This is a genomic window from Variovorax sp. GW823-FHT02B07, assembly GCF_058797695.1.
The window spans coordinates 1,951,700-2,007,385 of the sequence record NZ_JBXAJX010000001.1 but is presented as its reverse complement, the minus strand read 5'-3'; the positions used below and the strand labels follow the sequence as shown (position 1 = coordinate 2,007,385).

The following is a 55,686-nucleotide window of genomic DNA, read 5'->3' as shown; positions in this document are numbered from 1 at the left end:
GCCCGACGATCTGGTAGATCGCCACGTCGTCGTTCTCGAAGGCATAGGCGCAGCCCGCCAGGTAGATGCGCCAGATGCGGAACTTCTCTTCGTCGACCAGCGCGCGCGCCTCGTCGGCATGGGCCTCGTAGGCATCGCTCCAGTGGCGCAGCGTCTGCGCGTAGTGGCGGCGCAGGTTCTCCACGTCGAAGGCCTCGAGCCCGCCCTGCTGCATGGCCTGCAGCGCCAGGCTGATGTGCGGCAGCTCGCCGTTGGGGAACACGTAGCGGTCGATGAAGTCGCCGCCGCCATACGACACGCCGCCGCCCTCGGGGTCGGACGAGGTGATGCCGTGGTTCATGACGATGCCGTCGTCGGCCAGCAGCTGCTGCACGCGCTTGAAGTACTCGGGCAGGTTCTTGCGGCCCACGTGCTCGAACATGCCGACGCTGGTGATGCGGTCGAACTGGCCGGTCACGTCGCGGTAGTCCTGCAGGCGGATCTCGATGCGGTCTTGCAGGCCGGCGGCCTTCACGCGCTCGGTCGCCAGGTCGAACTGGTTCTGCGACAGCGTGACGCCCACGCAGCGCGCACCGAACTTCTGCGCCGCGCGGATCACCAGCGCGCCCCAGCCGCAGCCGATGTCGAGCAGCGTCTGCCCCGGCTTGAGTTCGATCTTGGTGAGGATGTGGTCTATTTTCTTCAGCTGCGCGGTGGCCAGGTCTTCGTCGCCGTTCTCGAAGTAGGCGCACGAATAGACCATGTTCGCATCGAGCCAGAGTTGGTAGAACGCGTTGGACACGTCGTAGTGGTACTCGATCGATTTCTTGTCCGACGACTTGGTGTGCGCGAAGTAGCGGGCCATGCTTTGCAGCGCGCCGCCGGGCTTGTCGAGCGAGGTCTTCGCCAGGCCGTAGGCGATGTCGATCACGTCGCTGAGCTTGCCTTCGATGTCGATCTTGCTCTTGACGTAGGCCTCGCCCAGGTTGTCGAGCGTGGGCTGCAGCATCAGCGACAGCGCCGCGGGCGATTTCACGTGCAGCGTGACCGCCGGCCCGCTGAAGTCACCGAAGTCGTAGGACTGGCCGTCCCACAAGGTGAGCCGCGCGGGCAGGTTGGCCCGTGCGCGGACCGCGGCGCTCCACTGCGCCAGCTTCTTGTCCCAAAGCATGCATCTCTCCGAGTTGTTGAGTAGTCCCGCCTCCACGGGCGGACGGGTGCTGCAGCGAACAAAACGATAGCGAGATTTGGCGAAACCTGCATTTCCACGACGACGCAAGAAATCGCGGCAGGTGCTATGTTGAAAGACCCCTCGCGCGGGGCCCGGGCGGCCTACGCGGCTTCCATCGAGGTCGCGTCGTTGCCGGCCTCGCCGAGCCAGCGGCGCTTGTCGCGCAGCGGCGGCGCGCCGAACATGCGGCCGTACTCGCGCGCGAACTGCGAGGGGCTTTCGTAGCCCACGTTGTGCGCGGCGCTGGCCACGTCGGTGCCGGCGATCAGCATCTGGCGGCGCGCCTCCTGCAGGCGCAGTTGCTTCTGGTACTGCAGCGGGCTCATCGCCGTCACGGCCTTGAAGTGGTGGTGGAACGACGACACGCTCATGTGCACCGCGCGCGCCATGTCTTCCACGCGCAGCGACTGCGCGTAGTTGGTGCGCAGCGCGCTGATGGCTTTCGCGATGCGCTGCGTGTGGCTGTCGTGCAGCGCGATCTGGCGCAGCCGCGCGCCTTCGCCGTTCACCAGCAGGCGGTACATGATCTCGCGCTTGATGAGCGGCGCCATGATCGGAATGTCCTCGGGCGTGTCGAGCAGCCGCAGCAGGCGCAGCACGGGCTCCAGCACCGGCATGGCGATGCGGTTGACGTACATGCCGCGCGAGGCCGGCGCGTTGGCCTTGGCCGGCAGCTTCTCGTCGCCGATGAGGTCGCCGATCTCGTCGAGCGCCAGCTCCAGCCGCACGCCCAGGTAGGGCTCGTTCTCGCTGGTCACGCACACCTGGCCGCACACCGGCAGGTCGACCGAGGTGACGAGGTAGTTCATGGGGTCGTACACGTAGATGTCGTCGCCCACGATGATCCGCTTGGAGCCCTGCGCGATGAGGCCCAGCGCCGGCGTCGCGAAGCCGTGCTTGGGGCCGTCGGGCTTGCTGATGCAGTGCACCTGCAGGCCGGGCACGGCGCATTCGACCGTGCCGTCCTGGCCGCGCGTGATGTGGCGGATGAGCTGCACCAGCTCTTCGCGGGCCGCATCGAGTTCGGGTTCCAGCGGCATCGGCATGGCGAGGACGGTGGCGGTGTCGGGGGTTTCATCAGACATGGGTAGGCCTCTGACAAAGGGGAGCGGCCGCGGTGGCGGCCATGGAGGATTGGGCTGCCCGCAGCTTAGCGTCGCATCCTCTCCTTCGCACGGCCTGCGCACGAGGTCTGGAGAAATAGGCAAAGACTTTGCAGAAACGCGCTCGCCCGCCGGGGCGCGCCAGCGGGATACTTTTTCGCACCCGCCGGCCACCCGTCACGCCGGACGGCCCCTCCACCCACAAAGGACAACTTTCGATGCAATACCGCCAATTCGGCCGCACCGGCCTCCTGGTTTCCGAACTCTGCCTCGGCACGATGACCTTCGGCGGCGCGCCGGGCATCTGGGACCACATCGGCCAGCTGCAGCAGGGTGAGGCCGAAGGCCTCATCGGCCGCTCGCTCGACGCCGGCATCAACTTCATCGACACGGCCGACGTGTACTCCGAGGGCCTGTCCGAGACCATCACCGGCCAGGCGCTAAAGAACCTGAAGGTGCCGCGCGACCGCGTGGTGGTCGCCACCAAGGTGCTCGGCGAAACCGGCAGCAAGGGCGTGAACTCGGCCGGCGCCTCGCGCTACCACATCATGGACGGCGTGAAGGCCAGCCTGAAGCGGCTGCAGCTGGACCACATCGACCTGTACCAGATCCACGGCATCGACCCGATCACGCCCATCGAGGAAACGGTGCGCGCGCTCGACGACCTCGTGCGCCAGGGCCACGTGCGCTACGTCGGCGTGTCGAACTGGGCCGCGTGGCAGATCGCCAAGGCGCTGGGCATCGCCGAGCGCGACCGGCTGGCGCGCTTCGAGTCGCTGCAGGCCTACTACACCGTGGCCGGGCGCGACCTGGAACGCGAGCTGGTGCCCATGCTGCGCAGCGAACAGCTCGGCCTGATGGTCTGGAGCCCGCTGGCCGGCGGCCTGCTCAGCGGCAAGGTCGACCGCCACACCGCCACCGCGCAAGGCAGCCGCCGCGCGAGCTTCGACTTTCCGCCGGTGAACGTGGAGCGCGCCTACGACTGCATCGACCTCATGCGCCAGTTCGCCGAGCCGCGCGGCGTGTCGGTGGCGCAGATCGCGCTGGCCTGGCTGCTGCACCAGCCGGTGGTGACCAGCGTGATCGTCGGCGCCAAGCGCATCGACCAGCTGGACGACAACATCGCCGCCACCGAGGTGAAGCTCACGGCCGACGAACTCGCGGCGATCGACAAGGCCAGCGCGCTGGCGCCCGAGTACCCGGGCTGGATGCTCGCGCGCCAGGGCGGCGTGCGCGCCCAGCGGCTGGCCGATTCAGGCCGTCGCGGCTGACACGAGCGGGGCCTCGGTGCGACGCGCGGCATGCGCCGCGCTCGCCCGCAGCGCGCGCAGATCGAGGTGTTCGGCGGCACGCGCCGCCGAGGGCTCGGCCAGGTGCGGCACCACGCCCAGCAGCGGTGCACCGAGCCGGGCGCGCAGCGTCTGCAGGTTGCCTTCGGGCGAGAGCATCTGCGGCTCGACCACGCTCGCGACCCAGCCCGCGAGCACCAGCCCGCGCGCGCGGATCGCCTCTGCGGTGAGCAGCGCATGGTTGAGGCAGCCCAGCCGCAGCCCGACCACGAGGATCACGGGCAGGCCCAGCGCCACCGCGAGGTCGGCGGTGTCCAGGTCGTCGCCCAGCGGCACGCAGAAGCCGCCCACGCCTTCCACCACCACCGCATCGGCCTGCGCCGACAGCCGCTCGAAGGCATCGAGCAGCACGGGCAGCGCGACCTGCACGCCCTCTTCCCGCGCCGCCAGGTGCGGCGACATCGGCGCCTTCAGCACGTAGGGGCAGCGCCAGGCCAGCGGCGCGGCCACGTTGCCGGCCGCCTGCAGGCGCTCGACGTCTTCGTTGCGCCATTCGCCGTCGATGGCATCGAGCCCCGCGGCCACCGGCTTCATGCCGACCGCGCGCAGGCCCGAGGCGGCCAGCAGCGCGAGCATGGCGCTGCTCACCAGCGTCTTGCCCACGCCGGTGTCGGTGCCGGTGACGAACCAGCGGCGCTGTGTCGCTGCTGCCGCCGTCGTCATGCGGCCTCCGGCCACGGTTCGGCCAGGGCCTCGCCCAGCGCGCCGATCAGCCGCGCCACGTCGGCCTCGGTGTGGCTGGCCGACAGCGCGATGCGCAGCCGCGCGGTGCCGGCAGGCACCGTCGGCGGACGGATCGCGCCCACGCGCAGACCGTGCGCGTCGAGCCGTTCCATGGTCTGCATGGCGCGCGCGTTGTCGCCCACGATGAGCGGCTGGATCGCGGTCGGCGAATCGGCCAGCCAGGCGCTGCCGTCGGCCGGCAGCACCTGCCTGAGGCCGGTGCGCAGCTGGGTGATGCGGGCGCGCAGCTGGGCGCGGCGGCGCATGCCCTCCTCGCCCTCGATGAGCGCCAGGCTGGTGAGCAGCGCATGCGCCACCGCCGGCGGCGCGGCCGTGGTGAAGATGTAGGGGCGCGCGCGCTGCACCAGAAAGTCGATCACCGTGCGGTGCGCCGCCACGAAGGCGCCCGACACGCCGGCCGCCTTGCCCAGCGTGCCGATCAGCACCAGCCGCTCGGAGCGCAGCGCCAGCGCCTGCAACGCGCCGCGCCCAGTGGCGCCGAGCACGCCGAAGCCGTGCGCGTCGTCGATCACCAGCCAGGCGTCGTGCTGCTCAGCCAGCGCCAGCAGGCCCGCGACCGGGGCGATGTGGCCGTCCATGCTGAAGACGGCGTCGCTCACGATGATCTTGACCGGCGCGTCGCAGGCCGCCAGTTGCGCGTCGAGCGCCTGCAGGTCGCAGTGCGGGTAGCGTTCCACGCGGGCACGGGCCAGCCGCGCGCCGTCGATCAGCGAGGCGTGGTTCAGCGTCTCCGAGAAGATCACCGCCTCGCCGTCGCCCAGCGCCGACAGCACCGCGAGGTTGGCCATGTAGCCGGTGCAGAAGAACAGGCTGCGTGCGTCGGGAATGTGCGGCGCCATCCATTCGCCCAGCCGCTCCTCGAGCTGCGCATGGGCGCGCGAGTGGCCCAGGATGAGGTGCGAGCCGCCGCTGCCCGTGCCGTAGCGCGCCGCGCCTTCGGCCAGCGCCTCGGCCAGCGCGGGGTGCGCGGCCAGGCCCAGGTAGTCGTTGCTGCTGAAGCCGAGCATGGTGCGCGGCGCGGTGGCGCCGGCCAGCGTGAGGATCTGCTCGGGCGCGCAGGCGGTCTCGGCGATCTGCCGGCGGCGGCGCAGCGAGCGCGCGTCGAGCGCGGTGATTTCGTCCTGCAGGCGTTCAAGCAAGCGCAGCATCGCGGGCTCCTTCGTCGGCGGTGGCGCCGGATGCGTGGGTGACGGCCTGGAGCGTGGCGAGCGTGCCGTCCACCAGTTGATCGATCTCGCCGTCGGCGATGGCGTACGGCGGCATCAGGTACACGGTGGCGCCGATGGGCCGCATCAGCAGGCCGTGCTCGCGCGCCGCGAGGTGGAAGCGCTCGGCAAAGCGCGCACCGGGCTCGCGCACGTCGAAGGCCGTGATCATTCCGCGCTGGCGCAGGTGGTCGATCGCCTGGCCGGCGAGCCCCTCGCGCAGCCGTGCCAGCAGGCGTGCGGCGCGGTCCTTGTTGCGGTTCAGCGCGTCCTCCTGCTCGAACAGATCGAGCGTGGCGAGCGCCGCGCGGCAGGCCAGCGCGTTGCCGGTGTAGGAATGCGAGTGCAAAAAGCTGCGCGCGGCGTCGTCGTCGACGAAGCCCTGGTAGATGGCCTCGCGCGTCATCACCAGCGCCAGCGGCAGGTAGCCGCCGCTGATGCCCTTCGACAGGCACAGGAAGTCGGGCCAGATGCCGGCCTGCTCGCAGGCGAAGAAGGTGCCGGTGCGCCCGCAGCCGACCGCGATCTCGTCGGCGATCAGGTGCACGCCGAAGCAGTCGCACAGCGCGCGCACGCGGCGCAGGTAGGCCGCGTCGTGCATCGCCATGCCGGTGGCGCACTGCACCAGCGGCTCGACGATGACGGCGGCGATGCTGTCGTGCTGCGCGGCCAGGAGCGCCTCCAGCTCGTCGGCCGCGCGGTTCGCCACGGCGGCGGCGTCTTCACCGGGCCGGGCGGCGCGCGCATCGGGCGAGGCCACGAGGTGCGCGCTGGCGAGCAGCGGCGCGTAGGCGTCGCGGAACACGGGCACGTCGGTGACGTGCAGCGCGCCCAGCGTCTCGCCGTGGTAGCCGCCGCGCAGCGCGACGAAGCGGCGCTTGCCGGCGCGGCCCGCGTTGCGCCAGGCATGGAAGCTCATCTTGAGCGCGATCTCCACGGCCGAAGCACCGTCGGAGGCATAGAAGCAATGACCCAGCGCATGGCCCGTGAGCGCCGCCAGCCGCTCGGCCAGCTCGACCGCCGGCGCGTGCGTGCAGCCGGCGAGCATCACGTGCGGCAGCGTGTCCAGCTGCGCCTTCAGCGCGGCGTTGATCGCCGGGTGCGCGTGGCCGAACAGGTTGACCCACCACGAGCTGGTGGCGTCGAGGTAGCGCCGGCCTTCGTGGTCGGTCAGCCAGACGCCCTCGCCGCGCGCGATGGGCAGCGGCGGCGCCACGTCGAGGCGGATGCTCTGGGTGCAGGGGTGCCAGACATGGCGGCGGCTGCGCTGCTGCCAGTCGGCGTTGGCACCTGCGGCGGCTGGCGCGGTCGTGGGGGAGAAAACGTTCGAGGGAGGCACCCGCGCGTTCCTTTCTGGAGGGCAAGGCGGCGGATCGTATCGACGCGAACGCGCCCCGGCAAACGCCCGGAACGCGTGCAAAAAGAAGGCGGAATGACCGAGGTTGGCCGGTGTAGCGCGTGCGTTCAGGGCAACGTCGCGCAAGCTGGCGACTTCGTGCGGGGCCGCGCCGGCGCAGGGCCGATGCAAGTTGTCCGGCTGCCGTCACAGATGGCGAAGGAATGTCCGCTTTTCAGGGTGCGCGGCGGGTGGATTCCTCTTTTCGGACAGCCGATATGGCTGGTATTCGCAACCGACCTCAGCCGCGCTTCTCGGCGTTGCGCTTGCGCGTGGCGGCGCCTTTCTTCGCGGACGCCGAGCGCTCGGCGGCGGTGCGGTTCGCCGCGGCGGCGCCACCCAGGCGCCCGCCCTTGCGCGAGGGTCCATGGTTCTCGGACTTGCCGCGGCCCGAGCCGCTCTTCTTGCCGCCGCTCTCGGCATTCACCGTGGCCCAGGCGCGGCGCTCAGCCTCGCCCTTGGCCACGCCGCGGTGCTCGTAGCCTGCCTCGATGTGCTCGGCCTTGCGTTTTTGCTTGTCCGTGTACGACGACTTGTCGCCTCTTGGCATGTCTGCGCTCCTTCAATCAAATGGGATGAAAGAAGCCTTCATGCTGGCCGCCCGTGCGGTGCCGTGAGTCGGAAGAGGCAGGCGCTGCGCGTCAGCGCAGTCTGTCGTGCGCGCTCAGGCCGACAGCACGTTCGCGAGGTCGGCCTTCAGGGTCGTGGCGCGTTCCGGCGCCCGCGCGAGCCCCGCCTCGACCAGCGCCTGTGCCCGTGCGCGGTCGCCCAGGTGCACCGCGATCCGTGCGAAGTGCAAGGCGGTGCGCGCATGGATCTGGTGCGGGTCGGTCTCGCGCAGCATCTGTTCGAAGCTCTGCGGATAGCTGCCATGCCGAGCGAAGAAAGTACGCCCCGGCCCTTCCCACTCGCTCACGATGAATTCGACGTTTTCCTCGGCCTCTTCTTTCGTCTCGCCATAGGCCCATCCGAACGCGGCGCCGGGCGGTGGGTCCAGGCGGTCGCGGAACACGCAGTGCGATTCTTCGAGCGCCTCGGGCGCCACCGGCGTTCCGCCCTCGGGCGGCAAGAAGTCCAGGTGCGCGCCGAGGTTCAGGTAGCAGGCCTTGCCGCCGCTGGCGCCCTGCACGTTGAACACGTGGATCACCGGCCCGTCGATGCGCCGCAGCGTCTGGCCCGAACCCTGGAAGCCTTCGGCCTTGAGCACGGGGAAGAGGTGGCGCGTGAGCAGCTTGAGGAAGGCGGTGCGGTTCATGGCGCGCGGGGTCTCCGGGTACGCAAGGTGATCGAATAACGCAGGCCCTCGGTCGGGGCGATGGCATGTTGCCATGCCCAGCGCGCCGGCCCGCGCAGCAGGTACACGGAGCGCGGCTCGACGAGAACATCGAGCGCGGCCGGCCCCGACGCGGGTGCACCGGGCACGTACGGCCGGAACTGCATCACCGCGTCGCCGCACAGCGAGACGCCCACGATGTCCTCGAAGTCGGGCACGTCGCGGTGCCAGCCCAGCGGCGTGCCGGGGCGGTACTCGGCGATCAGCACGTGGGTGAGGTCTTCGGGCGCCAGGCCGGCCCAGGCGGCCGCCTTCGCGCGCAGCGGGTGCAACGCCTCGGGCAGCGGCGCGCCGGGCTTGAGGCGGTTGGTGTCGAAGTCGTAGCTGCCGCCGAAGCTGGTGCCGCGCCGGCGGGCGGTGTATTCCTTGTAGCGCATCTCCTTGAGCGGCAGGCCCTGCACGATGCGCAGCAGGCCGGCCTCCTCCTCGCGCGACAGGAACGCGGCTTCGTAGCGCAGGCCCTCGATGGCCACCACGGGCGCCTCGCCGAACAGGTCGGGCTGGCCGGCGTGCTCAAGGCGTCGGGTGGCGCGCATCGTCTTCCCCGGCCTCCCCGGCCAGTTGCACATGCCACCAGCGCGGCAGCAGCTCGCGGATCTCGGCGCGCGCGAAGCGGTCGTCGAGCAGGTGCAGCACGCCCGTGTCGGCCTCGGTGCGGATCACGCGGCCGGCGGCCTGCACCACCTTCTGCAGGCCCGGGTAGAGGTAGGTGTACTCGTAGCCCTTGCCGAAACGCGACTGCATGCGCTCGCGCGTGATCTCGTTGAGTTCGTTGTACTGGGGTAGCCCCAGGCTGGCGACGAAGGCGCCGATGAGCCGGCTGCCCGGCAGGTCGATGCCTTCGCCGAAGGCGCCACCGAGCACGGCGAAGCCGATGCCCTGCCCGCCTTCTTCGAAGCGCGCGACGAAATCGTGGCGGTCGGTTTCACGCATGCCGCGCGTCTGCGTCCACACGGGCACGCCGGGGTGGCGCAGCGAGAACGCGGCGCAGGCCTTGTCCAGGTAGTCGAAGCTGCTGAAGAAAGCCAGGTAGTTGCCGGGCAGGCGTTCGAACTGCGCGCCGATGATGTCCGTCACATGGCGCAGCGAGCCGGCGCGGTCGCGAAAGCGCGTGGAGACGCCGGTCGCCACCTCGACGCGCAGCTGCTGGCCGCGAAACGGCGATTCGACGTCGAGCAGCGCCGTGTCTTCGGGCAGGCCGAGCGCGTCGCGGTAGAACGCGAACGGCGCGAGCGTGCCCGAGAAGCAGGTGACCGACACCGCGTCCGCGAAGCGGCCTTCGAGAAACGGCCCGGGCACGAGGTTGCGGATGGCCAGGCCGCGCTGTTCCTGCGTGGCGCCCAGCGCGCGCTCGAACACCGAGTGGTCGTCGAAGACCTCGGCCAGCCGCGCGAAGTGCAGCGCGTCGAAGAAGAAGCGCTGCAGCGGCCCCTGCGCCGCGTCGGGCGTGGCGGCGAAGTGCTCGGCCATCGCGGTGTTGGCGGCCTGCAGCGTGCGCAAAAAGCGCTCGGGGATCTCGTCGGCGGTGTCGTGGCCGGCGGTCTGCGCCTGCTGCAGCGTGTCCCATTCGCGGAACAGCCGCGCCAGCGGGCCGCGCACGGCGGCGGGCGCGGCGCGGTGCGCCTCCTCCAGCGCCGCGCCTTCGAGCTTCGCGGTGTACATGCCGCGTGCGCGCTCCAGCAGGTTGTGGGCCTCGTCGACCAGCACGGCGACGCGCCAGTTGGCGTCCTTCATGCTGGCGAACAGAAACGCGCTGCTGTCGAAGTAGTAGTTGTAGTCGCCCACGACGACGTCGCTCCAGTGCGTCATTTCCTGCGCCAGGAAATAGGGGCACACCTTGTGCGCGAGCGCGACCCGCCGCAGCGCCTCGCGGTCGAGCCAGCCCACCTGCGCGGCCTCGGCGCGCGCGGCCGGCAGGCGGTCGTAGAAGCCGCGCGCCAGCGGACAGGCCTCGCCATGGCAGGCGCGGTCGGGGTACTCGCAGACCTTCTCGCGGGCCGCGAGTTCGAGCACGCGCGGCCGGTGGGCACCGCCCTGCCCCAGCACGCGCAAGGCGTCGAGCGCCACGGGCCGCCCGGAGGTCTTGGCGGTGAGGAAGAACACCTTGTCGAGCTTGTGCGCCGCGCGCGCCTTGAGCAGCGGAAAGAGCGTGGCCAGCGTCTTGCCGATGCCCGTGGGCGCCTGTGCCAGCAGGCAGCGCCCGCCCACGGCGGCGCGGTAGACCGCCTCGGCCAGTTCGCGCTGGCCGGTGCGGAAGTCGGCGTGGGGAAATTCGAGCCGCGCCAGCGCGTCGTCGAGCGCGCCGCGATGCTCGGCCTCGCGTTGCGCCCAGTCGCTGTAGCAGGCGCACAGGGTCTCGAAGTGCGTGCGCAGGGTGTCACGCGTGTGCTGCTCTTCGAGCACGGTTTCGTCGCCGCTGGCCAGGTCGAGGTAGACCAGCGCGACGGTCAGCTGCTCGTGCCCTTCCTGCTCGCACAGCATCCAGCCGTAGCAGCGCACCTGGGCCCAGTGCAGCGCGCGGTGGTTGGCGCGGATGGCGTCGAAGTCGCCGCGGAAGGTCTTGATTTCTTCCACCCGTGCCTGCGCCGGGTCGTAGCCGTCGGCCCGGCCGCGCACGCGCAGCGTGCCGCAGGTGGTGGCCAGCGGCACCTCGCTCTGGTAGTCGCCGCCGCGCCGGGCCTGCACCAGCGCGTGGCCGGCCATGCCTTCGAGCGCGCTGGGCGCGGGCACGAAGCGCAGGTCGAGATCGCCCGCCTTGGCGCCGAAGGCGCACAAGGCCTTGACGGACACGACGTGCGCCGCCGAAACGGCGGCTGACGGAGCGGAATGGAGGTCGGAAGGCATGCTGCCGATACTGGATGAAATCACAGTATAGCGAGCACCGAATGCGGCAATACGTCACACAAATCGGTATCGAGGCCTTCTCCGACAGGTCAAATGAGCTTTTTCGGCAAGACTTGACAAGTTTTGCTTACAAATGCATTCATGAAAACTCCCTCCGCGATCGACCCCGTCGAATTCGACCGCCTGCTCAGCCGCAACCTCAAGCTGCCGCTGCTGGGCGGACTGATCGGCGCCGTGGCGTTCGTCGCGCTGATCCTGTATCTGCTGACGAGCCTGAGCTGGGTCGAGCACACCGACCAGGTCACGCGCGCCGCCAGCGAACTGCAACGCCGCTCCATCGACATGGAAACGGGCATGCGCGGCTTCCTGATCACCGGCGAGGAGAGTTTTCTCGAGCCCTACCAGTCCGCCCTGCCGCGCCTGAAGGCCGACACCGACGCGCTGCGCCGCCAGGTGTCGGACAACCGCCAGCAGGTGGAGCGCGTCGACCGCATCGTCGGCCTGCAGGAGTCGTGGCTGACCTTCGCGCGGGAAATGATCGAGGCGCGGCGCAACGGCATCGATCCGCAGGCCACCGTCCGGCTGGGCCGCGGCAAGCGCCTGACCGACGACCTGCGCGCCGAGTTCACGGCCTTCATGGACACCGAGCAGACGCTGCGCTTCCAGCGCAACACCGAAGCCAACCGCACGAGCTGGTGGGTGGTCGGGCTGTTCCTTCTGTTCACGCTGGTGTACTCGGGCCTGGTGGCGTTCTTCGGTCGCCGGCAGCTGATGCGGCTGTCCGACAGCTACGACGTGGTGCTGGGCGAACAGGCGGCGCACGCCGAGCGCCTGTCGCAGGAGGCCTGGCTGCGCAATGCGCAGACCGAGCTGGTGGGCGAGCTGGTCGGCGAACTCAGCGCGCCGGACATGGGCCGCAAGATCCTCGCGTTCTTCTCGCGCCACCTCGGCAGCTCGGTCGGCGCGCTCTATGTGCGTGAACGCCACGGCCCGCTGCGCCGCGCCGCGAGCTATGGTTTCTCCAGCGAGGCCGAAGCCTCGCCGCAGGTGTTCTCCCCCACCGAAAGCCTGATCGGCCAGGCGGCGGCCGAGCAGCGCCGCATGCTGATCGACCCGGTGCAGGCCCACTACCTGAAGGTGAATTCCGGCCTCGGCGAGATGGCGCCCAAGGCCGTGCTGCTGCTGCCGGTGGCGGCCGATGGCGCCGTCAACGGCGTGCTCGAACTCGGCCTGCCGGGCACGCCCGACGCGCGCAGCGAGCAGCTGTTCGACCTCGTGGCCGACGACATCGGCACCTCGCTGGCGGCGGCGCGCTACCGCGAGCAATTGCAGGACGTGCTGGCCGAAACGCAGCAGCTCAACGAGGAACTGCAGGTGCAGCAGGAAGAACTGCGCACCGCCAACGAAGAACTCGAAGAACAGTCGCGCGCCCTGCGCGCCTCGCAGGCCATGCTGGAGAACCAGCAGGCCGAGCTGGAGCAGACCAACAGCCAGCTGTCGGAGCGCACCGAAGCGCTCGACCAGCGCAACACCGCCCTGCGCCGCGTGCAGCGCGACCTGGAAGACCGCGCCGACGAACTGCAGCGCGCCAGCCGCTACAAGTCGGAGTTCCTGGCGAACATGTCGCACGAGCTGCGCACGCCGTTGAACAGCGCGCTCATCCTGGCCAAGCTGCTGGGCGACAACCCGCAGGGCAACCTGTCGCTGGAGCAGGTGAAGTTCGCGGAATCGATCTACGCCTCGGGCAACGACCTGCTGGTGCTGATCAACGACATCCTGGACATCGCCAAGGTCGAGGCCGGCAAGCTCGAACTGGTGCCGGAAGAGGTGCCGCTCGACAAGCTGGCCCAGAGCCTGGAAAGCACCTTCCGCCCGCTCGCGACCGACAAGAACCTGGAGTTCCGACTGGAGCTGCGGCCTGACGCGCCGGCCCTGCTGGTCACCGACCGCCAGCGCGTGGAGCAGATCCTGAAGAACCTGCTGTCGAACGCGATCAAGTTCACCGAGCGCGGCGAAGTGGCGCTCACGGTGTCGGCCACGGCCGACGGCGGCGCAGCCTTTGCGGTGCACGACTCGGGCATCGGCATCGACCCGCAGCAGCACGAGCTGATCTTCGAGGCCTTCCGCCAGGCCGACGGCACCACCAGCCGGCGCTACGGCGGCACGGGGCTGGGCCTGTCGATCTCGCGCGACCTCACGCAGCTGCTGGGCGGCTCGCTGACGGTGAAGAGCGAGGCCGGCCAGGGCAGCACCTTCACGCTGCAGCTGCCGCCGCGCGCGCCGCAGACCTCGCCCGCGCCGGCCACGCCTGTCGGCACGCTGCGTTCGGTGTCGACGTCTTCGCATGCGCCCGCCGTGCTGTCGCCGCCGCCGCTCGCGCCCCCTGCCCCGGCGCCCGTGGTGCCGGCCCCGCGTTTCGCGGACGACCGATCGATTCCGCGCGACCAGGTGCGGCGCGTGCTGGTCATCGAGGACGAGCCGCAGTTCGCCCACATCCTGTACGACCTGGCGCACGAGCTGGGCTACCGCTGCCTGGTGGCGCACGGCGCGGCCGACGGCTTCGAGCTGGCCACGCAGTTCGTGCCCGACGCGATCCTGCTGGACATGCGCCTGCCCGACAGCACCGGCCTGGACGTGCTGCAAAAGCTCAAGGACTCGCCGCACACGCGCCACATCCCGATCCACGTGGTCTCGGCCGCCGACAACGCGCAGGCCGCGGCGCTGCACATGGGCGCCATCGGCTTCGCGCTGAAGCCGGCCACGCGCGAGGAGCTGACCAAGGTGTTCGGCCGGCTGGAAGAAAAGCTCACGCAGAAGGTCAAGGTCGTGCTGCTGGTGGAAGACGACGCGTTGCAGCGCGAGAGCGTGATCAGGCTGATCGGCGACGACGACATCGAGATCGTCGCGGTCGGCTCCGGCGAAGAGGCGCTGGCGCTGCTGCGCACACGCGTGTTCGACTGCATGATCACCGACCTGCGGCTGCCCGACATGCAGGGCAGCGAGCTGCTCAAGGCCATGGCGGCGGAAGAGATCGTGTCGTTCCCGCCGGTCATCGTCTACACCGGACGCAACCTCACGCGCGACGAGGAGACCGAGCTGCAGCGCTACTCGCGCTCGATCATCATCAAGGGCGCGCGCTCGCCCGAGCGGCTGCTCGACGAGGTGACGCTGTTCCTGCACAAGGTGGAGGCCTCGCTGTCCAGCGAACGCCAGGGCATGCTGAAGACGGCGCGCGGACGCGACCGCATCTTCGAGGGCCGCACCATCCTGCTGGTGGACGACGACGTGCGCAACATCTTCGCGCTCACCAGCGCGCTGGAGCAGCGCGGCGCCACGGTCGAGATCGGGCGCAACGGCCGCGAGGCGCTGGAGCGCCTGGACCAGGTCAGCGAGATCGACCTCGTGCTGATGGACGTGATGATGCCGGAGATGGACGGCCTGGAAGCCACGCGCCACCTGCGCGCCGACCCGCGCTTTGCGAAGATGCCGGTGATCGCCATCACCGCCAAGGCCATGAAGGACGACCGCGACCAGTGCCTGGCCGCGGGCGCCAGCGACTACCTGGCCAAACCGGTCGACCTGGAGCGCCTGTTCTCGCTGTTGCGCGTGTGGATGCCGAAGATGGAGCGCCTGTGACCCGCAAGCCCCTCCCCGCCGCGCTGCAGGACCCGGCCACCGCCCCCATGCAGCCCCAGCCGCTGAGCGACACCGAGATCGAGCTGCGCCTGCTGATGGAGGCCATCTACCTCAAGTACAGCTACGACTTCCGCAACTACACCACGGCCTCGCAGAAGCGCCGCGTGCTGTATGCGCTGGAGCAGCTCGAGCTGCCGAGCATCTCGGCGCTGCAGGACCGCGTGCTGCGCGACGCGGCGCTGTTCGGCCAGCTGCTGCAGTTCCTGACCATTCCCGTGAGCGAGATGTTCCGCGACCCGGCCTACTTCCTGGCGCTGCGCCGGCATGTGGTGCCGATCCTGCACACCTACCCGTCGGTCAAGGTGTGGGTGGCGGGCTGCAGCACGGGCGAAGAGGTGTTCTCGCTGGCCATCCTGCTGCGCGAGGAAGGCCTGCTCGAGCGCACGCAGATCTACGCCACCGACATCAACCCGGCCTCGCTCGAGAAGGCGCGCCAGGGCATCTTTCCGCTCGAGGCGATCCGCGGCTACACGGCCAACTACCAGCGCGCGGGCGGCCTGAGCGCGTTCTCCGACTACTACACCGCCGCCTACGAGGCCGCGCGCTTCGACCCCTCGCTGTGCGCCGACGTGATCTTTGCCGACCACAGCCTGGCCACCGACAGCGTGTTCGCCGAGACGCAGCTGGTGTCGTGCCGCAACGTGCTGATCTACTTCAACCGCCAGCTGCAGGACCGCGCGCTCGGGCTGTTCCACGAGTCGCTGTCGCACCGCGGTTTTCTCGGCCTGGGCTCGAAGGAAAGCATCGACTTCTCGGGCTACGCCGACCGCTTCGACGCCCATGCGCGCGCCGAGCGCATCTACCGCAAGGTCGCATGAAGCGCGCCGGCACGCAGCACCGTCCGTTTCCGGTTCGCCGCGTCGAGGCCGTGGTGCTCGGCGCCTCGGCCGGCGGCATCGACGCGCTCAGCGCGGTGCTCGACGGCCTGCCGGCCAACTGGCGCATTCCGATGGCGGTGGTGCTGCACCTGCCCGAATCGCATGAGAGCCACCTGGCCGAGATCTTCGGGCAGCGCCTGCCGATTCCCGTGCACGAGGCGCTCGACAAGATGCCGCTGGTGGACGGCTGCCTGTACTTCGCGCCGCCGGGCTACCACCTGTCGATCGAACGCGGGCGTCGCTTTTCATTGAGCTGCGAGCCGCCCGTGCTGTTCTCGCGCCCGTCCATCGACGTGCTCATGGCCTCGGCCGCCGATGCCTACGGGCCCTCGGTGGCCGGTTTTCTCATGACCGGCGCCAACGAAGACGGCGCCGAAGGCCTGCTGCGCATCCACCGCGCCGGCGGACTCACCGCCGTGCAAGACCCGAAAGAAGCCCTGGTTCCCACCATGCCCCTCGCCGCCATTGCGCGCCACGCCCCCGACCACGTGCTCCGGCTGCGCGACCTGCGCATCCTGCTGCAGCTACTGGAGCCCGCCCATGCCCATTGAGGTCGAAAGCAAGCTGCTGATCGTCGACGACCTGCCCGAGAACCTGCTGGCGCTCGAGGCGCTGATTCGCGCGCCCGGGCGGCTGGTGTACCGCGCCGGTTCGGCCGAGGCCGCGCTGGCGCTGCTGCTGGAACACGAATTCGCGCTCGCCATCGTCGATGTGCAGATGCCCGGCATGAACGGCTTCGAACTGGCCGAGCTGATGCGCGGCACCGAGCGCACGCGGCACATCCCGATCATCTTCGTGAGCGCCGCCGGGCGCGAGATGAACTACGCCTTCCAAGGCTACGAAAGCGGCGCGGTCGACTTCCTGCACAAGCCGCTCGATCCGCACGCGGTGGTCAGCAAGGTGAGCGTGTTCGTCGACCTGCACCAGCACCGCAAGGCGCTGCGCCACGAAATGGAATCGCTGGCCGCCGCGCACCGCAAGCAGGAAGAACTGGTGCAGCAGCTGCAGCACACGCAGCGCGAGCTGGAGCGCGCGGTGCGCATGCGCGACGACTTCATGTCGATGGTGTCGCACGAACTGCGCACGCCGCTGAACACGCTCTACCTGGAGGCGCAGCTGCGGCAGCTGCACCTGTCCAAGGGCAAGCTCGACAGCTTCTCGCCCGAGAAGCTGCCCACCATGATCGAGCGCGACCAGCGGCAGATCCGCAACATGGTGCGGCTCATCGACGACATGCTCGACGTGACGCGGCTGCGGCGCGACGCGTTGTCGATCCAGACCAAGCCGGTCGACCTGGCCGAACTGGCCCGCGCCGTGGTCGACAACCTGCGCCACCAGGCCGAGGCCGCGGGCTGCACCATCAGCCTGGACGCGCCCCCCGCGCTGCGCGGCGTGTGGGACGAGTTCCGCATCGAACAAGTGCTGACCAACCTGCTGACCAACGCGCTGCGCTACGGCGGCGGCAAGCCGGTCGAGATGACGGTGCGCCAGGACGGCGACCATGCGGTCGTGAGCGTGCGCGACCAGGGCATCGGCATCTCGCCCGAGGACCACCAGCGCATCTTCGAGCAGTTCGAGCGCACCGACGTCAGCCGCAAACACGCGGCCGGCCTGGGCCTGGGCCTGTACATCACGCACAAGATCGTGAGCCTGCATGCGGGCCGCATCGGCGTGGAGAGCACGCCGGGCCACGGCGCGCGCTTTTTCGTCGAGCTGCCGCTGCAGCCGCCGCCTGCCACGGCCGACGCCGGGAAGTAACAAACAAGGCCTCTGTTACGGATTCCGGTAGGCACAGCGTCGATACTGCGGGATCGCAATCAATGGATGCCGAGAGAAAACAACTGTGAATGTGCTGATCGTCGATGACAACGAGGCCGCGGCCGACCTGCTGCGGGAGCTGCTGACGCTGCAGGATCACACGGCCCGCTGCACCTACACGGCGCAACAGGCGCTGGATGCAGCGGCCGGCGAGCGCTTCGATGCGGCGCTGATCGACCTTACGCTGCCCGATTTCCCGGGCACCGAGGTGGCGCGGCGGCTGCGTGCCACGGCTGCCGAAGGCACGCCGCGGCTGCTGGTGGCGATTTCTGGTTTTTCGGAACGGGACGCGGCGAATGCGGCGCCGGGCGAGGTGCTGTTCGACCACCACCTGCAAAAGCCCATCGACATCGGGGCGCTCGAGCGCATCCTCGCGCCCAGCTGACCCGGCCCTCTATCGCCCTTCAGCGCATCGCGCGGTAGCGGTAGAGGCGAAAGCCTTCCTTCTGGATGAAGCCGCTGGGTTCCCAGCCGCGTGCGAGCGCACGGTCGGTGATCTGCGCCATCTGCAGGCCGATGCTGTCCTGGAGGTTGTCCCCCACGGCCAGCTCGAACTTACGGAGTTCGCCGTCCAGGGCCTCCACCGCCGCAATGGCGGCCTCGACATCGGTGAAAGGCCGAACGCTGGTCTGCATTTTTTGTCGCTCCTTCGGCACTCTGCGCGCCTGTTGAACGATCCAAGGCAAGTGTCATGCCCCGGGCCCGAACCCTCCTGCAGGCATCAAATGAATTCTTTGATCTTACAAATGTGACTGAATGTGACGTTTTCGTCAGAGTTCACGCCAAGAATTGGCATGCCTGCAAGCTTGCGGGTGGTCGGTCAATCGCGGTCGTCATCGTCGTCGTCATCGTTCGGCGCACGGTAGGGATAGCCGGGACCGTAGTACAGGCGCCCGCGCGGCGGGACGTAGATCGGGGCCGGCCGGTAGTACACGGGCGGCGGCGGACGGTAGTAGGCCCGCGGCGGTGGCGGTTCGTAGTAGATCGGGGCCGGGTACGCATAGACGGGCGGCGGCACGTAGTACGGCGGTGCATAGACCGCGCCGGGCGTGCCGATCTGCACCGACCAGCTCGTGCGCGCGCTGGCGGCACCCGTGGCGAACAGCGCGCCGGCCGCGATCGCGGCGACGGCGGCCCATCTGAAAACGGAAGAATCACTTGGGGAATGCATGGTGGCTCCAGGCCTGGCGCGAACGGCGCCGGCGTGGTCCTGCAACGCCACATGTCCCTGCGTGGTGCACCACGAAGCGCACCAGCTGGTTGCCAAACGTGAACGGGATTCCCAGTCGGCCTTCAGTTCACGATGGCCCGGCGCGACAGCATCACGTCGTCGCCCGTCGTGTTGAAGGCGATGGTCGGCGCGCTGAAGTCGCTCAGCGGCGCGCCCAGGCCGATTTCGCCGCGCCCGTGCAGCACGCACTCGTCGCGCCGCAGCGCGATCTCGTGGCTCGGCCCGCCGTTGCCATGGAAGCGCACCCAGGTGCCGTAGGTGCTGACGTCGATCAGCACGCAACTGCCCTGCCGCTCCTCGATGCGCGCATGCAGCCGCGACACGCGCGGGTCGTTGACCACGAACTGCGCGTCGCCCACGCGACCCAGGTGAATCGGCAGCTGGTCGATGCGGAACATCGAGCGCACGTCGAGCCACGCGAGTTCGATGCGGCCGAAGGTGGAATCGGGCAGCCGCGCCGGCAGCAACGCGGCCGGCACGGTGAGGAAGCTGGTCAGGTCTTCCTGCCAGTCAATGCGATGGACGATCGACATCTCGGTGCGCCCGCGGATGCTGATGGGCCCGAGGTCGCGGTGCTGCACGGCGCCTTCGTGCAGTTGCTGGATCACCGCCTCGGTGACCCAGATCTGGCCCGGCCCGGCCAGGTCGCTCAGGCGTGAGGCCAGGTTGACGGCGTCGCCGAAGCAGTCGCCCTCCACCTCGACCACATCGCCGCTGGCCACGCCGATCTGCAGCGCCATGCGCAGCGGCACGGGCCAGCCGGCCAGGCGCTTCTGGTGGTAGCGCTGCAACTCGATGACCGCGTGCGTGGCGGCGGCGCCGCTGGTGAAGATGGCGAACACGCCATCGCCCAGCGATTTCACGACCCGGCCGCCGTGGGCCTCGCACACACGCCCGATCCATTGGGTCAGCCGCGTCACGGTCTCGGTGGCACGTGCATTCCCCATGGCCTCGAAGACCCTGGTACTTCCGGTCAAGTCCGCGAAAACGACTGTGGAATTGACACCCATACTGTTTTTTCTTGGCGGCAAGCGCTGGTTATGTTGCTCTGGACCTTTCGCCGCTCCTGCGAGAAGTTTCCCCGACATGCGCCTTCACATGCAAGGAACGATCCGCAGAAGCTTCTTGTTGACGCTGCAGCGACAGGGCCAGCTTGGCGCATCGTGCAGATGAATGCCAAAGTTTTTTAATACTTTTGCGCTCAAAATTCAAATGACAACAAAAGAGACCGCTAAAGCTTGTTGTTTGCAAACAAGAAACGGTGTTTCACATCTTGTGTCCCGGCGAACTGAGGCTTAAGGTAGCGACCGTCTCAGCTCCCGGCAATACGCTTTTCGTGACATGCTGCTCTTTCGCCGCCTTTTTCAGCTCCTGAACGTACCCGGCCTGGGCTCGCGGCAGGTTGCGGAAAGTCAGCTCGGGCGCATCCGCACGGCAATGCTGTCGGTGCTCCAGGGCCGCGGCGGCCAGTCGATCCAGCGCGTCAGCCAACGCGTGCGCTTTGCGGTCGATGTCGAGACCCTCTGGTACCTGCGTCAGGACGTGATGGTCGCGCTGAGCGCCATCGACGGCGAATCGGCCGCGCGGCGCCAGATGAAAGAAATCAACAGCATGTTCAAGGGCGGCCTGCCCGGCTCGATGGGCCCGCGCGTCCATCAGCGTTTCACCAACCAGTGATGTCCTGATTGGCCGGCGTCGCAGCGGCACCGGTGGCCGCCTGCGTGCTGGCTCAATGGTCGTGGCCGTGATGGTCGTGACCGTGGTGCGCATGGTCATGGTGGCCGTGCCGATGGCCCCACACCAGGAACACGTCGCGCCCCTCGGCGGCCAGCGCCACCTTCGCCCCCACCGGCAGCAGCACCTTGGTCTGCACATGCCCGAACGGCAAGCCGGCAATCACCTGCACCTTCTTCAGGCTTGAACGCAGCCGGTCGATCACCGTGTTCATGCCGAAGCCGCGGTCGTAGCCGGCGATGTTGCGCACGCCCGTGAACTGGCCGAACACGACGGCCTTCTGGCGCGCCAGCACGCCAGCGAGCTTCAACTGGTCGAGCATGCGTTCGATGCGGTACGGATGTTCGTTGGTGTCCTCGATGAAGAGCACGCCCTTGTCGACCACCGGAAAGTACGGCGTGCCCAACAGGCTGGTCAGCACGCAGAGGTTGCCGCCCCAGAGCACGGCGTCTTCGATCGGCTTGACCTTGAGCTCGGCGTCGCGCGCCGGCATGCGCCAGCCGGTGCCTTCGCCCTGCCCGCTCAACAGGTCATCGAAGCAGGCTTCCATGATGTCGTCGGCACCGCCTTCGGCGCCGAAGTCTTCGCCGACCGCAGGGCCCGACCAGGTGACGGCGCCATTCTTGGCCAGCAGTGCGTTCTGCAGGGCCGTGAAGTCGCTGCAGCCGACGAACTCGGTGCCCTTGTCGATGGCCTTGACCAGCGCCTTGTACGGCAGCGCGTCGAGGATGCGCGTGAGGCCGTAGCCGCCGCGCGCGATCAGCGCCACGTCGGCACCGCTGGCAGCCGCGCGCGAGATGGCGGCGAGCCGCGTGGCGTCGTCGCCCGCGAAACGCTGGTGCGCCAAGAGCGCGGCTTCATCGACTTCGACTTCATGGCCCAGGGCCTTCAGCCGCGCCACGCCGCGCCGGAAGGCGGCCTTGTCGCGGATGGCACTGGAGGGGGAATAGATGTAGATATGTTTGGACGTCACGTCGTCGAGTATCCCATTGCGTCCCGGATCTGCCGGGCCAGGGGGGCGGCCTGCGCGCTGTCCGGCCCGCCCGATACGGCACGCGGACCGAGCGCGCGCAGCGCGGCCTCGTAGCCCCGGTCGGGGAACGGCGCGCGCCAGGCGTCCTTGGCGCGCACGCCGCTGTCGGGTGCAACGAGCGTCGCGCTGAAGCGGCCCGGTGCCGCCGCTTGCAGCAGCGCTGCCAGTTCGCCGCCTGCCGCGCTGTGCACCAGCCCGAGCGGTTCGGGATGCACCTGGTCGAGCCACGCCAGCAGCACGTCGCGATGCCATTCGAGCTGGTGCGTGGCTTCTCGCTTGGGCTTGTCGCTCTTGCCAAAGCCGATCAGGTCGGGCACCAGCGTGCGCAGGCCGGGCGTGCGGACGAGGTGGCGGAAGAAGTAGCCCCACTCGCCCGGGCCGTGCAGGCACAGGCAATCGGCCATGCGGCTGTCGCTGCCGGCCGGGCCGGTCTCGTCGACCCAGTGCAGGCGCCAGCCTTGCAAGATTGGCAAGTCCTGGGCGTGATGCGGCGCGAAGTCGAAATCGGTGAGCGCTGCAAAGCGTTCGACGGGCGTACGCAAGGCATCGTCGCGCAGCGGCTCGGCCTGCGCGCGCGCGGCGCTGCGGCGCTGCTGGAAGAAGCGCTGCAGCACCGCGCTGCAGTCGTCGGCCAGCACGCCGCCCTGCACGCGCGTGTGATGGTTCAGCTTCGGCTCGGCGAAGAGATCGAGCACCGAGCCCGCGGCACCGGTCTTGGGGTCGGTGGCGCCGAACACCACGCGCGCCAGCCGCGAATGCAGCATCGCGCCCGCGCACATCGCGCAGGGCTCGAGCGTGACGAACAGCTCGCAGCCGTCGAGCCGGTAGTTGCCGAGCGCGGCGGCGCCGGCGCGCAGGGCGTTGATCTCGGCGTGCGCGCTCGGGTCGTGCTGCGCCACGGGCGTGTTGCGGCCGGTCGCGATGACCTGGCCGTCCTTCACCAGCACCGCGCCCACGGGCACCTCGCCCGCATCGGCTGCGCGCTGCGCTTCCTGCAGCGCGAGCGCCATCCAGTGCGCGTCCGATGTCGATGCGGCCGGCTCAGTTGTCATCGGGCATCTTGCGGGCCTGGGCCGCGGCGTCGAGGGCGTCCTTGACCTGTTGCTGGACCTGCTGCGCCTGCGTGCGTGCATCGACCGCCGCCGGCGCAGATGCGCCAGGTGCGGCCGGTTGTTTGGCGATGGCGGTGTGCGACAGCTGCTGCTTCGCCAGCAGGCCGACGACCACCAGCGCGAGCACGAGGCCGATCAAACCGAACATCCGCATCTCAGCGCGCCTCCGGTGCGACGGCCATGCCGAGCCGGTCCATCCACACGGCCAGCGCCTGTTCGTCAGCCGAGCCGGCGCTGTAGACCTCGCGCATCGCCGCGTGCGATTCGGGCCGGTGCTGGTTGAGCTTGATCTTGCATTGCAGCGCCGTCACGTGCAGCTCGAAGCCCATGATGCCGGCCAGCATCTTGCGCTGGAACTCCTCGCCGAGGTCCTTCCACTGCTGGGCGTAGGCCGGCTCGTGGTCGCCGATGAGTTTCTTGAGCAGCGCGTCCTTGGCCTCGGGCGTCTCGACGAGCCGGGCTTCGACGGTGCAATGGACCGCGAGGTAGTTCCACGTCGGCACGCGCGCCAGGTCGGGATAGACCGAAGGCGACAGGTAGGCGTGCGGCCCCTGGAAGACCACGACCGCGCGCGGCCGCGCCTGCAGGTAGCGCCAGTGCGGGTTGGGCTTGGCGCAGTGGCCCAGCAGCACCAGCGCATCGCCCTCGCGCTGCTCGGCCACGATGGGCAGGTGCGTGACGAAGGGCAGGCCCTCGTCGTCGTTCGAGATCAGGTTGGCAAAGGGGTGGTCGCGCATGAGGCCCAGCGCGACGGCCGGGTCCTTGGCGTTGAACTGCGGAGGCATGTACATGGGGCGGTTCCTCGTGGGGAGGCCCGATTGTCCCCGAGTCGCCCCGGCTTCCGCTGCAGCAGGCTACTTGGCGCGTGCCGCTTCGAGCTGCTTCACCATCGCCGTGTAGCCACGCGCCTTGGCGAGCTGCAGCGGCGTGAGGCCCTGGCGGTCGGCCAGTTGCAGGTTGGCGCCGCCGGCGATCAGCGCGGCCAGCGTGCGCTGGTGGCGAGCACCACCGTCGCCGAGCACGATCGATTCGATCACCGCCGTCCAGTGCAGGTTGTTCACGTGGTCCAGCGGCGCACCGGCCGCGACCAGCCGGCGCACGACCTCGTCGTGCCCCAGGTGCGCGGCAGCAATCAATGCGGTGCCGTCGTAGCGGCTGGTGACCTGCCCGGGCTTGGCGCCCAGTTGCAGCAGCAGCGTGAGCGTGGTCACGTCGTCGGCCACGGACGCGATGGTCACGGCGTCGTAGCGGTCGTCTTCGAGCAGGTCGATGTTCGCGCCCGCCTTGGCGAGCAGCGTCACGGCGTCGCGCTGGCGCGCGTAGGTGGCGACCTGCAGCGGCGTGCGGCCGCGCGCGTCGCGCACGTCGAGACTGGCGCCGGAGGCGATCAGGCTCTTGAGCTTGAGCAGGTCGCCGTGCCAGGCGGCGCGGTGCAGGCCTTCGTAGGCCAGCACTTCGGCGGCCAGCGGCGGCACCTGGGCCGCCGCGCCGGGCGCGGCGCTCCAGCCGATCGCGGCGGCGAGCACCGCCGACCAGAGACCGCGCGCCGTCATCAGAGCTGACCCTTGACCTTCTCGAGCGCGGCGTTGGCGCACTGCTCGTCGAGGTGGCCGCCGGGCGCACCGCCCACGCCCACGGCGCCGATCACTTCGTTGCCCGACTTGATCGGCACGCCGCCGCCCAGCAGCAGGAAGCCCGGCAGGTACACGAGGTTGGCGGCGCCGGGGTTCTTCTGGGCGCCTTCCATCATGGCTTGCGTGGGGCTCTTGGCCGAAGCCGAGGTCCAGGCCTTGCGTTCGCTCGACGACAGCGTGTGCGGGCCGGCGTTGTCGGCGCGCTGCACGGCGCGCACGGTGCCGGCGCGGTCGACCACGGTGGCGGCCACGTTGTAGCCGTTGGCGGCGCAGGCGGCCACGGTTTCTGCGGCGATCTGGTTGGCCAGCGCGAGCGAGATGTTCTTCTCGGTGCGAACAGCGGGGGCCGGCGTCTGGGCCTGGGCGACGGAAGCAGCGAGCAGAACGGCGAGGCCGCCAACGCGGATGATCGATTGCATGTGTTGTTTCTCCAGTGATGAGAGGGTTCGTGCCGGCCTGTGCCGACCACGGTGTCACTGTAAAAAATAAGGTCCGCTGCAACCATTCGTACGGCTACGCCCAGCCCTCCGTAGAACTACGGAGCGCCCTCTTCTCCTGCATCCGACGCCAGTACGGCATAGCGCCGGATCAGCTGCGCCAGCGAGTCGCAATCGAGCTTGGCGAACAGGTTGGCGCGGTGGGTCTCGACGGTGCGCGGCGACAGCGCCAGCACGCGCGCGATCTCCTTGTTGGTGAGCCCCTGCACGATGAAGGCCAGCACCTCGCGCTCGCGCTCCGACAGCTGCGCCACCCGCTCGCGCGCGGCGTTGTCGGCCTGCGAGCGCTCGCGCGTGCGCACATGCTGGCGCACGGCCTGCTGCAGGGCTTCGAGCAGCTGCTCGTCGTCCACCGGCTTCTCCAGGAACTCGGCCGCGCCGGCCTTGAAGGCGCGGCGGCACATCTCGACCGTGCCGTGGCCGGTCAGCATGATCACGGGCTGGTCGACGCCCTGCGCCACCAGCCGGTCGAGCACCGTGAGGCCACTGATGCCAGGCATGCGCACGTCCAGCACGATGGCGCCGACGCTCGCGCGGTCGAAGCCGTCGATGAAGGCCTGCGGATCGGCCCAGCCCTGCACGCGCAGGCCGACGGTGCCGATCAGCAGCGACAGGCTGTCGCGCACGGCCTGGTCGTCGTCGATCAGGTGGATCAGGGGCGATTGGGGTTGGTCGGCGGTGGTTGGCGTGGTCATGTCGAAGGTGCCACCAGCGGCAGCAGCAAGGTGAAGCGCGCACCGCGCGGCGAGGCATTGGCGGCGCTCAGGCTGCCGCCCATGCCGCTGGCCAGCGTTTCGCTCAGGCTCAGGCCGAGGCCCAGGCCGCCTTCGCGCGTGCTGAAGAAGGGTTCGAACAGGCGCGGCAGCGCCTCGGGCGCGATGCCGCGGCCGTTGTCGGTGACGGTCAGCACGCCCTCCTCGCCGTTGCGGCCGACCGAGACCACGAGGCGCCGCTCGGCGGCGGGCACGAGGTCCAGCGCCTGCGTCGCGTTCATGAGCAGGTTGTGCACGATCTGCTCCAGCGCCACGGCCTCGGCCTGCACGCGCACGGGCGCCTGCGCGCTGGCGTCGAACTGGGCCGCCACGCCGTGGCGCGCGAACTCGGGCGCCAGCAGGTGCATGGCGCTGCGCACCACCTCCTGCAGCACCAGCGGCTTCACGTCGCCACCGGCCTCGGGACGTTCGATGACGCGGCGCAGGCGGCCGACCACGCCGGAGGCGCGGCGGGCCTGCTCGACGGCCTGCCCCATCGCGTCGCGCGCGGTGGCGAGGTCGGGCGGGTCGTCGTCGAGCAGGCGGCGCGCGGCCTGGGCGTTGGCCAGCACGGCCGTGAGCGGCTGGTTGAGCTCGTGCGCCAGCCCGGCCGACAGCTCGCCCAGCGCATTGAGGCGCGCCACCTGGCCCAGCCGCAGAAGCTCTTCGGCGCGGCGCCGCGCGATGCGCTGGCGCTGCGCGGCCCACAGGCCCGCCAGCAGCAGCGCCATCGCCACGGCCCAGCCGCCGATGGTGCGCCACGGCAGCTCGGCCCAGCCGACCTGGCGCTCGGCCACCAGCTCGAAAGGCTGGCTCGGCGACGCCAGTTCCTTGCTCAGGCTGTAGCGCCAGCCATGTTCGGCCGACTGGCCGTGTTGTAGCACCAGTTGCTGGCCGTCGCGCTGCAGGACCAGGCGCACGGGACTGCGCTGCGGGTTCATCGGCCAGTCGCGCCAGGGCACCGAGCCGACGAGGTCGATCTCGAGCGCATAGCTCAGCGGCTCCGAGCCGATCACGAGCTGGTAGCGGCCATGCGGCAGATCGAGCACGGCCAGGTCGGCGCGGCGCTCGGCGCGCGAACGGGCCTCTGCCGCGGCCAGCGCGTCGGCGTGCTCGGCATCGGGCCAAGGCTCGTCGGCCGCGCGCCGCTGCACGCGCAGGATCGACGAGTACACCGACGGCAAGCGGCGCTCGGGGTAGTCGGCGCCGGCGTTGGGCTCCAGCAGCGCGAGCGTGGCCAGCACCGCGTCGTACTGCACCACCTGCTGGCTCATGAGGCGGTGCGCAATGCGCGCGTCGGTCTCGAAATCCTGCTGGAGCCGGGTCAGCTCGGCGCGCGCGAACCACACGGCACCGGCGGCCGTGAGCACCAACCAAGCCAGCCACCAACCGCCCCGCGTACGCAACCACTGTGTCATGGCGCGGATTGTGCCCGGCGCCGACAGGCCTCCCCGCTTGGCCGAAAATGCCGACCCAGACATGGCTGACGTGCAGGACTCCCTCTTTTCCGACCTCCCCGAACTTCCGCGCCCGGCCGAAGCGGCCGACGCGCCGGCGCCTTCGCCGAAGAAGCCGCGGGGCGCCACCGTGAAGCCCGTGGCACCCGACGCGGCGCTGGTCGCCCTCGCCGCCGAGTTGCCACAGCAACTGCGCCTGGGCACCTCGTCGTGGAGCTATCCGGGCTGGGCCGGCCTGGTCTGGGACGGCGACTACGCCGAGACCGTGCTCTCGAAGAACGGCCTGTCGGCGCTCGCCCAGCACCCGCTGCTGCGCACCGTGAGTCTGGACCGCAACTTCTACCGCGCCCTCACGGCCAGCCAGTACGCGCGCTACGCGGCCATGGTGCCGGACGACTTCCGTTTCGTCGTGAAGGCCCCGAGCCTGGTGACCGACGCCACCGTGCGCGACGAAAGCGGCCGCGGCACGCAGGCCAACCCGGTGTTCCTGAGTCACGAGATCGCGCTGCAGGAGTTCGTGCAACCGGCGCTCGACGGGCTGGGCCACCGCATCGGCGCGCTGGTGTTCCAGCTGAGCCCGATCCCCACGCACCTGCTGGCCGACCAGCCCGCGCTGATCGCCCGCATCGGCGCGATGCTGGCGGCGATGCCGGACCTGAAGCCGATCGCGCCCGACGCCGTGCTCGCCGTCGAGGTGCGCGACCCGCAGCTGCTGTGCGCCGCCTTCGCCGACATGCTGCGCAGCGTGGGCGCGACCTTCTGCATGGGCCTGCACGCGAAGATGCCGCCCATCGAGGACCAGCTGCCGATGCTGCGCGCCCTGTGGCCCGGGCCGCTGGTGTGCCGATGGAATCTGCACCGCCGCCACGGCCGCTTCGGCTATGAAGACGCCGAGAAGCTCTACGGCCCCTTCGACAAGGTGCTCGACCCCGACCCCGAAACCCGCGCCGCGCTGGCCAAGGTGATTGCCGGCACCACGGGCGCCGGGCAGAACGCCTTCGTCACCGTGAGCAACAACGCCGAAGGCTGCGCGCCGCTGACCATCGCCTCGCTGGCGCAGGACATCGTCGACCGGATCTCCCGCTAGAACGCCCGCCATGCCTTCGATCTCGTTCCGGCCCCTGCAATCCACGGATTTCGCGATGCTCCACGACTGGCTGTGTCGCCCGCACGTGGCCGAATGGTGGACGCCCGTGCCGACGCTCGCCGAGGTCGAGGCCGACTTCACGCCGATGCTGGCGCACGACTCGCCCGACCGCGGCTACATCGCATTGGGCGACGGGCAGCCCTTGGGATTCATCCAGTCTTACGTCGTGATGGGGTCGGGCGACGGCTGGTGGGAAGACGAACGCGACCCGGGCGCGCGCGGCATCGACCAGTTCCTCGCGCAGGCTGACCAGTTGAATCGCGGACTCGGCAGCGCGATGGTGCGCGCCTTCACGGACCAGCTGTTCGCCGACCCGACCGTGACGCGCATCCAGACCGATCCGTCGCCGCGCAACGCCCGCGCGATCCGCAGCTACGTCAAGGCCGGCTTCCGTGCGCTGGGCGAGGTGGTCACGCCCGACGGGCCCGCGCTGCTGATGGTGCGCGAGCGCGACGCCTAAGCCGCAGGCGGTGCGGCCTCGAGGTCGCACCACATGTGGACCTTCGACGAGAACGCGCCATCGAGCACGGTGGCCATCGGCTCGACGCCGAAGACCTGGAAGCCGCAGCGCTCGTACAGCGCCTGCGCCGGGCGATTGCCTTCGGTCACGGTCAGCTGCACCACGCGCACGCCGCCGAGCGCGCGTGCATGCGCGAGCAAGGCCCGCACGAGTTGTCGCCCGGCGCCCGCGCGCCGCGCCGATTCCGCCACCACCATGCCGAACAAGGTCGCCTTGTGGCGCGTGCGCTGCCGCGATTCGCGACCCAGCCCTGCCGCACCGATGAGCGCACCATCGACATCGAAAGCGCCGTACACCGCCTTGGCAGCGTCGGCGTCCGTGCGCAGGCGTGTCTCCCACCACGTCGGCGGCAGGCTGGCGCGCTCTTCGACCGTGGAGGTGAAGGCTTCGGGGTGCCGTGCGTAGGCGTCGAGCATCAGCGCACGGTAGGCCGTGGCGTCGGCAGGAACCAGCCGGCGAACGGTGGGAGCGGCTTCAGAAACGGGCACAGACGGACTGCCTTTCCTGCAACACCGCCTCTTGCGCGAAGCGCTGGCGGTAGGTGTCGATCAACGCGGCAATGGCCGCGTCGGCCTTCGCGTCGCGCGGGTGCAGCAGCACGACCAGCTTCGAGGGCTCGCGCACCACCTGCCCCGACGCACCACGCCACTGGCCGGCGGCATCGAGCACGGTGAAGCCTTGCGGAAAGGCCGGTGTGACGCGGGTGTCGAGAAAGTCGGCCCAGTCGGCGTCGGACACCTGACCGCCCGTGGGGATGGCGCGGCCGAAATAGAGGGTGTCGCGCTCGAAGGCTTCGAAGCCCGCGGCGCAGTGGCCCGGCGGCCCCGCGGCGCAACCTGCAAGCACCACAGCGGCCAGCGCGCTCGCCATGCCTGCGCGAGACAGCCTGTGGCGTGCGACGCGGTTCATGCCGGCCCCTCGGTCGTTCAGGCCTCGGGCGCGATCGACTCGGCGTACTCGTACAGCGCGCCCAGGATTTCCTCGCCGCGCTCGTCGGCGTTCTCTGACAACGCATCGACTTCGCTGAACAGCGCCTCGATGGTGCGCGCCCCGCCCTCGCCCTTGAACAGGCGCGCCACGCGCAGCGCTTCCCAGCGCTCGGCTTCTTCCTCGTTCAGCGACTCGGGCCAGTTGCGCGCGCGGTAGCGGAAGAGGATTTCTTCGAGCCGCCCGTCGTCGAAGGCCACGCGCTCCTTGGCGAGCCCCTCGGGCGACAGCCCGCGCAGCTGGTTCAGGCGACGGCGGTCGCCGTTGCCGACGAAACCGCCGTAGAGGTCTTCATCGACATCGGGCGTCGCCTCCTTCGGGCGGGAAAAAACCTGCGACCAGATCGCGCTCATGTCGGGCAGGTCGCGCGCGATGGCGGCGTGGCGCATGGCGGTGTCCATGTCGACGCCCCAGCGCTCGGCCATGGCCGGTGCCAGCGTGCGCAGGTTGCCGACCACCATCGGCGACTTGTTCAGGTGCACGCTCTTCATCGGCAGCCGCGTCATGCCTTCGGGCAGATCGGCGGTGCGCGTGAACAGGCGCAGGCGCAGCGTCTCGGCGTCGAGGTCGCGCAGCTCGCTCGGGTCTTGCGACAGGTCCCAGGCCAGCAGTTCGTTCTTGTTGGTCGGGTGGCTGGCCAGGGGCCACATCACGGCCAGGCAGCCGCGCTCGACCGGGAACATGCCCGACACATGCAGGAAGGGCTTGGCGGTCTCGCGCATCGCGGGCAGGCCGAGCTCCATCGCCACGCGGTCCTTCTTGTGCAGGCCGAAGGCGAAGTCGAAGAGCTTGGGCTGCTTGTCACGGATGAGTCGCGCCAGCGCGATGGTGGCGCGCACGTCGGACAGCGCATCGTGCGCCGATTCGTGCAGCAGGCCGTTGGCGCGCGCCAGGTCTTCCAGCTTGAAGCTGGGCTTGCCGTCTTCCTTCTTCGGCCACTCGATGCCGTCGGGGCGCAGCGCGTAGGTGAGGCGCACCACGTCGAGCAAGTCCCAGCGGCCGCAGTCGTTCTGCCATTCGCGCGCATACGGGTCGATGAGGTTGCGCCAGAACAGGAAGCGCGTGACCTCGTCGTCGAAGCGGATGGTGTTGTAGCCCACACCGATGGTGCCGGGCTGCGAGAAGGCCTGCTCGATGTGGGCCGCGAACTCGTGCTCGGGAATGCCGCGCTCCAGGCAGACCTGCGGCGTGATGCCGGTGATCAGGCAGGCCTCGGGGCTGGGCAGGTAGTCCGGCGCGGGCTTGCAGTAGATCATCAGCGGTTCGCCGACCTCGTTGAGCTCGGCGTCGGTGCGGATGGCCGCGAACTGCGAGGGACGGTCGCGGCGCGGCACGGCGCCGAAGGTTTCGTAGTCGTGCCAAAGAAAGGTGTGGTTCATTCAGAGCAAGGGAGAAAACAGTCGCGCAATGGCATCGCCGAGGCGGCGCCAGAAAGTCTGCGGGCGGTGGGCGCGCACCGCGCCGGAGCTGTGCAGGTCGGTTTCGAACTGCGCCGCCAGCGGCTGGGTCAGCGCAGGTCCGTAGACCACGGCGCAGACCTCGAAGTTGAGCCGGAAGCTGCGGTTGTCGAAATTGGCGGTGCCGATCATCGCGCAATGGTCGTCGACCACCAGCGTCTTGGAGTGCAGCATGCGTTCCTTGTACTCCCAGATCTTGACGCCGGCGGCGATCAGCTCGTCGAAGTACGAACGCGCGGCGGCGCTCACGATGGCCGAATCGCTGCGGCGCGGCACGAGCAGCCGCACGTCGACACCGCGCAGCGCCGCGCTGGTCAGCGCCATCAGCGCGGGCTCGCCCGGCACGAAGTACGGCGTGGTGAGCCAGGCCCGGCGCGTGGCCGAATGAATCGCCTCGACGTGCATGCGGTGGATGGCCTCGAAAGCGTTGTCGGGGCCGCTGGTGACGATCTGCACCGGGATGTCGCCCGCTTCCACCTGGGGCAGCAGCGCGTCCAGCACGGCGTCGGAGCGGTGCTGCTTTTCGCCGGTGGCGTAGCTCCAGTCCTCCAGGAAGGTGGTCTGCAGCCAGCGCACCGCGCTGCCTTCGATGCGCACATGCACGTCGTGGTACGCGTCCTTGGGGTTGGTGCGCTTGTCTTCCTCGTCGGTGATGTTCACGCCGCCCGTGAAGCCCACGCGGCCGTCGCACACCACGATCTTGCGGTGGGTGCGGTAGTTGGTCACGGGGCGCAGGCGCCGGCCGATCTTGGTGTCGTGGAACAGTGCCACCTCCACGCCCGCCGCGTGCATCGGCGCCATGAACTTGCGGCCGATGCGCTTGGAGCCGAGCGCGTCGAGCAGCAGGCGCACCCGCACGCCGGCCTGCGCACGCTCGACCAGCAGGTCGCGCAAGGCGGTGCCGATCCGGTCAGGCTCGAAGATGTAGTACTCGAGGTGGATGTGGTCGCGCGCCGCGCGCACGGCCTCGAAGATCGCGTCGAAGGTGCGCGCGCCGCCCGAGAGCAGCTCGACGCCCGTGGCGCTCGACACCGGCAGGCCGCACGCGGCGGTGCCCAGCCGGGCCATCTGCTGCAGCGCCGGCGGCGCGTGCTGCGAGGCGTCACGCAGCCGCGCCAGGTCGGCCTGCGCATGCGCGTTCGCGCGGTTGCGCAGGCGCTTGAGCCGCTGCTTGCGCAGCCGCTGCGGTCCCAGGAAGTAATAGACGATGAAGCCCGCGAACGGCAGCAGCGCCAGCGACAGGATCCAGCTCATGGTGGACACCGGCGCGCGCTTTTGCATCACGATCCAGATCGACAGCACGGCGATGTAGCCGCTCCACGCCAGGGAGAGGCCGGTTTTCCATTCGTGGCTGAGTTCGGGGAGGATCAAGGCAAAAGCGGTTGAAGGCGGAGTGTTTTCGGCCGGCCCAAAGAAAAAGGCCAGCAGCGAATGCTACCGGCCTTTGACTTCGTTCCTCAGAGAGGCGGGATCAGCCCGTGGCTGCTTCCTCCGCTTCGGGCTTCGACTTGCCTTCCTTCTTCGGGATCGGCTGGATGTCGAGCAGCACTTCGTCCTTCTCGTCGAGGTCGACTTCGAGGCGACCGCCGTCGGTCAGGCGACCGAACAGCAGCTCGTCGGCCAGTGCACGACGGATCGTGTCCTGGATCAGGCGCTGCATCGGGCGTGCGCCCATCAGCGGATCGAAGCCCTTCTTCGCCAGGTGCTTGCGCAGCTTGTCGGTGAAGGTGACCTCGACCTTCTTCTCGCTGAGCTGGGTTTCCAGTTGCAGCAGGAACTTGTCGACCACGCGCAGGATGACCTGTTCGTCGAGCGCCTTGAAGTTGACGATGGCGTCCAGACGGTTGCGGAATTCAGGCGTGAACAGGCGCTTGATGTCGCCCATTTCGTCGCCGGCCTGCCGCGCGTTCGTGAAGCCGATGGTCGCCTTGTTCATGGTCTCGGCGCCCGCGTTCGTCGTCATGATGATGATGACGTTGCGGAAGTCGGCCTTGCGCCCGTTGTTGTCCGTCAGCGTGCCGTGGTCCATGACCTGCAGCAGCACGTTGAAGATGTCCGGGTGCGCCTTCTCGATTTCATCGAGCAGCAGCACCGCGTGCGGCTTCTTCGTGACAGCCTCGGTCAGCAGACCGCCCTGGTCGAAACCGACGTAGCCCGGAGGCGCGCCGATCAAGCGGCTCACCGCGTGACGCTCCATGTACTCCGACATGTCGAAGCGGATCAGCTCGATGCCCATGATGTAGGCCAGCTGCTTCGCCGCTTCGGTCTTGCCGACGCCCGTGGGGCCGGAGAACAGGAACGAGCCGATCGGCTTGTCGCCCTTGCCCAGGCCCGAACGCGCCATCTTGACCGCGGAGGCCAGCACTTCGAGTGCCTTGTCCTGGCCGAACACCACGCTCTTGAGGTCGCGCTCGATCGTCTGCAGCTTGCTGCGGTCGTCGTTGCTGACGTTGGCCGGGGGAATGCGCGCGATCTTCGCGACGATTTCCTCGACCTCGGTCTTGCTGATGGTCTTCTTGCGCTTGCTCGGCGGCAGGATGCGTTGCGCAGCACCGGCTTCGTCGATGACGTCGATCGCCTTGTCGGGCAAATGACGGTCATTGATGTACTTGGCGCTGAGTTCGGCCGCGGCCTGCAAGGCGGCCACCGCGTACTTCACGCCATGGTGTTCCTCGAAGCGCGACTTCAGGCCCTTGAGGATGTCGACGGTTTCCTGCACCGACGGCTCGACCACGTCGACCTTCTGGAAACGACGCGACAGGGCCGCGTCCTTCTCGAAGATGCCGCGGTATTCCGTGAAGGTGGTGGCGCCGATGCACTTGAGCTGGCCGCTGGAGAGCGCCGGCTTGAGCAGGTTCGACGCATCGAGCGTGCCGCCCGAGGCTGCGCCCGCACCGATCAGGGTGTGGATTTCGTCGATGAACAGGATGGCGTTCGGCTTGTCCTTGAGCGACTTGAGCACGCCCTTCAGACGCTGTTCGAAGTCACCGCGGTACTTGGTGCCGGCCAGCAGCGCGCCCATGTCGAGCGAATAGACCTGCGCCTCGGCGAGGATCTCGGGCACGTCGCCCTGGGTGATGCGCCATGCCAGGCCTTCCGCGATCGCGGTCTTGCCCACGCCGGCCTCGCCCACGAGCAGTGGGTTGTTCTTGCGCCGGCGGCACAGGATCTGGATGACGCGCTCGACCTCGTATTCGCGGCCGATCAGCGGATCGATCTTGCCGTCCTTGGCGAGCTGGTTGAGGTTTTGCGTGAACTGCTCGAGCGGCGAGGCCTTCTCGTTGCGTTCGCCGCCGCCCTCTTCGCCCTCGCCCTGAGGCGCTTCGCCGCTGCCCTTGACGGCTTCCGGCGGATCGCTCTTCTTGATGCCGTGGGCAATGAAATTGACCACGTCCAGGCGGGTGACGCCCTGCTGGTGCAGGTAGTACACGGCGTGCGAATCCTTCTCGCCGAAGATCGCAACCAGCACGTTGGCGCCGGTGACTTCCTTCTTGCCGTTGCCGGTGGACTGCACATGCATGATGGCGCGCTGGATCACGCGCTGGAAACCCAGGGTGGGCTGGGTGTCTACATCATCGGTACCCGCCACTTGCGGCGTGTTGTCCTTGATGAAGTTGGTGAGCGACGCCCGCAGGTCGTCGACGTTCGCCGAGCAGGCGCGCAGAACTTCCGCGGCGCTCGGGTTGTCCAGCAAAGCGAGCAGCAGATGTTCCACGGTGATGAACTCGTGGCGTTGCTGCCGGGCCTCGACGAAGGCCATGTGCAAGCTGACTTCCAGTTCCTGGGCAATCATGTGATTTCCTTTTGCCTTGCTGTAAATAAGTTCTCAGATGGGTTGGAGCGCGTGCAATTCAACTGGTTCACGCGACCGGTTCGCTGACACATTGCAGCGGGTGCCCTGCCTGCTGCGCGGCCTCCATCACCTGATTGACCTTGGTGGCCGCCATGTCGCGGGAATAAACCCCACAGACACCCCGGCCATCGAGGTGGATCTTGAGCATGATCTGGGTCGCCGTTTCTCGGTCCTTGCTGAAGTATTCCTGCAGGATGACGATCACGAACTCCATCGGCGTGTAGTCGTCGTTCAGCATGACGACCTGGTACATCTGGGGCGGCGCCGTTTTTTGCGGGCGGCGCTCCAGAACGACCGAATCTCCGTCGTCGCCCGCCGGTTTCTGCGCCGGCGGGGTGCTGGGAGTTTTGGGAATTCTCGTTGCCATGAAAAAGATTCTATAGAGCGTGCAAGCACCGTGCCGACGCCAACAGACTTGGTGACGCCTATTCGACAAATCAAGAGGCATGCGTCGTGTACGACAGCACGAAGACAGACGTAAAAAAACCGGCAGGTTGCCGGTCTTTTTTACAGATTGCGCAGAACGGGACCTTTGGGCGCCGGCAATTTCCGGCCCGGCACCCGGGTCGGAACCGGCAGATCGGGCGGCAAGGCGTCGATTTCTTCGTCGGTGAGTTCGCGCTCGGGAGCCCACTCTGCTTCCTCGTGAACGGCGGCGGGCAGCGTGAACGGGACTCGCGAGTTCTGCAACTCCGAATCCTCGTGCAAGGCCGGTACTGGTGGCAATGGTCTCGGCCGCTGCGGGGGTGAGGGTGCAACGGGCGGCGCAACCGGCCCTCCTCTAATGCCCGTCAAGGTGGGGAGCGCTGGCGACAACGCCTGCCATTCAGCCAGCCGCCGCGCATCCTGCTCAGCCTGCCACCGCGCTAGTGCCAAGCGTTGCGCTTTCTGATGTGCGGTCTGCTGCTGCCCTAGCAGCGCCAACTCGGCGCGGATCGCCAGCCGCACCTGTTCGCGCTCCGAATCCGAGGCACGGCGCTGCGCGTCGAGTTGCCTGCCGAGCCTGTGCGAGAACACCCAGAGGCCCAGCAAGGCGCCGACGGCACCGACCGCGAGGCAGACGACAAGGAAATTGGCCTGGATCAGCGTCACAGCGAAGCCTCCTCGTCGGCGTCCCACTTGCGCAGCAGATCGAGTGGAATGGCATCGGCCACCTGGGAAAACCGCAGGCCGGTCATGCGTTCGGCCTGCTTGAGCAACACGGCGACAGGACTGCTCGGTTCGTGGTTCTCGAACCATCGCCGGGCCTTGCGAATGTCACGCAGGATGTCGTCGCGTGTCGCCAGGCCCTCACCGGCTGGCGTGCTTGCCGGCCACGACGGAAGCGGGTCAGGTCTTGTTGCGGCCGCGACAGGCGGCGCCGATGCCCCGGTTCGCTGGAATGGGGCCAGCAACCGCACCAGCGCATGCAGTGGAGGCGCGTCCAGCCCCAGGTGCTGGGCGGCCCAGGCGACGATCTGCGCCGCCGCCTCGGCCGCTTGCGCCAACAGGCGCAGCGGCGCCTGGTCATCGCCCGACGCAGCGGCCGCGAGGTCTGCCAACTGCTGCGCCATGGCCTCCGGACTGGTTGCGTCCGGCGCCCGGGGCATCGCAAAGGCGCGCTCGACTTCACGCACCGTCAGGTGCCGCGCGGCATTGGCTGCAATGACGACCTCTCGCACGTCGCTCAACAGGCCCTCCGGATCGGCCAGCGCAGCGAGCGCATTGGCGCGCACGGCCGGGTCGCGCTCGCCCTCGATCACCAACTGGGGGTGCACCGCTTCAGGCCAGGTCCGCAGCGCCTCGACCAGCAGTACCAACGACTGCGCAAGCCCTGCCGCCTGCGCCAGCCGGGTGCGTGCACGGCACAGCCAGACAAAGAGATTGATGTCCCGCGTCCGCAGCAGCAGCCGGCGGCAGTCCCGTTCGATCTCGGCCCAGTTCGGCGCGTCGGGAGCTCCGACGAACTGCCCGTACTGCGCATCGCCACGCGGGGACATGCGCGCCAGCAGGACGGCGTATTCGGCGTCGTATTCCAGGCTGGGGCCGCAAGGCGCCGCCGCGCTGAAGGGGGACAGCCGGTCGCCCGCCTCGATGCGGGCGCGCGTGGCGTAGGCGGTGGGCTCGGCGTCGGTGTGGATGGGAGCGGTCATGGAGCAGGTTTCTCGAAGGGAAAAATTCAGCGTGCTGCCGTCGCCTGGCCGTGATGACGCGAGCCGATGTACGCCTCGGGCTCGAACACCATGCCGACGGTGTAGCCGGGCGTCGAACGCGGCGCATCGACGGCAGGCCGCCCGTCTTCCGCGCTGCCGGAACCGCCGAGCCAGGTAGACCACCCGAGCTTCTCGGCATCATCGAGCCGTGCCGGCGGGGTGCTGTCGTTGCGCACACGCAGTTCCACCTCCCAGACGAATTCGTAGCCGACAAAGCCCCGCACCCATTCGACGAGCAAGCCCAGGTCCTGCCCCTGAGGGGTGAAACGCAGGTACTGCTCCAGGCTCAGCGGGCCGAGCACGAGGCGGAACTTGTTCTGCCGGTCGGCCACGACCTCCCCCGCCATGGCCCCGACGCCCATGATGCTGGAGGTCCGCGCGCGCCCCAGGTGGCTCTGGTCCTCGGGATCGATCCGGATCCAGTGGCGCACGAACTCCTGCAGCTGCACGGGCACGGCGAAAAAGTGCGCCAGCGTGGCGGCCAGCCCGTCGGGATTGCGGGCTTCGCGGGCCAGGTGGGTCGAGGCCGCCAACCGGGCGTGCGCGGGCAGCACCGAATCGCGGATCTCGAGCGGGTCGTGCCCCGTCAGGCGCGCGATGTAGCGGCTGAACGCCTCGTCCTCCGACCGGTCGAGCCCGGCAGCGGCCTGCCCTTGCGCCCACGCCCGGTACATGTGCGTCAGGTAGCGGTGATGGAACAGGTCGAGAAAGTCCGCGAGGGTGCTGTCGTTGTGGTTTTCCGTGCGGTCCCGCACCAGTTCGGTGTAGTGCAGCGGCAACGGGCCGTTGGGGCCCAAAAGCCCGAGGCCGTACAGGCGCACGACCGGCAGCGCCGGGTTATTGCCGGACCGCGTCGGCGATGCTCCCGGCACCCGACGCTCCGACTCGCCGGGCAGCACCACGCTGGCGATTTCGCGCGGCGCGAAGGTCAAGGCCGCCGCCTGCCCCAGCCGGAAAGGCTCCTGCTGAGGGCGCCTGGCCAAGCCGACGGGAGGATGCTGCAGGTGGGACGCGCCGAAGCGCCTCAACAGGGACAGGAAGCCAAACCTCCACGGCGCACGCCGCAATCGTCCCAGCATGTCTTGAAGCGTCCCGCCGGGGGCGGCCTTCGGGGACTTCGTCATGGCTTCCCCTCGCCTTCGTCGCTGCCCACGCGGTGCGGCGTTGTCGACCCCAGGTGAAGATGGCTGTCAGGCGACAGGTCATGGTGCTCTTGCCGTGTCAGGCTGGGCAATGGCGCTCGGCTGTCGCGCGCCAGTTCCGGGGCGAACAGGCCCAGCACGTCCTCGGGCACCTCCTGGTCGAGCAAGCCTGATCTCACGAGGGGCTCGAAGTCTTCGATGATCCGGTCGATGCCCTCGCGCGGCAGCAGGATGTCGCGCAGCAACGGGTACGGCTCGGCTTGCCGACGCAAGTCATCGAGCGTGGGCGCGGCTTCGTTGCCCGATGCCAGCAGGCCCTCCCAGTCGACACGCCCCGAGAGTTGAGCGGGATCGCGCACCACACGGACAAACTCCTCGTGCAGTTCGTCGAGCAGGCAGGCCGGGCGGCCATCGCCACTGGCCGGCGGGCTTGCCGGACGCACGGCAGGTCGTGTTTGCCCAGCCGCGGGCGCGTCACCGAGCAGCCCCGCCAGGACATCGGCAACGGGCGACGGCTGCGCCCCCGCGATGTCGAGAACGCCGAACGGGTTCGCCAGCACATCCACGTGTTCGTCGCGCTCGCCGCCCTCCGGAGGGTCGTTGAAGGCCAATACACGCAGATCAAAGGGCTGCGCGTCGGACGCGGACGCAGGCGTGCGCGACGCCGCGCCCCGGTCGGCATCGGCGGACCCGCGCCGACCAGGCGTCTGCGTGCCCGGCTGCCTCACGTCGGCCGGGGCGCCTTGCTCGACCGTGAAACGCAACAGCCCGAGTTCCAGCGTGTCCCCCGGCGCGACCGGCACGCTCGCTCCTGCGGGCACACGCTCGCCCCGACACACGCACATCAGCGTGTGGCTGCTGTTCGTCAAACGCCATTCCCCTGCACTGTCGCTCCATGCGATGCGGCACAGATTGGCCGCGCGCCACTGCGCTTCGCTCTGACGCTCCCCGCACAGCTGGAGCGCGTCGGCCATGCCGGCGCCGGAGGGAGGGATCGACAACGCGCCACGCCGCGGCTCCCCGTTGCTGTGCGTGAGTTGCAGGCGCAACGGGGTCTTTTCGGCGTCGCCCCCCTGTGTCTCCGTGCGGATCATGGTGCATCCCCCCACAGCTTCTGCAGCCGGTTGGCCGCCCCGATGAAGCGCCCTTGCGCGTCCTGCTGCCAGAACGCCATTTCCGCCCGGGGTCCCTGCAGCCGACTCGGCCAGTCGGCCCATGGCAGAAAGCGAACGCCTTGCAGCGCCGCGGCGGGATCGTCCGGCAGCGCGGGCCCCGTCCCACGTTCGAGCAATGCCTGCATCTGCCGGCGCCGATGCGCGCGGTTGCTCTCGTCCTTCAATGCCGCACGCCCGTTCTGCGACTGTTGCACGCGCCACAGCGCCCGCACCGTGCGCTCCAGCACGCGCAGATCGGCCGCCCCCTGGGCACAGGCATGACGGGCCACGGCACGCGCAAGCCAGAACTGCCAATCCAGGGGCTCCTGCACCTGAGCGCCGAAGTGCGCCTGCGTCCAGCGTGGATGCGCCAGTTGGTAGACAAGCAAGGGGTGGTGCCGACCCACCTTGTCAACGGACGGCGCGATCACGCCCAGCACGAAGCGCCGCCGCGCGAACGCCAGCGTTCCTGGCGGAAGCACGAAGGCAACGGGAATCGCCATGGCACGTGCCGTGGCGTCCGCTCCGGCATGGCGGCACTGCTGGGCCAGCCAGGGCATCCACGCGTCCGGTTCCCCGTGGCGGACGCCGCTGCGAACGAAATCCGCCTGCCCGGGAAGCTTTCCCCAGATGGCGGGCGGGGTGACGTGCCACGCGGCACGCAGCATGCTCCACATCCGCATGGGTCAGGCTGCGCGTCCAGGGCAACGAAAGCCCTTGAGCACATCGCTACCGAGGGGATTCGGCTGACTGCCCGAACTGACATCGATCAACGCCCTGCGGCCGTCGAACGCATATTCCACGCTCAATCGCCCCGGCGTGGCCGTGCTCACGATGCGCCCTTTCTCCAGAAGACGAAACAAGGCCCACGGCCCATGGGCCAGGAAGGTCGAGGTCGGGTTCGAAATGCGGGGATTGGCCGTGATCTCCGCCATCGCCCCGCCGCGGGGCCCCGGCCAGTTCACAGCAAAGGCCTGCACCGGGCCATGAACGTAGCGCTGCCCTTGCCCGTCGATGTCGATGACCAGTTCGGTGATGCTGGGCTCGAGCTCGAGCACACGCAGGTCGATCTTCCATGCCAGCTTCTTGCCGCCCGCGTCGCGGAAGAACAGGTCGCGAATCTGCTGTGCGCGGTAGAAGGCATCGAGACTCGGACCACTCTGGGCCAGCAGCTTGAGCAATTCACCGAGCAGGGTCGGGCCGGAAGTGGCCGGCCTCAGCCCTGCGCCGTTGCCTGCCGCCGCGTCGATGCCGAGCATGGCATTGGCCACATTCGGGTCCTTGTAGCGCCACGGTCGCACGCTCATGTCCACATAAGGGGCGAGGTGCTTGTTGAAGAACTCATCCGCCGCACCGCCTGCAGCGAACACCAGCGAAAAGTCTTCGATCGACGCGTCCTGCGTCACGGCGGCCAGCGGGTATCGCCCTTCCACGCCGCGCTTGCAGGGCTCGCTGACCTGCATCGCCATCAACCCCATGATGCGGTCGAGCTGCAGTTGAGCCTGGCTGCGCAGGATGCCGGTGGAGCCGAGCATCACCTTGTCGCCACCGCTTGCGGCCAGCGCCGTCAGCACTTCACGAAAGGGCGCCGGCAATTTGCCGGCCTCCAGCTTCAAACGGGCGCCGACCTCGGCACCTCCGGGAGGCAGGCTTCCGGCTGTGAGCGCCGTGTCTGCCACGACCAGCAAGGTGTAGAACTCGTTCAGCAGGCCAGAGATGTTTTCGAGCCCCGGCTTGCCCGCGGCGGCACCGGCGCTGGTCACGCCAATGTCGGCCTGCCCCGTGACGACCTCGCGCAGTGCGGCAAAGCGGTTGTCGACGATCTGCTTTTCAAGCCGCTCCTCGGCCCGGATGCCGAGGTTCCGGCCGATGGCGTTGGTCTGCTTGTTCAGTTCGTCGGTGGCCTTGTCGAGGAAGCCTTTTTCCTCCTGCGTGCGAACCACCAACGGGCGCGACAAGGTGGTCTCGCGGGCCGCCGCTCGCGCCAACCGTGCCAGCGGAGAGTCAGGAGCGGCAAGCTGCCGCAGCACGCTCAGATCGAAGCCCAGGCTCGTTCCCGTGGTGTCGCTGCCGCTCACGGTTCGGATCGATTCGAGAAAAGACTCCCAATGCTGGGCGTACTCCGCCAAATACTGGCGCCGGATGTCATCGAGCAGCGGATCGTTGCGCAGCTTGCGGGCCGCTTCATCGAGCAGCGCCGGAGTCTTCATTTGCGTGGCCAAGGTCGCGCCGCCCTGCGCGCCGCGCCCCATGACCCATGCATCGTCGTCGAGGGCCCGCACCACGAATTCCGGCAAGCGCTTGTTGAAGACCTCGTGGTAGCCGTCATAGGTGAACAGGCCCGCCACCCCTTTTTCCAGAGGCAATCCGCCTGCGCGGGAAAACACGGTCCCGGCTTGGGGTCCGACCGCGCGCACCAGCGTGAACTCCTGGGGCGCCTCGGACAGCATGGCGGCCTTGGCGCGTTCATAGACGCGCTGACTCGAGGTATTGCTGTCCAGGAAGTTTTGCACCGAGCGCACCAGCGCCTCGTTGGGCAGCGATGCGGACTGCACCGGTCGGGCACCGGAGAACAGTGCCGTGACATGCCCCACCATCGATGCCCGGCCGCCAAAGGCGGCAGCGCTGTCAGCCCTCTCCCAGTCTTTCAGCACCCAGTTGCGCACATCCTGCGCCCCGCCCTGCATGTAGCGTTCCTTGTCGTGCAGCAGCTTGTAGACGCGCAAGACCTCGTACGCGGTCTTGGCATCGCCGTCATTCATGCTCTGCTTCAGCACGCTCTCCATCCGCTGCAGGACGGAGGGAAGCAGGGTGTGATCCTGCAGTTGGGCGTAGGTGTCGCTGGCCGCCTCCAGCACCGGAGGCACTGTGTAAAGGCCGTAGAGAAAGCTGCCGGGCGGGTTGTCGATGTCGAGGCCCGAATAGCCCGGCAACTCACGCGCCCCGCTGAGCACGTCCGGAACCCCTGCGGGCTTGAAATCGGCGAACAACTGGCGCACCTGCACGGTGAGCGCTTCGGCGCGCTGGCCCACGGCGCTCAGGTACTGGCGGTTGTTGCCGAAGCTCAGGGCCAGCGCGCCGGCAAGCCACAGGAAGATCACCACGGCCAGCGCATGCCCCGTGAGACGCAACAACCGGAAGCGGAACTCCCAGCGCAGATTGGGGCGCACCAGATGCGCCTCGGGAATGATCACCTTGGTCAGCAGGTCCTGCAGAAAGAACCCTTGCTGTCCCCGCATGGGCGAGGCCATTCTTCCCGGTGGCTTGACCCCCTCTTCGTTGCCGGCCGCAGATGCGCCGCCCGCCCCCAGGCCCAGACTGCGCTGCAGACGCTGAAACAGCGTGCCGGCATCGGCAGGCATTTCCAGGTCGGCCTGGGCGCCACTCGTGAAATAGACACCACGCAGCGTGTCGTGCAGCTGGGTTCCGTCGAAACGCGACGCCAGGAACATCTCGTCGAGCATCGGCACCAGGAGCGCCGACATGCCGGCCAGTTCCTGGGGCAACGCGAACAGGCGCTTCCTGCGGTCGACGTCGAATTCCTCGTTCAACCGGGCGCGCAAACCCGCCGCCAGGCGGTCCTTGAGCAACGCCAGCTCCGCCTCGATCTGGGCGCGCAGCGGCTCGCGGTCGCGCACCGCCGCGCGCGAGCTCTGGATGCCGTGGAACGGCAGCGTGAAGCCCCAGGTCTGGGTGCGGCCTTCACTGGTGAGGGATTGGAAGTACTCGCTGAAGCCCCGCAGCAGATCGATCTTCGTCACGATCACGTAGACCGGGAAGCGGATGCCGAGCTCTTGGCGCAGATCAGCCAACCGGTCTCGCACCATGCTTGCATGCTCTGCGCGTTCCATCTCGGACATCGTGAGCAGCTCGGCCGCATTGAGCGCGACGATGACGCCGTTGAGCGGCGCGCGCGTGCGGTGCTTGCGCAGCAGCCCCAGAAATCCCCGCCACTCAATGGGGTCCGAGACCGGGTTGCTTTCCTGCGTGGTGTAGCGGCCGGCCGTGTCGATCAACACGGCCTCGTTCGAGAACCACCAGTCGCTGTTCAGCGTGCCGCCTTCCGACCTGAGCACCATGCTTCTGGACGCGTGCCCCATCTGGCGCGCCAAAGGAAACTGCAGTCCGGCGTTCAGGAGCGCCGTCGTCTTGCCTGCGCCCGGACTGCCGACGATCATGTACCACGGCAGTTCGTAGAGGTAGCGCTTGCCCTCCAGGATCCGGCGAAGCCCGCCGCGTCCACGCAAACCCTTCAGCTGGGCCAGGGCACGGGTGACCGTGACGGTGACTGTCTTGAGCTCCTCTTTCGCGCTGTCGTCCTTGTCGGCATCCTGGCCAAAGCGCAGGAACCTTGCGAGCAGATCGTCGTTGTTGCGCAAGGCCTGCCAGAGACGGTAGAGCCAGTACACCGCGTACATCACAAGGATGGCGCAGATGACCATGGTGCGCACCCAGAGCGGCGCCAATGGCTTCGCCGCCCCGATGGCCAGCAGAGGCCCTGCATGCCATACAAGCAGGCAGAGCGCTGCCACGCCCAACAGGCTGTAGGGGCCCGAAACCATCCAGAGAAGGCCGAGCACGAGCAGCATGACGATGAAGGTCACGCGCACCCCGACCGAGGCGAAGGGGCGAAGCCCATCCACCGCGAGCAGCGGGCCAATGAACCAGATCGCGAGGGCCAGCAGCACCATCGCAAGGAAGGCCAGCATCTGTCGGGAAAACAGAAAGGCCAGGAACTGTTTGAGATATTGCATGAGTGATGGATTCCTGCCTTGCGTCTAGCGCGGGGCGACGGCTGGCTGCTTCACCGGACCCGCGCTGGCGTTGGCGCTGACGCCAGTGCCCTGCGTGACCATGATGTCGACACGCCGGTTGCGGGCACGTCCCGCAGCGGTCGTGCTGTCTGCGATGGGAACCGTGGCGCCGCGCCCCTCGGTCTGGATGCGCGACGGCACGACGCCCTTGCCGGTCAACACTTCGGCCACGGCCTGTGCCCGCTTCTCGCTCAGGACCTGATTGTCGGGAAACTCGCGCGTGCGAATCGGCTGGTTGTCCGAATGGCCGGTGATCTGGACCGTGCCGGAGACCTGGTTGATCTCGTCGGCCACCTTCGCCAGCACGGGGAGAATCCGTGCACTGAGGCGCGCCTGACCGGGGACGAACATCTCGTCGCCCTTGAAGGTGACGATGCTGCGGCGCTCGTCTTCGTCCACGCTCACCGTCTCTCGCTCGATTTCGCTCGCCAGCAATTCCTTCAGGCGCAGCGGCTTGACGGGAGGCGCCGGCGGGGGACGCAGCCGGCCGATGGCCGCAATGCGCTGCTGCAGATCGGCGCTCGACTGCAACAGCTGGTACTTGTACCAGGCAAACAGGCCGAACAGGATCAGCGTCAGCACCGAGCCAGTGACCCACACCGGCACACTGCGCAGCAAGCGAAACTTGCCAGCCCCCACACCCTTCCAATGCGGCGACAGGTCGCTCGGGACATCGCCGCGCGCGTTGCCCAGCAGAGAGAACAGCCGATGACGGACCGTTTCAAGCTGCCGGCGCCCGTTCGCCGCGGTGCTGAAGCGACCTTCGAAACCCAACCCGAGGATCTGGTACAGCACTTCGAGCAGATCCACGTGCTCTTGCGGGCTCGCGGCGAGGCGACCGACGAGAAGGAAGAACTTGTCACCGCCCTTGGTATCGCCGTGAAATTTCGCGGCCAGCTGTTGGCCAGCCCAGATACCGGCCTCTCCGCCCTGCCCGCCGCCCCACGGCGTGCTGTTGGCCGCTTCGTCGAGCGCGGTGCACAGCGCATAGCTCGCGGCCACCACGTGTTCGTGCCGGACCTGCGCAGTGGTGCAGATGGATTGGAAAGCGGCCACCTCGCGCTCGAGCAACTGATGGAACAACGCCACGGCGTCGCTTTCCAGCGCAGCGGGCATGTCCGCCAGGGCCCGCAGCAAGGGTTGGGCCGCCTCCAGCAAGGGATTCTGAGCCGCCGCGACCACGGTCAGGCGCTCCTGTGTCGAGGACTCGGACACCAGATGCGCGACGTCGGCCGACTCGCCGAACAGTTCGCCATCACCGGATCCGTCGCGCGGGTCGGTTCCACCACCTCCCGCGGGTGCCTCGTTGAATTCTTCTTTGTAGAGCATTGGAGCGTTGGAAAAATGAACGGGCCGAGCCCGATGAAAAAGCGAAGCCTGCTCAGGCCTCGCACTCGGAGCTGTCGTTGACGATCTGCTCGAAGCTGCTGTTCTGGATGTGGCTGGTCTTCATGCGGCAATCGACCATTCGCCACACGCCGGAGCCCTGCGAGTTGTCGATCAGGACGGTGGCCGCCAGCGGTGTCCCGCGCCGGCGCTGGCGGCCGATGGCGAAGGTCATGTGGTCGAACCGGCAGTCGTCGATGGTCAGACGGGTGCCGGCCACCAGTACTTCGCCACGACCTGTGCAATTGCGAAAGGTGACCTCTCCCATGCATCCCACGCCTTCGTGCGCTGCGGGTGCAGAGCTTCCGCCGTCAAAGCTGCACGCCTGGAACAGGACGCCAGTGCTTCCATCGCCCCCACAGACGATCGAACGCCCCGCCGAACTGCACTGGGTGAAGCTCACATCGGTCATCACGCCGAAGTCGTGATGGGGTGCCAGAAACCGGCAGTCGATGAACTGGCAGCCCGACATCGATGCCAGCTTGATGTTGCCGTCCCCTGCGAAGTCGCACCCGACAAAGGTCAGGTTCCTCCAGGACACGCCGACGAAGGCGCCCGAAGCCATGTGCGCGCCGGCAATGGTCATCGCGGCCGAGCTGCCGTCGAGCAATCGGATGTACTCTTTCTGGAGGCTGGTGATGGGTGTGGTCATCTGCGCCTCCGATCAACGGTTCTCTCTGTGCTCGACGCCGTGCGCATCGACCCACCGCCCCGACCATCGGATCGGATGCAGTTGCTGCGCCCAGAACCCTCGCGGTACGTAGTCGCCGACGACTCCGTAGCCATCCGGCCAGATCTTGTTCTTGTCGGCTTTGACCGCCGTACCGAACAGGTAGTCCCAGAACGCAAAGTGCGCGGCATAGCATCGGTCCAGGCCTTCCGCGTCCCGGCTGTGATGCCAATGGTGAAAGTTCGGTGTCACGATGAGATAGCGCAGGGGCCCCAGCCGCACCGATGCATTGGTGTGGTTGAACACGGCCTGCACGCCCGCAATCAAGACGTAGACGTTGATCACGCTCTGTGAAAAGCCAAGCAAGAACGCTGGCGCCAGGATCACCACCGTCGAGATCACCGTTTCCACACCATGGGTCCGGCTTCCGGAGATCCAGTCCATATGCTCGGCGCTGTGATGGATCGAGTGCAGTCGCCATCCGATGGCGGTCTCGTGATAGAAGCGATGCAGCCAGTACCGTCCGAAGTCGGTGATCAGCAAAAGCAGCAGCAGTGCGTAGCCGAACGGCAGCTGCCGCACCCAGCCGCGCAACGTGCCCTGTGCGGCGGGATTGAGATCGGCAAGTGCACCGCTCACGCCGTACAAGACGGCATAGACGAGAAACAACGTCACGCCAATGAGCAAGTGGCCGGTGACGAAGTACATGAAGTCGGTCTGCCAGTCTTTCCTGAAAACGGGCATTTCGGGCTTCAGGGGCCGAAGCTTTTCGATCGTGGTGAAAAGCAGGGTCGTCGCCAGCAAATCGAAGATCAACCAGTCAACCCCCAGATAGGGAACAACGGCCAGCTGCCCCGCAACAGGAAGCCAGCCATTGCCCGTTGCACTGACGCCCAACTTCGACCCCACAACGGCCACGGCCAACCAGAGCAATGCCCATGTAGACAGGCGTCGAACCCGTCCGAAGACAACGTTGAACAACGCCAAGGTTCCGCACAATGCCATCGCGCCCAGCAACACGACTCGCATCACATCGAAGCTCAGGTACTCACGCACCTTGGGCGTGCTGAGGAAATCCGGAAACTGGAACAACAACACGCCCAGCATGCTGAAGTTGGCCAGCACCAGTGCGATCATTCCGCTCACCATGCCTTTGCCCGATCGCAAAGGTCCATGCGACAGTGCGAGCTCGGTGCCCTTCTTGATCTCGTAGACGACCCCTTCGTACAAACGGGTCGGGAATTTCAGGGGATTCATTTTTCCCTCACTCCCCAAAGCTCCATGCGCAACCCCGGAAACTCGCCCGCGACATGCAACGCCAGCCCACCGTGCTTGACCATGTGCTCCCACAACGGACCGCGAGGGTCGATCTGGAAGTAGACAAAGCCTGCATTGAAGGGAATCTGACGCGGCGGGACGGGCAAGGTCTGCAGCGGTATGCCCGGCAGATGGGACCGAATTAGCTCGGTCAACCTGTCGCTCGGCCCCACCTTGCAGCGGGCGGGAAACTGGCTCGCCAACTGTTCCGGCGGTGTGTGCGCCGCGACCGCAAACACCAGGCTGGAGAAGCCCTGCAACTCCGCGGGCTCGACGCTCGCAACACGCACACCATTGGGTCTTGACGCCAAGGAGATGCTCTGGGCGCTTCGCACGAGCACGTCGTTCAGCAAGGCCTGCACATCCCCGATCAACTCCCTGAAGGAGAGGTACGGGTCGAGGTGTTGATAGGCAGGATGCGGTTGCGGACGACGGGTGGTTCCGCGAACGAAGGTGGCCAACTCTCCGCTCAACGTGCGCAATGCGGTGTAGAGCATCTCTGGAGAGGTCTCACGCACCCGAAGCCAGTGCTCGAGCATGGGCTCGTAGCGGTTGAGGATCTGCAGCAGCAGGAAGTCGGACACTTCGGCAGCTTCGCTGGACTTGCCATCGTTGCCACTCAGTCGGGCGGCCAAGGATTGCGCGCGCAGCTTGCACAAACCGTGCAGATTGGTGATCCAGTCCGCCAGCAAGGGGCTTGCGCCATAGCCTGCCACCGGTGGAATCAGGTGCGGGTCGACGGCGATGCTTCCGTCCGAGCGCAGCACCGTCACCTTCGCGAGCGGCAAGCCGATCCAGGCGTCGGTCAGTTCGCGTTGCGGCAGGAGACGCAGGCGCAGACGGGACAGTTGAACGGTCTTTGCACCCTGTCCGATCGAGTTGGCATCGCGCAGCTCCGCATCGAACACCGAAAACCGGGCCAATGACGACGCTGAGATGCCGGCGTCATCGAACGTCGTTTCTTCTCCGTTGGGCGTCCGGATCGGCACCGCCAGGTGAATGACTTGCTCCAGATGCTCCGGCAAGATCGTGAGCGGCGCTGGCGGCAGCGTCTGGCCCGGTGCATCGAAGGGCGTGCCATCCGAGAAGATCCCCGCCGCGCTGGCCAGCACCAGCTTGCCCAGTGAGAGCGACTCCGCATCGATGCTGTAGTGGTTGAACCCCCAGTAAAAGGGAGTCAACGAGGCGGCACGCTTGTGCGCCAGATGTTCGAGGTAGCGCTCCTGCTGTTGAAACAGCTGCGGACGCAGGAAGAGCCCTTCACTCCAGGCGACTTTGTTGTACCAGCTCATGGGTTCGATCGTTGTGCTTGCGGGCCGCAGACGTGCTACTTGATGGGTGTCAGCTGGATGCCCTTGCCTTGAAGGGCGATCTCCAGCTTGACCTTGTTGGCGGGGATGACGGTGCGATACCAGGCGGCCTCGGGGGCAGGATCGACTTTCTGCACAAGGCGCCACTCGCTTTGTGCAAGCTCCCGGTAGCCGGCGATCACGCCGATCGCAGCGAGCTCGGGGTGCGACATGCGCCGGATCTTCTTGACTTCTCCGGGTCGCAGGATGAACTCATCGCGTACCAGAAGGTCGGCGCCGATCACGGTCTTGTCGCTGTTGTGCAGCGAGAAGTAATCGGCCGATTCGAAGGTTGCCTCCGACTTGAGCTCGTAGATGCGGACCATGATGGGTGCCGCCCTCCCCTTGTCGTCCGGGTTGACACCGGCTTCCGCAGTGACCGTGATATCGAGCTTGGTTTGCTCTCTTGGGTGTGAGAACTGCGCATATGCCAGCGAAGGCCCTGCCAACGCAACTGCCAATGCAAAGCCCCACAGGCATGGAAACCCGAGACGCGACATCCACCTGGACAGCCCGCGTCGGGACGCAACACTCCGGCACAGCCCTGGCATGGCGAGATTCATGTGGAAATCAAACTGAAAAAAGGGAACGCAAAAGAACCGACTTCGATTCGCGCCTCCTCAACCCCCTTACGCGAACCGAAGTCGAAAAGCCCCGGACGGATCCGGGGCGAAGCGAAGGCTTCAGGACTCCTTGTTGCCCTTGATGTCGTAGCCCGCAGTGACGGCACCGCCGCTGCCGCCTTGTGCGTTCTGCACGGAGTACTCCTGCTTGATCTTGGAGAAGGAAAGGCGCACGCGCTCCTTGACACGCATCTCGTCCGAGTTCGAACCGAAGGGCTGGATCGAGGTGATGATCACGTCGGAGAAGGTGAACTTCAGGTACTCCAGCGGGTTACCGCCGGCCTTGCGAACCGTGAGCTTGGCCTCTTGCACGTGCTTGCCGGTCAGGCAGTACTTCATGAGGTTGGGACTCGAACGGTCGATGTAGTGGTCGAACTCGAGGTCTTCGACCGTCGCCTTGCCTGCGCCGCCGCCCGAGCCGGCGTGCATGGTGGATTCCTGGAAGGCTTTCCAGTTGAAGGCCAGAACCTCGATCTCGTTCTTGTGGTCCGAATCCTGCGATTCGCCTTCGATGCCGTTGATCTTCAGAAAAATGTCTTGTGACATGAGAAAACTCCCTGTATTTGAATTTGTCGGTAAATGACGAATGCACGAGCGCTCTTGATGGCGCGTCCTTGGAAATGCCGTGGCGTCTGCGCGCCACTTCCTCGAACAATTCGATGGCGGTTCGGCGTCAGGCCGCTTCCTTGAGCGACGGCAGCTTTGCAACCAGACGCAGAGAAACGGTCAGGCCTTCGAGCTGGAAATGCGGACGCAGGAAGAACTTCGCGCTGTAGTAGCCCGGATTGCCTTCGACGTCCTCCACCACGACTTCGGCAGCTGCGAGGGGTCGCCGGGCCTTGGTTTCCTGGGACGAATTCGCAGGATCGGCGTCGACGTAATGCATGATCCATTCGTTCAACCAGCGCTGCATTTCGTCGCGCTCCTTGAAGGAGCCGATCTTGTCGCGCACGATGCACTTCAGGTAGTGCGCGAACCGCGTGCTGGCGAAAAGATACGGCAGCCGTGCGGACAGGTTGGCATTGGCGGTCGCGTCCGGGTCCATGTACTCCTGTGGCTTCTGGAGCGACTGGGCACCGATGAACGCGGCATGGTCGGTGTTCTTTCGATGCACTAGCGGAATCAGTCCGGCTTTCGCAAGCTCAGCCTCGCGGCGGTCGGAGATCGCGATTTCGGTCGGACACTTCATGTCGAAGCCGCCGTCGTCGGTCGGGAAGGTGTGGCACGGCAAGTTCTCGACGGTGCCACCCGACTCCACGCCGCGGATCATCGTGCACCAGCCGTAGAGCTTGAAGCTGCGGTTGATGTTGACCGCCATGGCATAGGCCGCATTGCTCCATACGTAGTTGCGGTGATCGGCGCCTTCGGTTTCCTCTTCGAAGTCGAATTCGTCGACAGGATTGGTTTTCACGCCATAAGGCAACCGGGCCAGGAATCGAGGCATTGCCAGACCAACGTAGCGGGAGTCCTCGGTGTTTCGCAGCGAGTTCCACGGTGCGTGCTCGAGGTTCGACGTGATCTTTGCGAGGTCGCGCGGATTCGCAAGCTCTTGCCACGACTCCATGCCGAGCAACGAGGGCGCCGATCCGGCGATGAACGGCGCGTGAGATGCTGCAGAGACCTTGGCAATTGCCCCCAACAGCTCGACATCGGGCGGCGTGTGGTCGAAGTAGTAGTCGGCCACCAGGCACCCGTAGGGCTCGCCGCCGAGCTGGCCGTACTCCTCTTCATAGATGCGCTTGAAGATCGGGCTCTGGTCCCAGGCGATTCCCTTGTGGCGACGCAGCGTGCGACGGACTTCGTCCTTGGAGACGTCCATGAAGCGGATCTTGAGCTTCTCGTCCGTCTCGGTGTTGTAGACCAGATGGTGCATGCCTCGCCAGGCCGACTCGATCTTCTGGAAGTCTTCCTTGTGGAGCACGAGGTTGATCTGCTCCGACAGCTTGCGGTCGATCTCGGCAATGATGGCTTCGATGCTGCTGTAGGCATCGTCAGTCATCGTTGCGGCGTTGACGAGCGCCTGCTCTGCCAGCGTCCTGACGGCCGCCTCGACGGCATCGCGCGCTTCGTCGGTCTTGGGCTTGAATTCCTTGTCGAGCAGGGCCGAGAAGTCGGTGGGGTCGGTGTAGCGCGTCGCCTCGGGCGCCTCGAGCACGTTGTCCATGAGGGTGGTCATCTGAAGTTCCTTGGTCTGAATGTCACGCGGCGGAATCGGACGCGGGTGCGCCGTCCAGGTCGTCGGTGCGGGGTTTGGCGGATTTCGCCAGCGACTTCATCAGCGAAGGGTCTTGAAGCAGCTTGTTGACGAGGCTTTCGGCCCCCGCCTTTCCGTCCATGTAGGTCTGCAGGTTGGCCAACTGCGTGCGGGCTTCGAGGAGCTTGCTGAGTGGCTCTACCTTTCGTGCGACAGCGGCTGGCGAGAAGTCTTCGATGCTCTCGAAGGTGATGTCGACCATGAGCTGGCCTTCGCCCGTCAGCGTATTGGGCACGGCGAATGCCACGCGCGGCTGGATGGCCTTCATCCGCTCGTCGAAGTTGTCGATGTCGATATCGAGGAACTTTCTCTCGGGCACAGGAGGCAAGGCCTGCGTCGGCTTGCCGGACAGATCGGACAAGACGCCCATCACGAAAGGCAATTCGATCTTCTTCTCGGACCCGTAGATTTCCACGTCGTACTCGATCTGCACACGTGGTGCCCTGTTGCGGGCAATGAACTTCTGACTGCTGTTGTTGTTGGTGGCCATGAAAACTCCCTGGTGAAAAAACAGACAAAAACCTGGCATCGCGCCTCTTCGGGGGCAACGACGCATCTCCTGCGCCAACGAGACGGCTCGGTGGACTCAGGCGAACTCGGTGTGACAGACGATGGCACCTCCTCCTTGCAAGGTCGGGTTGGCGCTGTCGCTCGGCTTCACGTCGGCAGTCATGCGCCGGATCTTTTGCCGCACTTGAAGCGCATCCAGCCATTGCCGGGAAAGAATCGGCAGGAGACGTTGTTCGATGAAGCCGATCAGACGGCGAGCCCCGGTTTCGTAAGTGCCGCAGTGGCCGACGATTTCGTTCAGCAGCGCAGGCGTGTAGTCCAGCGCAATGTCATGCTGCGCATGCATGCGCTCGACCACCCGATCCAGGTGCAAGCTCACGATGTCGCGCAGTGCGTCCGGGCCCAAGGGCAGGTAAGGCACCACGGTCAACCGACCAAGGAAGGCCGCAGGAAAGACCGTTCGCAGCGCCGGCTGGAGTGCATCACGCAGGGCCTCGACATCGGGCGTCAACAAGGGGTCTTCGCTCAGAGCGGTGATGAGTTCAGCACCAGTGTTGCTCGTCAACAGGATCGTGGTGTTTCGGAAATCGACACGACGCCCTTCCCCATCTTCCATCCACCCTTTGTCGAACACCTGATAGAAGATCTCGTGCACATCCGGATGGGCCTTTTCCACCTCATCGAGGAGGATCGTGCTGTAGGGCTTTCGGCGCACGGCCTCCGTGAGCACGCCACCTTCGCCGTAGCCGACATAACCCGGGGGCGCGCCCTTCAAGGTTGACACCGTGTGCGACTCCTGGAACTCGCTCATGTTGATGGTGATGAGGTTCTGCTCGCCGCCATACATGGCTTCGGCCAATGCCAATGCCGTTTCTGTCTTGCCCACACCCGAAGGGCCGGCCAGCAGGAATACACCCACCGGCTTGTTCGGATCCGTCAGCCGCGCCCGCGCCGTCTGCATGCGCTCCGCGATGGCCGCGAGCGCTGGCCCCTGGCCGATCACGCGCGCTTCCAGTCGTGATTGAAGCGCAACGACTGCCGCGACTTCGTCGGTGACCATCCGCCCTACGGGAATCCCGGTCCAATCGGCCACGATGCCCGCCACCACGGCCTCGTCCACCTGGAGAAAAATCAGAGGCAACTCCTTCTGGTGCGCGGCAAGCTCGAGTTCGAGGGCCTCCAGCTGCGCCGAGGGTGCATTCCCCTCGGCGCAGCGCAGCTCCTTCGCCTCCTCCCTCTTCTTGGTCCTCAATCCATGAATCGTGCGAACCAGTGCAAGCTCGTCTTGCCATCGCGCTTCGTGCAAGGTCAACGCCTGCTGCGCGGCATCGAGTTGGGATCGAGTTTTGTCGAGGCGCAACGCTCTTGCATCACTCCCCTGGGCAACGACACCCTCCTGACTCAGCAGTCCGAGCTCGAGCTGGAAGGCTGCGATGCGGTGCCGCCATTGCTCGACTTCAGGCGGCGGCGCGTGAAGCGACATGGCAACGCGCGCACATGCGGTGTCCAGGAGACTGATCGCCTTGTCGGGCAGCTGGCGTGCGGGGATGTAGCGATGCGACAGCGTCACGGCGGCGCGCACAGCCTCATCGAGCACGAGCACGCCGTGGTGCTCGGCAAAGGTGGCGACAAGGCCACGCACCATCTCGATCGCAGCAACCTCGTCGGGCTCTGCCACCTGCAGCGTCTGAAAGCGTCGCGTCAGCGCCGGGTCTTTCTCGATGTGGCGCTTGTACTCGCTCCAGGTGGTGGCACCGATCGTGCGCAAGGTTCCCCGTGCAAGCGCGGGCTTGAGCAGGTTGGCGGCATCGCCGGTTCCGGATTGCCCGCCTGCACCAACCAAGGTGTGCACCTCGTCGATGAAGAGGATGACGGGCTGCACCGACTTGCCCGCCTCTTCCAGCAAGGCCTTGAGACGGGACTCGAATTCCCCGCGCATGCTTGCGCCGGCCAACAGCGCTCCGACATCGAGGCTCCACAGGCGGCAGTTCTTCAGATCGGGAGGAACCTCGCCTTGCGCGATGGCCAACGCGAGCCCCTCGACCACCGCCGTCTTGCCGACGCCCGCATCTCCTGTGAGCAAGGGATTGTTCTGACGGCGACGCAGCAGGATGTCCACCATCGTGCGGATCTCGTGTCCGCGCCCGATGACCGGATCGATCTGCCCTTGAGACGCGCGCTCGGTCAGATCCGTGCAGTAGCGCCGCAACGCCGACTTTCCGTCCGACGCTGCATCCGCGAGCGCGGCGCTGGCTTCACCAGGCAGTGCTGATGGCAGACCGGAGCCATCGTGCGGTCCTTCCTGGCCTTCGGGGGAGCCGACCACGATGGCACCGATGGCCTCCGTCAGTTGATCTGCAGGGATTCGCTGGAATGCAGGCGAGATGCCAAGAAGCACGCGCCGCAGGTCAGGCGTCTGAAGCAGCGCAGCAAACAACCAAGCACCACGCACGCAATGCGCGCCGAACTCGAGACTCGAGAGCACCCACGCGCGCTCGATGGCAGCTTCGATGTGACTGGAAAAATCGGTCAGCGAGGTGGCACCCGATGGCAAGCTGGACAAGGCCGATGCGAAGTCTTTCTCGATGGCTTGCGCGTCGATCTGGTAGTGCCGGCAGATGCGGTGCAGATCGCTGTCGTTGAGCTGCCAGAGCTGATGAATCCAGTGCGTCAGTTCGACATAGGGATTGCCACGCAGCTTGGCAAATGCAGTGGCGGATTCGATGCCGCGAAACAAGGTGAGATTGAGCTTGCCGAACAGCGCTCGCCGAGAGATCGTCATTGCGCGATCTGCCGTGCAGCGTGCACGCCCTGTTCGATCGAGTCGCCTGCGAGGCCCCCTGTTGCCGGGCAGATTCCTGCGTTCTTTTTCCCCACTTCGCGCCCCCTATGCTTCTTGGAATGGGCGCGATTCTGGCGGCTTGCCGCGAGGCAAACACAGCACAGTTTCTACCAATAGTTAAACGAAGGACGGAGCCTATTGATCTGTGATGTTTGCCCGCCTCTCCTTACGTTCAGGGCACAAAGGAGGTAGTTCACTAACGATATCGCGAGGGCGACAGACAAGAAAAAACCCTCGAGTCCTTTCGGAAGCTCGAGGGCTTGATAAGGGTCTGACGCTTCTCGACGTCAGCGATCGCAATTACATGTTGTCGATCATGACCTGACCGAAGCCAGAGCAGCTCACTTGCGTCGCGCCGTCCATCAGGCGCGCGAAGTCGTAGGTGACCTTCTTGCTGGCGATCGACTTTTCCATCGAACTGATGATCAGGTCGGCCGCTTCGG

General features: G+C 67.4%; 51 protein-coding genes (2 of these 51 only partly in view). 9 read left to right on the top strand and 42 right to left on the bottom strand.

What is annotated here, in order from left to right:
* Both AC1RGU_RS09370 and AC1RGU_RS09365 read right to left on the bottom strand, forming a co-directional pair.
* Positions 1-1,150 carry the 5' portion of a class I SAM-dependent methyltransferase gene (locus tag AC1RGU_RS09370; protein ID WP_492696123.1) on the bottom strand. Its footprint begins 83 nt before the window's first position, so only the first 1,150 of its 1,233 coding nucleotides appear in the window; it begins with the start codon at positions 1,148-1,150; its stop codon lies off the left edge, out of view.
* A gap of 161 nt (positions 1,151-1,311) precedes the next feature.
* On the bottom strand, positions 1,312-2,295 hold the full coding sequence (locus AC1RGU_RS09365) for an AraC family transcriptional regulator (RefSeq protein ID WP_062482185.1): 984 nt from the start codon (positions 2,293-2,295) through the stop codon (positions 1,312-1,314).
* A 236-nt stretch (positions 2,296-2,531) separates the two neighbouring features.
* Here AC1RGU_RS09365 and AC1RGU_RS09360 point away from each other — a divergent pair, with 236 nt between their 5' ends.
* Positions 2,532-3,584 carry an aldo/keto reductase gene (locus AC1RGU_RS09360; RefSeq protein WP_492696122.1) on the top strand — a complete coding sequence of 351 codons (1,053 nt, stop codon included), beginning with the start codon at positions 2,532-2,534 and terminating at the stop codon, positions 3,582-3,584.
* Here AC1RGU_RS09360 and bioD read toward each other — a convergent pair.
* The 7 genes from bioD to AC1RGU_RS09325 form a co-directional block, all read right to left on the bottom strand.
* Positions 3,567-4,325, bottom strand: a complete 759-nt coding sequence (bioD, locus tag AC1RGU_RS09355; protein WP_492685622.1) for a dethiobiotin synthase — start codon at positions 4,323-4,325, stop codon at positions 3,567-3,569. The genes AC1RGU_RS09360 and bioD overlap by 18 nt on opposite strands.
* Positions 4,322-5,554: an 8-amino-7-oxononanoate synthase gene (gene bioF / locus AC1RGU_RS09350; RefSeq protein ID WP_492696120.1), complete on the bottom strand. Its 1,233-nt coding sequence runs from the start codon at positions 5,552-5,554 to the stop codon at positions 4,322-4,324. Before bioF ends, bioD begins: the two co-directional genes overlap by 4 nt.
* Positions 5,538-6,950, bottom strand: a complete 1,413-nt coding sequence (locus AC1RGU_RS09345) for an adenosylmethionine--8-amino-7-oxononanoate transaminase (RefSeq protein ID WP_492696118.1) — start codon at positions 6,948-6,950, stop codon at positions 5,538-5,540. Before AC1RGU_RS09345 ends, bioF begins: the two co-directional genes overlap by 17 nt.
* A gap of 298 nt (positions 6,951-7,248) precedes the next feature.
* On the bottom strand, positions 7,249-7,557 hold the full coding sequence (locus AC1RGU_RS09340) for a plasmid stabilization protein (RefSeq protein WP_492696117.1): 309 nt from the start codon (positions 7,555-7,557) through the stop codon (positions 7,249-7,251).
* A 114-nt stretch (positions 7,558-7,671) separates the two neighbouring features.
* Positions 7,672-8,262, bottom strand: a complete 591-nt coding sequence (locus AC1RGU_RS09335) for a DUF4304 domain-containing protein (RefSeq protein WP_492696115.1) — start codon at positions 8,260-8,262, stop codon at positions 7,672-7,674.
* A complete protein-coding gene (locus AC1RGU_RS09330; RefSeq protein ID WP_492696113.1) occupies positions 8,259-8,876 on the bottom strand; it encodes an alpha-ketoglutarate-dependent dioxygenase AlkB in 618 nt (205 codons plus the stop codon). The genes AC1RGU_RS09335 and AC1RGU_RS09330 overlap by 4 nt, the downstream gene beginning before the upstream one ends.
* On the bottom strand, positions 8,854-11,184 hold the full coding sequence (locus tag AC1RGU_RS09325) for an ATP-dependent DNA helicase (protein WP_492696111.1): 2,331 nt from the start codon (positions 11,182-11,184) through the stop codon (positions 8,854-8,856). The genes AC1RGU_RS09330 and AC1RGU_RS09325 overlap by 23 nt, the downstream gene beginning before the upstream one ends.
* 141 nt (positions 11,185-11,325) lie before the next feature.
* Here AC1RGU_RS09325 and AC1RGU_RS09320 point away from each other — a divergent pair, with 141 nt between their 5' ends.
* The 5 genes from AC1RGU_RS09320 (at position 11,326) to AC1RGU_RS09300 (ending at position 17,961) form a co-directional block, all read left to right on the top strand.
* Positions 11,326-14,820, top strand: a complete 3,495-nt coding sequence (locus tag AC1RGU_RS09320) for a response regulator (protein ID WP_492696109.1) — start codon at positions 11,326-11,328, stop codon at positions 14,818-14,820.
* A gap of 47 nt (positions 14,821-14,867) precedes the next feature.
* Entirely contained in the window at positions 14,868-15,698 is an 831-nt protein-coding gene (locus tag AC1RGU_RS09315; RefSeq protein WP_062480071.1) for a CheR family methyltransferase, read from the top strand.
* Positions 15,695-16,309, top strand: a complete 615-nt coding sequence (locus AC1RGU_RS09310; RefSeq protein WP_489056855.1) for a chemotaxis protein CheB — start codon at positions 15,695-15,697, stop codon at positions 16,307-16,309. Before AC1RGU_RS09315 ends, AC1RGU_RS09310 begins: the two co-directional genes overlap by 4 nt.
* On the top strand, positions 16,299-17,516 hold the full coding sequence (locus AC1RGU_RS09305) for a hybrid sensor histidine kinase/response regulator (RefSeq protein WP_492696107.1): 1,218 nt from the start codon (positions 16,299-16,301) through the stop codon (positions 17,514-17,516). Before AC1RGU_RS09310 ends, AC1RGU_RS09305 begins: the two co-directional genes overlap by 11 nt.
* Positions 17,517-17,601: 85 nt before the next feature.
* On the top strand, positions 17,602-17,961 hold the full coding sequence (locus AC1RGU_RS09300; protein WP_095745227.1) for a response regulator: 360 nt from the start codon (positions 17,602-17,604) through the stop codon (positions 17,959-17,961).
* A 19-nt stretch (positions 17,962-17,980) separates the two neighbouring features.
* Here the strand turns inward: AC1RGU_RS09300 and AC1RGU_RS09295 are convergent, their stop codons facing one another.
* The 3 genes from AC1RGU_RS09295 to AC1RGU_RS09285 all read right to left on the bottom strand — a co-directional run bounded on the left by AC1RGU_RS09295 (position 17,981) and on the right by AC1RGU_RS09285 (position 19,817).
* Complete coding sequence (locus tag AC1RGU_RS09295; protein WP_070060568.1) at positions 17,981-18,211, bottom strand: hypothetical protein; 231 nt, start codon at positions 18,209-18,211, stop codon at positions 17,981-17,983.
* Positions 18,212-18,396: 185 nt separating this feature from the next.
* Positions 18,397-18,747, bottom strand: coding sequence for a hypothetical protein (locus tag AC1RGU_RS09290; RefSeq protein ID WP_095947692.1), 351 nt, complete (start codon positions 18,745-18,747; stop codon positions 18,397-18,399).
* 122 nt (positions 18,748-18,869) lie between these two features.
* Positions 18,870-19,817, bottom strand: coding sequence for an adenylate/guanylate cyclase domain-containing protein (locus tag AC1RGU_RS09285; protein ID WP_062480056.1), 948 nt, complete (start codon positions 19,815-19,817; stop codon positions 18,870-18,872).
* A 331-nt stretch (positions 19,818-20,148) separates the two neighbouring features.
* Here AC1RGU_RS09285 and AC1RGU_RS09280 point away from each other — a divergent pair, with 331 nt between their 5' ends.
* On the top strand, positions 20,149-20,484 hold the full coding sequence (locus tag AC1RGU_RS09280; protein ID WP_062480058.1) for a hypothetical protein: 336 nt from the start codon (positions 20,149-20,151) through the stop codon (positions 20,482-20,484).
* A gap of 52 nt (positions 20,485-20,536) precedes the next feature.
* Here the strand turns inward: AC1RGU_RS09280 and AC1RGU_RS09275 are convergent, their stop codons facing one another.
* From AC1RGU_RS09275 to AC1RGU_RS09240, 8 genes are all read right to left on the bottom strand, one after another.
* Positions 20,537-21,514 carry an LD-carboxypeptidase gene (locus tag AC1RGU_RS09275; RefSeq protein WP_492696104.1) on the bottom strand — a complete coding sequence of 326 codons (978 nt, stop codon included), beginning with the start codon at positions 21,512-21,514 and terminating at the stop codon, positions 20,537-20,539.
* On the bottom strand, positions 21,511-22,626 hold the full coding sequence (gene tadA / locus AC1RGU_RS09270) for a tRNA adenosine(34) deaminase TadA (protein WP_492696102.1): 1,116 nt from the start codon (positions 22,624-22,626) through the stop codon (positions 21,511-21,513). The genes AC1RGU_RS09275 and tadA overlap by 4 nt, the downstream gene beginning before the upstream one ends.
* On the bottom strand, positions 22,616-22,840 hold the full coding sequence (locus tag AC1RGU_RS09265) for a hypothetical protein (RefSeq protein WP_492740793.1): 225 nt from the start codon (positions 22,838-22,840) through the stop codon (positions 22,616-22,618). The genes tadA and AC1RGU_RS09265 overlap by 11 nt, the downstream gene beginning before the upstream one ends.
* Position 22,841: 1 nt before the next feature.
* Entirely contained in the window at positions 22,842-23,477 is a 636-nt protein-coding gene (locus AC1RGU_RS09260; protein WP_492696098.1) for an FMN-binding negative transcriptional regulator, read from the bottom strand.
* A 63-nt stretch (positions 23,478-23,540) separates the two neighbouring features.
* On the bottom strand, positions 23,541-24,239 hold the full coding sequence (locus tag AC1RGU_RS09255; RefSeq protein WP_492696096.1) for an ankyrin repeat domain-containing protein: 699 nt from the start codon (positions 24,237-24,239) through the stop codon (positions 23,541-23,543).
* Positions 24,239-24,739, bottom strand: coding sequence for a GlcG/HbpS family heme-binding protein (locus AC1RGU_RS09250; protein ID WP_056581174.1), 501 nt, complete (start codon positions 24,737-24,739; stop codon positions 24,239-24,241). Before AC1RGU_RS09250 ends, AC1RGU_RS09255 begins: the two co-directional genes overlap by 1 nt.
* A 116-nt stretch (positions 24,740-24,855) precedes the next feature.
* Positions 24,856-25,512 carry a response regulator transcription factor gene (locus AC1RGU_RS09245; protein ID WP_095745220.1) on the bottom strand — a complete coding sequence of 219 codons (657 nt, stop codon included), beginning with the start codon at positions 25,510-25,512 and terminating at the stop codon, positions 24,856-24,858.
* Complete coding sequence (locus AC1RGU_RS09240; protein WP_492696094.1) at positions 25,509-26,987, bottom strand: sensor histidine kinase; 1,479 nt, start codon at positions 26,985-26,987, stop codon at positions 25,509-25,511. The genes AC1RGU_RS09245 and AC1RGU_RS09240 overlap by 4 nt, the downstream gene beginning before the upstream one ends.
* Before the next feature lie 61 nt (positions 26,988-27,048).
* Between AC1RGU_RS09240 and AC1RGU_RS09235 the strand changes: the two genes are divergently transcribed.
* Positions 27,049-28,113 carry a DUF72 domain-containing protein gene (locus tag AC1RGU_RS09235; RefSeq protein WP_492696092.1) on the top strand — a complete coding sequence of 355 codons (1,065 nt, stop codon included), beginning with the start codon at positions 27,049-27,051 and terminating at the stop codon, positions 28,111-28,113.
* Positions 28,114-28,123: 10 nt separating this feature from the next.
* The gene (locus tag AC1RGU_RS09230; protein ID WP_492696090.1) at positions 28,124-28,633 is read left to right on the top strand and encodes a GNAT family N-acetyltransferase; all 510 of its coding nucleotides are present in this window, start codon (positions 28,124-28,126) and stop codon (positions 28,631-28,633) included.
* On the opposite strand, the gene AC1RGU_RS09225 is transcribed toward AC1RGU_RS09230, so the two are convergent.
* From AC1RGU_RS09225 to icd, 22 genes are all read right to left on the bottom strand, one after another.
* A complete protein-coding gene (locus AC1RGU_RS09225) occupies positions 28,630-29,181 on the bottom strand; it encodes a GNAT family N-acetyltransferase (protein WP_492696088.1) in 552 nt (183 codons plus the stop codon). The two genes, AC1RGU_RS09230 and AC1RGU_RS09225, sit on opposite strands and share 4 nt — an antisense overlap.
* Entirely contained in the window at positions 29,168-29,602 is a 435-nt protein-coding gene (locus AC1RGU_RS09220; RefSeq protein WP_492696086.1) for a DUF3574 domain-containing protein, read from the bottom strand. The genes AC1RGU_RS09225 and AC1RGU_RS09220 overlap by 14 nt, the downstream gene beginning before the upstream one ends.
* Before the next feature lie 17 nt (positions 29,603-29,619).
* Positions 29,620-31,059 carry an exodeoxyribonuclease I gene (sbcB, locus tag AC1RGU_RS09215; RefSeq protein ID WP_095745215.1) on the bottom strand — a complete coding sequence of 480 codons (1,440 nt, stop codon included), beginning with the start codon at positions 31,057-31,059 and terminating at the stop codon, positions 29,620-29,622.
* Positions 31,060-32,508, bottom strand: coding sequence for a cardiolipin synthase (gene cls, locus AC1RGU_RS09210; protein ID WP_062471451.1), 1,449 nt, complete (start codon positions 32,506-32,508; stop codon positions 31,060-31,062).
* Positions 32,509-32,608: 100 nt separating this feature from the next.
* The gene (gene clpA, locus AC1RGU_RS09205; RefSeq protein ID WP_062471453.1) at positions 32,609-34,930 is read right to left on the bottom strand and encodes an ATP-dependent Clp protease ATP-binding subunit ClpA; all 2,322 of its coding nucleotides are present in this window, start codon (positions 34,928-34,930) and stop codon (positions 32,609-32,611) included.
* Positions 34,931-34,997: 67 nt separating this feature from the next.
* Positions 34,998-35,357, bottom strand: coding sequence for an ATP-dependent Clp protease adapter ClpS (clpS, locus tag AC1RGU_RS09200; RefSeq protein WP_062471456.1), 360 nt, complete (start codon positions 35,355-35,357; stop codon positions 34,998-35,000).
* 140 nt (positions 35,358-35,497) lie between these two features.
* The gene (locus AC1RGU_RS09195) at positions 35,498-36,082 is read right to left on the bottom strand and encodes a hypothetical protein (protein WP_095745214.1); all 585 of its coding nucleotides are present in this window, start codon (positions 36,080-36,082) and stop codon (positions 35,498-35,500) included.
* On the bottom strand, positions 36,079-37,122 hold the full coding sequence (locus AC1RGU_RS09190) for a type VI secretion system protein TssA (protein ID WP_492696084.1): 1,044 nt from the start codon (positions 37,120-37,122) through the stop codon (positions 36,079-36,081). The genes AC1RGU_RS09195 and AC1RGU_RS09190 overlap by 4 nt, the downstream gene beginning before the upstream one ends.
* A gap of 26 nt (positions 37,123-37,148) precedes the next feature.
* Positions 37,149-38,306 (bottom strand): type VI secretion system baseplate subunit TssG, encoded by a 1,158-nt coding sequence (gene tssG, locus AC1RGU_RS09185; RefSeq protein WP_492696082.1) that lies wholly within the window; start codon positions 38,304-38,306, stop codon positions 37,149-37,151.
* Positions 38,303-39,418: a TagK domain-containing protein gene (locus AC1RGU_RS09180; protein ID WP_492696080.1), complete on the bottom strand. Its 1,116-nt coding sequence runs from the start codon at positions 39,416-39,418 to the stop codon at positions 38,303-38,305. The genes tssG and AC1RGU_RS09180 overlap by 4 nt, the downstream gene beginning before the upstream one ends.
* Positions 39,415-40,146 (bottom strand): type VI secretion system-associated protein TagF, encoded by a 732-nt coding sequence (gene tagF / locus AC1RGU_RS09175; RefSeq protein ID WP_492696078.1) that lies wholly within the window; start codon positions 40,144-40,146, stop codon positions 39,415-39,417. The genes AC1RGU_RS09180 and tagF overlap by 4 nt, the downstream gene beginning before the upstream one ends.
* 18 nt (positions 40,147-40,164) lie before the next feature.
* On the bottom strand, positions 40,165-44,232 hold the full coding sequence (gene tssM / locus AC1RGU_RS09170; protein ID WP_492696076.1) for a type VI secretion system membrane subunit TssM: 4,068 nt from the start codon (positions 44,230-44,232) through the stop codon (positions 40,165-40,167).
* A 24-nt stretch (positions 44,233-44,256) separates the two neighbouring features.
* Positions 44,257-45,621 (bottom strand): type VI secretion system protein TssL, long form, encoded by a 1,365-nt coding sequence (tssL, locus tag AC1RGU_RS09165; protein ID WP_492696074.1) that lies wholly within the window; start codon positions 45,619-45,621, stop codon positions 44,257-44,259.
* Positions 45,622-45,673: 52 nt separating this feature from the next.
* Positions 45,674-46,330 carry a hypothetical protein gene (locus AC1RGU_RS09160; protein WP_492696072.1) on the bottom strand — a complete coding sequence of 219 codons (657 nt, stop codon included), beginning with the start codon at positions 46,328-46,330 and terminating at the stop codon, positions 45,674-45,676.
* A 12-nt stretch (positions 46,331-46,342) separates the two neighbouring features.
* Complete coding sequence (locus AC1RGU_RS09155; RefSeq protein ID WP_492696070.1) at positions 46,343-47,605, bottom strand: sterol desaturase family protein; 1,263 nt, start codon at positions 47,603-47,605, stop codon at positions 46,343-46,345.
* Positions 47,602-48,957: a type VI secretion system baseplate subunit TssK gene (gene tssK / locus AC1RGU_RS09150; protein WP_492696068.1), complete on the bottom strand. Its 1,356-nt coding sequence runs from the start codon at positions 48,955-48,957 to the stop codon at positions 47,602-47,604. The genes AC1RGU_RS09155 and tssK overlap by 4 nt, the downstream gene beginning before the upstream one ends.
* A 35-nt stretch (positions 48,958-48,992) precedes the next feature.
* A complete protein-coding gene (tssJ, locus tag AC1RGU_RS09145; protein WP_492696066.1) occupies positions 48,993-49,577 on the bottom strand; it encodes a type VI secretion system lipoprotein TssJ in 585 nt (194 codons plus the stop codon).
* Positions 49,578-49,697: 120 nt separating this feature from the next.
* Positions 49,698-50,183, bottom strand: a complete 486-nt coding sequence (locus tag AC1RGU_RS09140) for an Hcp family type VI secretion system effector (RefSeq protein WP_062471480.1) — start codon at positions 50,181-50,183, stop codon at positions 49,698-49,700.
* A 127-nt stretch (positions 50,184-50,310) separates the two neighbouring features.
* A complete protein-coding gene (tssC, locus tag AC1RGU_RS09135) occupies positions 50,311-51,801 on the bottom strand; it encodes a type VI secretion system contractile sheath large subunit (protein WP_139706204.1) in 1,491 nt (496 codons plus the stop codon).
* Between the two features lie 34 nt (positions 51,802-51,835).
* Complete coding sequence (tssB, locus tag AC1RGU_RS09130; protein ID WP_062471486.1) at positions 51,836-52,381, bottom strand: type VI secretion system contractile sheath small subunit; 546 nt, start codon at positions 52,379-52,381, stop codon at positions 51,836-51,838.
* Between the two features lie 96 nt (positions 52,382-52,477).
* Positions 52,478-55,183, bottom strand: a complete 2,706-nt coding sequence (gene tssH / locus AC1RGU_RS09125) for a type VI secretion system ATPase TssH (protein ID WP_492696063.1) — start codon at positions 55,181-55,183, stop codon at positions 52,478-52,480.
* Between the two features lie 360 nt (positions 55,184-55,543).
* On the bottom strand, positions 55,544-55,686 hold the final stretch of the coding sequence (gene icd / locus AC1RGU_RS09120) for an NADP-dependent isocitrate dehydrogenase (RefSeq protein WP_062471491.1). It continues 1,117 nt past the right edge of the window; the window shows 143 of its 1,260 coding nt (coding positions 1,118-1,260); the start codon falls outside the window, past its right edge; its stop codon occupies positions 55,544-55,546.

What these genes read in the sequence shown, in the direction of transcription:
- AC1RGU_RS09365 (WP_062482185.1), bottom strand. Translation starts at nt 2,295, where the DNA reads ATGTCTGATGAAACCCCCGACACCGCCACCGTCCTCGCCATGCCGATG.
- AC1RGU_RS09360 (WP_492696122.1), top strand. Translation starts at nt 2,532, where the DNA reads ATGCAATACCGCCAATTCGGCCGCACCGGCCTCCTGGTTTCCGAACTC.
- bioD (WP_492685622.1), bottom strand. Translation starts at nt 4,325, where the DNA reads ATGACGACGGCGGCAGCAGCGACACAGCGCCGCTGGTTCGTCACCGGC.
- bioF (WP_492696120.1), bottom strand. Translation starts at nt 5,554, where the DNA reads ATGCTGCGCTTGCTTGAACGCCTGCAGGACGAAATCACCGCGCTCGAC.
- AC1RGU_RS09340 (WP_492696117.1), bottom strand. Translation starts at nt 7,557, where the DNA reads ATGCCAAGAGGCGACAAGTCGTCGTACACGGACAAGCAAAAACGCAAG.
- AC1RGU_RS09335 (WP_492696115.1), bottom strand. Translation starts at nt 8,262, where the DNA reads ATGAACCGCACCGCCTTCCTCAAGCTGCTCACGCGCCACCTCTTCCCC.
- AC1RGU_RS09330 (WP_492696113.1), bottom strand. Translation starts at nt 8,876, where the DNA reads ATGCGCGCCACCCGACGCCTTGAGCACGCCGGCCAGCCCGACCTGTTC.
- AC1RGU_RS09325 (WP_492696111.1), bottom strand. Translation starts at nt 11,184, where the DNA reads ATGCCTTCCGACCTCCATTCCGCTCCGTCAGCCGCCGTTTCGGCGGCG.
- AC1RGU_RS09320 (WP_492696109.1), top strand. Translation starts at nt 11,326, where the DNA reads ATGAAAACTCCCTCCGCGATCGACCCCGTCGAATTCGACCGCCTGCTC.
- AC1RGU_RS09315 (WP_062480071.1), top strand. Translation starts at nt 14,868, where the DNA reads ATGCAGCCCCAGCCGCTGAGCGACACCGAGATCGAGCTGCGCCTGCTG.
- AC1RGU_RS09310 (WP_489056855.1), top strand. Translation starts at nt 15,695, where the DNA reads ATGAAGCGCGCCGGCACGCAGCACCGTCCGTTTCCGGTTCGCCGCGTC.
- AC1RGU_RS09305 (WP_492696107.1), top strand. Translation starts at nt 16,299, where the DNA reads ATGCCCATTGAGGTCGAAAGCAAGCTGCTGATCGTCGACGACCTGCCC.
- AC1RGU_RS09295 (WP_070060568.1), bottom strand. Translation starts at nt 18,211, where the DNA reads ATGCAGACCAGCGTTCGGCCTTTCACCGATGTCGAGGCCGCCATTGCG.
- AC1RGU_RS09290 (WP_095947692.1), bottom strand. Translation starts at nt 18,747, where the DNA reads ATGCATTCCCCAAGTGATTCTTCCGTTTTCAGATGGGCCGCCGTCGCC.
- AC1RGU_RS09285 (WP_062480056.1), bottom strand. Translation starts at nt 19,817, where the DNA reads ATGGGTGTCAATTCCACAGTCGTTTTCGCGGACTTGACCGGAAGTACC.
- AC1RGU_RS09280 (WP_062480058.1), top strand. Translation starts at nt 20,149, where the DNA reads ATGCTGCTCTTTCGCCGCCTTTTTCAGCTCCTGAACGTACCCGGCCTG.
- tadA (WP_492696102.1), bottom strand. Translation starts at nt 22,626, where the DNA reads ATGACAACTGAGCCGGCCGCATCGACATCGGACGCGCACTGGATGGCG.
- AC1RGU_RS09265 (WP_492740793.1), bottom strand. Translation starts at nt 22,840, where the DNA reads ATGCGGATGTTCGGTTTGATCGGCCTCGTGCTCGCGCTGGTGGTCGTC.
- AC1RGU_RS09260 (WP_492696098.1), bottom strand. Translation starts at nt 23,477, where the DNA reads ATGTACATGCCTCCGCAGTTCAACGCCAAGGACCCGGCCGTCGCGCTG.
- AC1RGU_RS09255 (WP_492696096.1), bottom strand. Translation starts at nt 24,239, where the DNA reads ATGACGGCGCGCGGTCTCTGGTCGGCGGTGCTCGCCGCCGCGATCGGC.
- AC1RGU_RS09250 (WP_056581174.1), bottom strand. Translation starts at nt 24,739, where the DNA reads ATGCAATCGATCATCCGCGTTGGCGGCCTCGCCGTTCTGCTCGCTGCT.
- AC1RGU_RS09245 (WP_095745220.1), bottom strand. Translation starts at nt 25,512, where the DNA reads ATGACCACGCCAACCACCGCCGACCAACCCCAATCGCCCCTGATCCAC.
- AC1RGU_RS09240 (WP_492696094.1), bottom strand. Translation starts at nt 26,987, where the DNA reads ATGACACAGTGGTTGCGTACGCGGGGCGGTTGGTGGCTGGCTTGGTTG.
- AC1RGU_RS09235 (WP_492696092.1), top strand. Translation starts at nt 27,049, where the DNA reads ATGGCTGACGTGCAGGACTCCCTCTTTTCCGACCTCCCCGAACTTCCG.
- AC1RGU_RS09230 (WP_492696090.1), top strand. Translation starts at nt 28,124, where the DNA reads ATGCCTTCGATCTCGTTCCGGCCCCTGCAATCCACGGATTTCGCGATG.
- AC1RGU_RS09220 (WP_492696086.1), bottom strand. Translation starts at nt 29,602, where the DNA reads ATGAACCGCGTCGCACGCCACAGGCTGTCTCGCGCAGGCATGGCGAGC.
- sbcB (WP_095745215.1), bottom strand. Translation starts at nt 31,059, where the DNA reads ATGAACCACACCTTTCTTTGGCACGACTACGAAACCTTCGGCGCCGTG.
- clpA (WP_062471453.1), bottom strand. Translation starts at nt 34,930, where the DNA reads ATGATTGCCCAGGAACTGGAAGTCAGCTTGCACATGGCCTTCGTCGAG.
- clpS (WP_062471456.1), bottom strand. Translation starts at nt 35,357, where the DNA reads ATGGCAACGAGAATTCCCAAAACTCCCAGCACCCCGCCGGCGCAGAAA.
- AC1RGU_RS09190 (WP_492696084.1), bottom strand. Translation starts at nt 37,122, where the DNA reads ATGACCGCTCCCATCCACACCGACGCCGAGCCCACCGCCTACGCCACG.
- tssG (WP_492696082.1), bottom strand. Translation starts at nt 38,306, where the DNA reads ATGACGAAGTCCCCGAAGGCCGCCCCCGGCGGGACGCTTCAAGACATG.
- AC1RGU_RS09180 (WP_492696080.1), bottom strand. Translation starts at nt 39,418, where the DNA reads ATGATCCGCACGGAGACACAGGGGGGCGACGCCGAAAAGACCCCGTTG.
- tagF (WP_492696078.1), bottom strand. Translation starts at nt 40,146, where the DNA reads ATGCTGCGTGCCGCGTGGCACGTCACCCCGCCCGCCATCTGGGGAAAG.
- tssM (WP_492696076.1), bottom strand. Translation starts at nt 44,232, where the DNA reads ATGCAATATCTCAAACAGTTCCTGGCCTTTCTGTTTTCCCGACAGATG.
- tssL (WP_492696074.1), bottom strand. Translation starts at nt 45,621, where the DNA reads ATGCTCTACAAAGAAGAATTCAACGAGGCACCCGCGGGAGGTGGTGGA.
- AC1RGU_RS09160 (WP_492696072.1), bottom strand. Translation starts at nt 46,330, where the DNA reads ATGACCACACCCATCACCAGCCTCCAGAAAGAGTACATCCGATTGCTC.
- AC1RGU_RS09155 (WP_492696070.1), bottom strand. Translation starts at nt 47,605, where the DNA reads ATGAATCCCCTGAAATTCCCGACCCGTTTGTACGAAGGGGTCGTCTAC.
- tssK (WP_492696068.1), bottom strand. Translation starts at nt 48,957, where the DNA reads ATGAGCTGGTACAACAAAGTCGCCTGGAGTGAAGGGCTCTTCCTGCGT.
- tssJ (WP_492696066.1), bottom strand. Translation starts at nt 49,577, where the DNA reads ATGAATCTCGCCATGCCAGGGCTGTGCCGGAGTGTTGCGTCCCGACGC.
- AC1RGU_RS09140 (WP_062471480.1), bottom strand. Translation starts at nt 50,183, where the DNA reads ATGTCACAAGACATTTTTCTGAAGATCAACGGCATCGAAGGCGAATCG.
- tssC (WP_139706204.1), bottom strand. Translation starts at nt 51,801, where the DNA reads ATGGACAACGTGCTCGAGGCGCCCGAGGCGACGCGCTACACCGACCCC.
- tssB (WP_062471486.1), bottom strand. Translation starts at nt 52,381, where the DNA reads ATGGCCACCAACAACAACAGCAGTCAGAAGTTCATTGCCCGCAACAGG.
- tssH (WP_492696063.1), bottom strand. Translation starts at nt 55,183, where the DNA reads ATGACGATCTCTCGGCGAGCGCTGTTCGGCAAGCTCAATCTCACCTTG.